Source organism: Aeromonas sp. FDAARGOS 1414, assembly GCF_019047065.1.
Lineage (GTDB): Bacteria > Pseudomonadota > Gammaproteobacteria > Enterobacterales > Aeromonadaceae > Aeromonas > Aeromonas veronii_A.
Genome location: NZ_CP077210.1, coordinates 3884475 through 3937500 on the forward strand (window position 1 = coordinate 3884475; position 53026 = coordinate 3937500).

The 53026-nt window shown below is 59.4% G+C and carries 62 protein-coding genes and 1 pseudogene (1 of these 63 running past the window's edge); 48 read left to right on the forward strand and 15 right to left on the reverse strand.

The genetic code is table 11. The annotated features are described in order from the left end of the window. On the forward strand, positions 1–2155 hold the 3' portion of the coding sequence (gene priA / locus I6L44_RS17585; RefSeq protein WP_216952660.1) for a primosomal protein N'. It extends 53 nt beyond the left edge of the window; the window shows 2155 of its 2208 coding nt (coding positions 54–2208); the start codon falls outside the window, past its left edge; its stop codon occupies positions 2153–2155. Positions 2156–2219: 64 nt separating this feature from the next. Here the strand turns inward: priA and I6L44_RS17590 are convergent, their stop codons facing one another. Continuing rightward, positions 2220–3311, reverse strand: a complete 1092-nt coding sequence (locus I6L44_RS17590) for a hypothetical protein (RefSeq protein WP_216952661.1) — start codon at positions 3309–3311, stop codon at positions 2220–2222. A gap of 167 nt (positions 3312–3478) precedes the next feature. Between I6L44_RS17590 and I6L44_RS17595 the strand changes: the two genes are divergently transcribed. The 5 genes from I6L44_RS17595 to dtd all read left to right on the forward strand — a co-directional run bounded on the left by I6L44_RS17595 (position 3479) and on the right by dtd (position 9376). Then, positions 3479–4912, forward strand: coding sequence for a DUF2867 domain-containing protein (locus I6L44_RS17595; RefSeq protein WP_216952662.1), 1434 nt, complete (start codon positions 3479–3481; stop codon positions 4910–4912). Positions 4913–5081: 169 nt separating this feature from the next. After that, entirely contained in the window at positions 5082–6308 is a 1227-nt protein-coding gene (locus I6L44_RS17600; RefSeq protein ID WP_151287328.1) for an aromatic amino acid transporter, read from the forward strand. A gap of 254 nt (positions 6309–6562) precedes the next feature. Then, entirely contained in the window at positions 6563–7804 is a 1242-nt protein-coding gene (locus tag I6L44_RS17605; protein WP_075116213.1) for a malic enzyme-like NAD(P)-binding protein, read from the forward strand. Positions 7805–7980: 176 nt separating this feature from the next. Next, complete coding sequence (locus I6L44_RS17610; RefSeq protein ID WP_127007315.1) at positions 7981–8853, forward strand: virulence factor BrkB family protein; 873 nt, start codon at positions 7981–7983, stop codon at positions 8851–8853. An 85-nt stretch (positions 8854–8938) separates the two neighbouring features. Beyond that, the gene (dtd, locus tag I6L44_RS17615) at positions 8939–9376 is read left to right on the forward strand and encodes a D-aminoacyl-tRNA deacylase (RefSeq protein WP_113740154.1); all 438 of its coding nucleotides are present in this window, start codon (positions 8939–8941) and stop codon (positions 9374–9376) included. Here dtd and I6L44_RS17620 read toward each other — a convergent pair. Then, positions 9365–10045 (reverse strand): spermidine synthase, encoded by a 681-nt coding sequence (locus tag I6L44_RS17620; protein ID WP_162628440.1) that lies wholly within the window; start codon positions 10043–10045, stop codon positions 9365–9367. The genes dtd and I6L44_RS17620 overlap by 12 nt on opposite strands. Before the next feature lie 51 nt (positions 10046–10096). Between I6L44_RS17620 and I6L44_RS17625 the strand changes: the two genes are divergently transcribed. After that, complete coding sequence (locus I6L44_RS17625; RefSeq protein WP_139437785.1) at positions 10097–11005, forward strand: bifunctional GNAT family N-acetyltransferase/hotdog fold thioesterase; 909 nt, start codon at positions 10097–10099, stop codon at positions 11003–11005. Between the two features lie 78 nt (positions 11006–11083). Here I6L44_RS17625 and I6L44_RS17630 read toward each other — a convergent pair whose 3' ends face one another. The 4 genes from I6L44_RS17630 to gntU form a co-directional block, all read right to left on the reverse strand. Then, complete coding sequence (locus I6L44_RS17630; protein WP_216952663.1) at positions 11084–13177, reverse strand: AsmA family protein; 2094 nt, start codon at positions 13175–13177, stop codon at positions 11084–11086. A 31-nt stretch (positions 13178–13208) separates the two neighbouring features. Then, positions 13209–15278, reverse strand: coding sequence for an ATP-dependent DNA helicase RecG (recG, locus tag I6L44_RS17635; RefSeq protein ID WP_216952664.1), 2070 nt, complete (start codon positions 15276–15278; stop codon positions 13209–13211). 190 nt (positions 15279–15468) lie between these two features. Continuing rightward, entirely contained in the window at positions 15469–16818 is a 1350-nt protein-coding gene (pssA, locus tag I6L44_RS17640; protein ID WP_005342654.1) for a CDP-diacylglycerol--serine O-phosphatidyltransferase, read from the reverse strand. Positions 16819–16968: 150 nt separating this feature from the next. Continuing rightward, positions 16969–18309: a gluconate transporter gene (gene gntU / locus I6L44_RS17645; protein WP_005355418.1), complete on the reverse strand. Its 1341-nt coding sequence runs from the start codon at positions 18307–18309 to the stop codon at positions 16969–16971. 245 nt (positions 18310–18554) lie between these two features. On the opposite strand from gntU, the gene I6L44_RS17650 reads away from it, so the two are divergent. Genes I6L44_RS17650 through I6L44_RS17660 form a run of 3 tightly spaced genes read left to right on the forward strand, consistent with a single transcriptional unit; the run spans position 18555 to position 21508 of the window. Further along, on the forward strand, positions 18555–19064 hold the full coding sequence (locus tag I6L44_RS17650) for a gluconokinase (protein WP_005340649.1): 510 nt from the start codon (positions 18555–18557) through the stop codon (positions 19062–19064). Next, positions 19061–20857, forward strand: coding sequence for a phosphogluconate dehydratase (gene edd, locus I6L44_RS17655; RefSeq protein ID WP_216952665.1), 1797 nt, complete (start codon positions 19061–19063; stop codon positions 20855–20857). The genes I6L44_RS17650 and edd overlap by 4 nt, the downstream gene beginning before the upstream one ends. 9 nt (positions 20858–20866) lie before the next feature. Beyond that, the gene (locus I6L44_RS17660; protein ID WP_005342660.1) at positions 20867–21508 is read left to right on the forward strand and encodes a bifunctional 4-hydroxy-2-oxoglutarate aldolase/2-dehydro-3-deoxy-phosphogluconate aldolase; all 642 of its coding nucleotides are present in this window, start codon (positions 20867–20869) and stop codon (positions 21506–21508) included. A gap of 84 nt (positions 21509–21592) precedes the next feature. On the opposite strand, the gene I6L44_RS17665 is transcribed toward I6L44_RS17660, so the two are convergent. Continuing rightward, positions 21593–22600 (reverse strand): substrate-binding domain-containing protein, encoded by a 1008-nt coding sequence (locus I6L44_RS17665; protein WP_076493932.1) that lies wholly within the window; start codon positions 22598–22600, stop codon positions 21593–21595. Positions 22601–22689: 89 nt separating this feature from the next. On the opposite strand from I6L44_RS17665, the gene I6L44_RS17670 reads away from it, so the two are divergent. Further along, a complete protein-coding gene (locus tag I6L44_RS17670; RefSeq protein ID WP_005340643.1) occupies positions 22690–23340 on the forward strand; it encodes a Qnr family pentapeptide repeat protein in 651 nt (216 codons plus the stop codon). Positions 23341–23469: 129 nt separating this feature from the next. Here I6L44_RS17670 and envC read toward each other — a convergent pair whose 3' ends face one another. Together envC and gpmM are read right to left on the reverse strand one after the other, a co-directional pair. Continuing rightward, entirely contained in the window at positions 23470–24822 is a 1353-nt protein-coding gene (gene envC, locus I6L44_RS17675) for a murein hydrolase activator EnvC (RefSeq protein WP_216952666.1), read from the reverse strand. A gap of 9 nt (positions 24823–24831) precedes the next feature. Next, positions 24832–26361 (reverse strand): 2,3-bisphosphoglycerate-independent phosphoglycerate mutase, encoded by a 1530-nt coding sequence (gene gpmM / locus I6L44_RS17680; protein WP_216952667.1) that lies wholly within the window; start codon positions 26359–26361, stop codon positions 24832–24834. A 246-nt stretch (positions 26362–26607) separates the two neighbouring features. Here gpmM and I6L44_RS17685 point away from each other — a divergent pair, with 246 nt between their 5' ends. From I6L44_RS17685 to gpsA, 3 genes are read left to right on the forward strand one after another with little or no spacing between them, the layout of a single operon-like run. Further along, complete coding sequence (locus tag I6L44_RS17685) at positions 26608–27039, forward strand: rhodanese-like domain-containing protein (RefSeq protein ID WP_005340640.1); 432 nt, start codon at positions 26608–26610, stop codon at positions 27037–27039. Between the two features lie 50 nt (positions 27040–27089). Next, entirely contained in the window at positions 27090–27560 is a 471-nt protein-coding gene (secB, locus tag I6L44_RS17690; RefSeq protein WP_042054222.1) for a protein-export chaperone SecB, read from the forward strand. Positions 27561–27562: 2 nt separating this feature from the next. Beyond that, positions 27563–28567 carry an NAD(P)H-dependent glycerol-3-phosphate dehydrogenase gene (gene gpsA / locus I6L44_RS17695; RefSeq protein WP_005356865.1) on the forward strand — a complete coding sequence of 335 codons (1005 nt, stop codon included), beginning with the start codon at positions 27563–27565 and terminating at the stop codon, positions 28565–28567. A gap of 69 nt (positions 28568–28636) precedes the next feature. On the opposite strand, the gene nfuA is transcribed toward gpsA, so the two are convergent. Continuing rightward, positions 28637–29215 (reverse strand): Fe-S biogenesis protein NfuA, encoded by a 579-nt coding sequence (nfuA, locus tag I6L44_RS17700; protein ID WP_005340636.1) that lies wholly within the window; start codon positions 29213–29215, stop codon positions 28637–28639. Between the two features lie 80 nt (positions 29216–29295). Beyond that, positions 29296–30024 carry a ComF family protein gene (locus tag I6L44_RS17705; protein WP_216952668.1) on the reverse strand — a complete coding sequence of 243 codons (729 nt, stop codon included), beginning with the start codon at positions 30022–30024 and terminating at the stop codon, positions 29296–29298. A 38-nt stretch (positions 30025–30062) separates the two neighbouring features. Between I6L44_RS17705 and bioH the strand changes: the two genes are divergently transcribed. The 4 genes from bioH (at position 30063) to I6L44_RS17725 (ending at position 32265) form a co-directional block, all read left to right on the forward strand. Then, the gene (gene bioH, locus I6L44_RS17710) at positions 30063–30827 is read left to right on the forward strand and encodes a pimeloyl-ACP methyl ester esterase BioH (protein ID WP_042081658.1); all 765 of its coding nucleotides are present in this window, start codon (positions 30063–30065) and stop codon (positions 30825–30827) included. A gap of 71 nt (positions 30828–30898) precedes the next feature. Continuing rightward, positions 30899–31132, forward strand: a complete 234-nt coding sequence (locus I6L44_RS17715) for a flagellar basal body rod C-terminal domain-containing protein (protein ID WP_005340632.1) — start codon at positions 30899–30901, stop codon at positions 31130–31132. 1 nt (position 31133) lies between these two features. Further along, positions 31134–31901, forward strand: a complete 768-nt coding sequence (locus I6L44_RS17720; RefSeq protein WP_216952669.1) for a putative metalloprotease CJM1_0395 family protein — start codon at positions 31134–31136, stop codon at positions 31899–31901. An 85-nt stretch (positions 31902–31986) separates the two neighbouring features. Beyond that, the gene (locus I6L44_RS17725) at positions 31987–32265 is read left to right on the forward strand and encodes a hypothetical protein (protein ID WP_005355353.1); all 279 of its coding nucleotides are present in this window, start codon (positions 31987–31989) and stop codon (positions 32263–32265) included. A gap of 70 nt (positions 32266–32335) precedes the next feature. On the opposite strand, the gene I6L44_RS17730 is transcribed toward I6L44_RS17725, so the two are convergent. Both I6L44_RS17730 and greB read right to left on the reverse strand, forming a co-directional pair. After that, positions 32336–34645 carry a Tex family protein gene (locus I6L44_RS17730; protein WP_216952670.1) on the reverse strand — a complete coding sequence of 770 codons (2310 nt, stop codon included), beginning with the start codon at positions 34643–34645 and terminating at the stop codon, positions 32336–32338. A 201-nt stretch (positions 34646–34846) separates the two neighbouring features. After that, a complete protein-coding gene (gene greB, locus I6L44_RS17735; protein ID WP_005355349.1) occupies positions 34847–35320 on the reverse strand; it encodes a transcription elongation factor GreB in 474 nt (157 codons plus the stop codon). Between the two features lie 247 nt (positions 35321–35567). Between greB and ompR the strand changes: the two genes are divergently transcribed. Next, complete coding sequence (ompR, locus tag I6L44_RS17740; RefSeq protein WP_005340625.1) at positions 35568–36290, forward strand: two-component system response regulator OmpR; 723 nt, start codon at positions 35568–35570, stop codon at positions 36288–36290. Further along, entirely contained in the window at positions 36287–37597 is a 1311-nt protein-coding gene (gene envZ, locus I6L44_RS17745) for a two-component system sensor histidine kinase EnvZ (RefSeq protein ID WP_201906141.1), read from the forward strand. The genes ompR and envZ overlap by 4 nt, the downstream gene beginning before the upstream one ends. 37 nt (positions 37598–37634) lie before the next feature. Here the strand turns inward: envZ and I6L44_RS17750 are convergent, their stop codons facing one another. Next, the gene (locus I6L44_RS17750; RefSeq protein ID WP_139433447.1) at positions 37635–38549 is read right to left on the reverse strand and encodes a DMT family transporter; all 915 of its coding nucleotides are present in this window, start codon (positions 38547–38549) and stop codon (positions 37635–37637) included. A gap of 356 nt (positions 38550–38905) precedes the next feature. Here I6L44_RS17750 and rpsJ point away from each other — a divergent pair, with 356 nt between their 5' ends. The 28 genes from rpsJ to rplQ all read left to right on the forward strand — a co-directional run bounded on the left by rpsJ (position 38906) and on the right by rplQ (position 52529). Continuing rightward, on the forward strand, positions 38906–39217 hold the full coding sequence (rpsJ, locus tag I6L44_RS17755) for a 30S ribosomal protein S10 (protein ID WP_005307944.1): 312 nt from the start codon (positions 38906–38908) through the stop codon (positions 39215–39217). A gap of 22 nt (positions 39218–39239) precedes the next feature. Next, complete coding sequence (rplC, locus tag I6L44_RS17760; RefSeq protein ID WP_005340620.1) at positions 39240–39872, forward strand: 50S ribosomal protein L3; 633 nt, start codon at positions 39240–39242, stop codon at positions 39870–39872. A 17-nt stretch (positions 39873–39889) separates the two neighbouring features. Next, positions 39890–40495, forward strand: a complete 606-nt coding sequence (gene rplD / locus I6L44_RS17765) for a 50S ribosomal protein L4 (protein WP_005340616.1) — start codon at positions 39890–39892, stop codon at positions 40493–40495. Next, positions 40495–40794, forward strand: a complete 300-nt coding sequence (gene rplW / locus I6L44_RS17770; protein ID WP_342690021.1) for a 50S ribosomal protein L23 — start codon at positions 40495–40497, stop codon at positions 40792–40794. The genes rplD and rplW overlap by 1 nt, the downstream gene beginning before the upstream one ends. Positions 40795–40809: 15 nt before the next feature. Then, entirely contained in the window at positions 40810–41631 is an 822-nt protein-coding gene (gene rplB / locus I6L44_RS17775; RefSeq protein WP_005340614.1) for a 50S ribosomal protein L2, read from the forward strand. 22 nt (positions 41632–41653) lie between these two features. Then, positions 41654–41932 carry a 30S ribosomal protein S19 gene (gene rpsS, locus I6L44_RS17780; protein ID WP_005307960.1) on the forward strand — a complete coding sequence of 93 codons (279 nt, stop codon included), beginning with the start codon at positions 41654–41656 and terminating at the stop codon, positions 41930–41932. A gap of 10 nt (positions 41933–41942) precedes the next feature. Further along, positions 41943–42287 (forward strand): 50S ribosomal protein L22, encoded by a 345-nt coding sequence (gene rplV, locus I6L44_RS17785; RefSeq protein WP_005319741.1) that lies wholly within the window; start codon positions 41943–41945, stop codon positions 42285–42287. Between the two features lie 3 nt (positions 42288–42290). Then, the gene (rpsC, locus tag I6L44_RS17790; RefSeq protein ID WP_005307962.1) at positions 42291–43004 is read left to right on the forward strand and encodes a 30S ribosomal protein S3; all 714 of its coding nucleotides are present in this window, start codon (positions 42291–42293) and stop codon (positions 43002–43004) included. A 13-nt stretch (positions 43005–43017) separates the two neighbouring features. Continuing rightward, positions 43018–43431, forward strand: a complete 414-nt coding sequence (rplP, locus tag I6L44_RS17795; RefSeq protein ID WP_005340612.1) for a 50S ribosomal protein L16 — start codon at positions 43018–43020, stop codon at positions 43429–43431. After that, a complete protein-coding gene (gene rpmC / locus I6L44_RS17800; protein WP_005307965.1) occupies positions 43431–43622 on the forward strand; it encodes a 50S ribosomal protein L29 in 192 nt (63 codons plus the stop codon). The genes rplP and rpmC overlap by 1 nt, the downstream gene beginning before the upstream one ends. Beyond that, complete coding sequence (rpsQ, locus tag I6L44_RS17805; protein ID WP_005307966.1) at positions 43622–43870, forward strand: 30S ribosomal protein S17; 249 nt, start codon at positions 43622–43624, stop codon at positions 43868–43870. The genes rpmC and rpsQ overlap by 1 nt, the downstream gene beginning before the upstream one ends. A gap of 147 nt (positions 43871–44017) precedes the next feature. Then, positions 44018–44386 (forward strand): 50S ribosomal protein L14, encoded by a 369-nt coding sequence (gene rplN, locus I6L44_RS17810; protein WP_005307975.1) that lies wholly within the window; start codon positions 44018–44020, stop codon positions 44384–44386. A gap of 11 nt (positions 44387–44397) precedes the next feature. Next, positions 44398–44715 (forward strand): 50S ribosomal protein L24, encoded by a 318-nt coding sequence (gene rplX / locus I6L44_RS17815; RefSeq protein WP_005307977.1) that lies wholly within the window; start codon positions 44398–44400, stop codon positions 44713–44715. A 13-nt stretch (positions 44716–44728) separates the two neighbouring features. Continuing rightward, on the forward strand, positions 44729–45268 hold the full coding sequence (rplE, locus tag I6L44_RS17820) for a 50S ribosomal protein L5 (RefSeq protein ID WP_005331162.1): 540 nt from the start codon (positions 44729–44731) through the stop codon (positions 45266–45268). Between the two features lie 10 nt (positions 45269–45278). Further along, positions 45279–45584: a 30S ribosomal protein S14 gene (gene rpsN / locus I6L44_RS17825; RefSeq protein ID WP_005340609.1), complete on the forward strand. Its 306-nt coding sequence runs from the start codon at positions 45279–45281 to the stop codon at positions 45582–45584. Positions 45585–45605: 21 nt separating this feature from the next. Beyond that, positions 45606–45998, forward strand: coding sequence for a 30S ribosomal protein S8 (gene rpsH / locus I6L44_RS17830; RefSeq protein ID WP_005307980.1), 393 nt, complete (start codon positions 45606–45608; stop codon positions 45996–45998). Positions 45999–46011: 13 nt separating this feature from the next. Beyond that, positions 46012–46545: a 50S ribosomal protein L6 gene (rplF, locus tag I6L44_RS17835; RefSeq protein ID WP_005340607.1), complete on the forward strand. Its 534-nt coding sequence runs from the start codon at positions 46012–46014 to the stop codon at positions 46543–46545. Positions 46546–46554: 9 nt separating this feature from the next. After that, entirely contained in the window at positions 46555–46908 is a 354-nt protein-coding gene (gene rplR, locus I6L44_RS17840) for a 50S ribosomal protein L18 (RefSeq protein WP_005340606.1), read from the forward strand. 14 nt (positions 46909–46922) lie between these two features. Then, on the forward strand, positions 46923–47423 hold the full coding sequence (rpsE, locus tag I6L44_RS17845; protein WP_005342686.1) for a 30S ribosomal protein S5: 501 nt from the start codon (positions 46923–46925) through the stop codon (positions 47421–47423). A gap of 6 nt (positions 47424–47429) precedes the next feature. Further along, positions 47430–47609, forward strand: coding sequence for a 50S ribosomal protein L30 (gene rpmD / locus I6L44_RS17850; RefSeq protein ID WP_005307985.1), 180 nt, complete (start codon positions 47430–47432; stop codon positions 47607–47609). Between the two features lie 2 nt (positions 47610–47611). Then, complete coding sequence (gene rplO, locus I6L44_RS17855) at positions 47612–48049, forward strand: 50S ribosomal protein L15 (RefSeq protein WP_005342691.1); 438 nt, start codon at positions 47612–47614, stop codon at positions 48047–48049. Between the two features lie 8 nt (positions 48050–48057). Beyond that, the gene (gene secY, locus I6L44_RS17860) at positions 48058–49386 is read left to right on the forward strand and encodes a preprotein translocase subunit SecY (RefSeq protein ID WP_005307989.1); all 1329 of its coding nucleotides are present in this window, start codon (positions 48058–48060) and stop codon (positions 49384–49386) included. Between the two features lie 27 nt (positions 49387–49413). Further along, positions 49414–49527: a 50S ribosomal protein L36 gene (gene rpmJ / locus I6L44_RS17865; RefSeq protein WP_005319705.1), complete on the forward strand. Its 114-nt coding sequence runs from the start codon at positions 49414–49416 to the stop codon at positions 49525–49527. A 139-nt stretch (positions 49528–49666) separates the two neighbouring features. After that, entirely contained in the window at positions 49667–50023 is a 357-nt protein-coding gene (gene rpsM, locus I6L44_RS17870) for a 30S ribosomal protein S13 (RefSeq protein ID WP_005307991.1), read from the forward strand. Between the two features lie 14 nt (positions 50024–50037). Further along, on the forward strand, positions 50038–50427 hold the full coding sequence (gene rpsK, locus I6L44_RS17875) for a 30S ribosomal protein S11 (RefSeq protein WP_005307993.1): 390 nt from the start codon (positions 50038–50040) through the stop codon (positions 50425–50427). A gap of 39 nt (positions 50428–50466) precedes the next feature. Further along, complete coding sequence (gene rpsD, locus I6L44_RS17880; protein WP_005342696.1) at positions 50467–51087, forward strand: 30S ribosomal protein S4; 621 nt, start codon at positions 50467–50469, stop codon at positions 51085–51087. A 25-nt stretch (positions 51088–51112) separates the two neighbouring features. Then, a complete protein-coding gene (rpoA, locus tag I6L44_RS17885; protein WP_005307997.1) occupies positions 51113–52102 on the forward strand; it encodes a DNA-directed RNA polymerase subunit alpha in 990 nt (329 codons plus the stop codon). A 43-nt stretch (positions 52103–52145) separates the two neighbouring features. Beyond that, positions 52146–52529 (forward strand): 50S ribosomal protein L17, encoded by a 384-nt coding sequence (rplQ, locus tag I6L44_RS17890; RefSeq protein ID WP_005307999.1) that lies wholly within the window; start codon positions 52146–52148, stop codon positions 52527–52529. 123 nt (positions 52530–52652) lie between these two features. Here the strand turns inward: rplQ and I6L44_RS20630 are convergent. Continuing rightward, positions 52653–52814 (reverse strand): annotated as a pseudogene (locus I6L44_RS20630) (hypothetical protein); the annotation flags it as partial. Between the last annotated feature and the right edge of the window lie 212 nt (positions 52815–53026).

A 53026-nucleotide genomic window follows, 5' to 3' on the forward strand; every position in this document is an offset into this window, starting at 1 on the left:
ACGCCGTCACTTCGACTATCTCTCTCCCCTGCCGTTACCTGCCCCCGGTTGCCGGGTCGAGATCCCTTTCGGTCCCCAGACCCTGGTCGGGCTGGTGGTGGATCATCCGGCCGACAGCCAGGTGCCCCGCAACAAGCTCAAGCCCATCAAACGGGTATTGGACACGGCTCCGGTGCTGGGGCCGGATATTCTGGCGCTGATGAACTGGAGCGCCAGCTACTACCAGCATCCGCTGGGGGAAGTGCTGCCCCATGCCCTGCCGGTGTTGGTGCGCAAGGGGGAGCCAGCCGCCTATCGGGAGCTGGAGTTCTGGTTTGCCACCGAGGCGGGCATGGCCATCGACATCAACGAGCTCAAGCGGGCGGCCAAGCAGCAGCAAGCGCTCGCCTTGCTGCGCAAGGGGCCGCAGACCCCCTCTGCCCTCAAACAGGAGGAGATCCAGAGCGCCGCACTCACCGCGCTGGAGAAGAAGGGGCTGCTGGAGAAGCGTTCGCTGGAGCCGAGCCACGATGGCGATTGGTCTGCCCGCTTTGAGCCGGGGGAGGGGCTGCGCCTCAATGGCGAACAGGCATTGGCCGTCTCTGCCGTTACCAGCCAGAGCGACAAGTTCGGTGCCTTTCTGCTGGATGGCATCACAGGCTCCGGCAAAACCGAGGTGTATTTAAGCATCCTCGAGCCCTTGCTCAAGGCGGGCAAGCAGGCGCTGGTGATGGTGCCGGAGATCGGTCTCACCCCGCAGACCATCAACCGCTTCCGGCGCCGCTTCAACGTGCCGGTGGTAGCGATGAACTCCGCCATGAACGATCGGGAGCGGCTCGATGCCTGGCTCGCCTGCCGCGACGGCGGTGCCGCCATCCTGATCGGCACCCGCTCCGCGGTGTTCACCCCGTTTCACAACCTCGGCATCATCATCATCGACGAAGAGCACGACGGCTCTTTCAAGCAGCAGGACGGTTTTCGCTACCACGCGCGGGATCTGGCGGTGATGCGGGCTCATCGTGCCGGTATCCCCATCCTGCTTGGCTCGGCTACCCCGTCGCTGGAGACGCTGCACAACGCCCGCACCGGCAAGTATCACCACCTCGCCCTGACCCGCCGTGCCGGCAATGCCCAGACCGCCCGTCAGGTGATTCTGGATATCAAGAACGTGCGGCTGCAGGCTGGGCTCTCTCCCCAGCTGGAGCAGCTGATGGCAGAGCATCTGGCGGCGGGCAATCAGGTGATGCTGTTTCTCAACCGCCGTGGCTATGCCCCGGCTCTGATCTGTCACCAGTGTGGCTGGAGCGCCGCCTGCGAGCGCTGTGACGCCTGGTACACCTGGCATCAGGCCGGGCGGCGGCTGCATTGCCACCACTGCGACAGCGTGCGTCCCTTGCCCCACCACTGCCCCGAGTGTGGCAGCAACGAGCTGATTGGATCGGGAGTGGGCACCGAGCAGCTGGAACAGCTGCTTACCACGGTTTTCCCGCAATATCCGGTGGTGCGCATCGATCGGGACAACACCCGTCGCAAGGGGGAGCTGGAGACCCATCTCGGCGACATCAAGGCAGGCAAGTACAAGATCCTGATCGGCACCCAGATGCTGGCCAAGGGCCACCACTTCCCGGATGTGACCCTAGTGGGTCTGCTGGATGTGGATGGAGCCCTGTTCAGCGCCGATTTTCGCGCCGCCGAGAAGCTGGCCCAGCTCTACACCCAGGTGGCGGGCCGCGCCGGTCGCGCCAGCAAACCCGGGTTGGTAGTGCTGCAGAGCCACCATCCGGAGCACGCCTTGCTGCAGGATCTGACCCAGAACGGTTACGGCCACTTCGCCGATACGGCGCTGAAAGAGCGCCGCTTGCTGGGGCTGCCGCCCTTCAGCTATCAGGGGCTGTTTAGGGCCGAGGCCAACGGCCGCGACGAGGTGCAGCTGTTCCTCGCCCGCCTCGCCGATACCCTGCGCAGCGCCCGCTATCCTCACGTTCAGGTGCTGGGGCCCATCAGCGGCTTTATGGAGCGCAAGGCGGGCAAGTTTCGCATGCAGTTGCTGGTGCAGGGGCCGAATCGGGCACCGCTGGCCCAACTGCTGGATTGGGCGGTTAAGGAGCTGGAAGGCTGGCCTGAGACCAAAAGGGTGCGCTGGAGCCTCGACATCGACCCCACCGAGCTGAATTGATAGTGCCGGAGCCGGTCGCTGGCAGATCTCGTCAGCGACCGGGCTGCTGATTCTGTTTAAAGGCTCAGACCCGCAGATCGATCTGCTGCACCCAGCCTCCTTTACCCTGTTCGGTGAGATAGAGGCCGGATTGGCGCAGCACCCCCTGATTGCCGCTCTCCCCCAGATGGTTGAAGGGGGTGTCGAGGGGGCGCAGCAGGATGGCGCCGATCCCCAGTTCGACCAGCGCGATAGGTGCGTGTTCCGGATGCCAGAACTGCAGGGCTGAAAACTGGCTATCCCCCTCATCCAGCACCCCGTTGCCATCCTCATCCAGGGTCGCCAACTCGCCGAAGCCATTGCCGGAGCGTGCACCAAACAGCTCGCCCCCATCGTCTATGGTGCCGTTGCCATTGCGATCCAGCGCCACAAAGCCGCTCCCTTCACTCAAGCCCGGCAGGCTATCCTCTTTGCCATCCTGATCGATATCGAAAGTGACCCGTGCCTCGGTCAGATCGGCAATCTTGCCATCCAGACTGAGCACCAGCGGATCTTTGAGGGCATTGAGGGTGGTGCGCCGCTGGCTCACCTCCAGCTGGCGCCAGTCGAGCACAAAGCCGAGATCGAGCTGAATAGTCTGACCATCCCGAGTCGCTACGCTGGCCGATGCCACCACGTTGAGCTGCTCCTTTTGCAGCAGGCTGTCGGTTACTTCCACCAGTTGATCCGGCTCGGCGGCTTGAGCCGCGGCGTCTCCTTGGGTCACTCCATCGCTTCCCTCTTCGGAGGGTTTGATCGGCTTGGGCAGCTCGATTTCGTGGCCCAGCATCGCCTCAATCATCAGCTTGATCAGTCGCTGGCGGTTATCCAGCCCATCGTCGGGAATGCCATCCTGCTCTTTGCCGACGTCCGCTGCGGGCGGGGAGGGCTGTGTTGCTGCTTGCTGACTGGCGGCGGATTGCCTTGCGGTTTGCAGCGTCAGGGCGCTGGTGAGGGTCAGAGTGCTGCTGCGTTCGCCGGCCGCAGCCGTGTTGTTGCCCTCCGGTGGATTGACGGCGGGTGGCACGGGCCCGAGGTTGCGTACCTTGCGGCTCTGGGCCTGTTGTTGCCGGTATTGCACCTCCCCCTGGAGGTCGTAGTGATCGATGCGCATACGTTCGCCCTCGGCGCTATACATCTGGTCAGTTATCGACCAATTGATGAGCAGGGCTTAACACCAAATCGGACTAATCAGGGAGGTGGTTAGTACTAGGTTGCAAGGTGGCGGCGTGGCAGGATGATGGGCATGCGGGTGCTGGTCCGTTTGCCCAAGCGCAGGGCGCAACATGTGAAGAGGAAGAGAGGATGAGAAATTGTCTGGTGATGGGAGCGGCAGGCTATATCGGTTCCTATCTGGTGCCCCACCTGCAAACCCTGGGCTACAGGGTGATTGCCGGGGCGCGCCGTCCCTGCCGCTTGCCTGAGGGGGTCGAGTTTCGCCTCGCCGACAGCCTCAAGCCGATCACACTGCTGCCTGCGCTGGCGAACATAGACACAGTCTTCTATCTGGTGCATGCCATGGGGGCGGGGGCTGATTTTCACCGGCTGGAGCAGCAGGGGGTAAAGAACTTCGCTGCCGCCGCTCGTGCCGCCGGGGTGCGTCGCATCATCTATCTCGGGGCAATCCAGCCCGAGCAGTGCAACAGCCGCCATCTCAACTCCCGCCGCCACTGTGGCGAGCTGTTTCGCGAATCCGGCGTACCGACGGTGGAGCTGCGCGCCGGCATCATCATCGGGCCCGGTTCGGCGGCGTTCGAGGTGATGCGGGATCTGGTGTTCAACCTGCCGATGATGGTGACGCCCAAATGGGTGCGCTCGCGCACGCCGCCGATTGCGCTGTCCAACCTGCTGCACTATCTGGGCGGGCTGGTAGAGGCAGACGAGGTGGATGGCCGCATCTTCAATGCGGTCGGCCCCGAGCTGCTCAGCTATCAGCAGCAGTTGCAGAAGTTCGCCTCCCATATCGGCAAGCGCTGCCCCATCATTCCCATCCCGTTTCTGAGCCCGCGCCTCTCTGCCTGGTGGCTGCAGTTCGTCACTTCTGTGCCGCAGCCGGTAGCCAAGGCGCTGGTGGGCGGTCTCAAGCACGATATCCCGGCCGACGACGGCCCGCTGCGTGCCCTGCTGCCCCAGACTCTGCTCAGCTTCGACGAGGCGCTGGCGGAGAGTCTGGCGCTGGAGCAGAAGCTGGGTGCCGAACAGCAGGGGCAGGAGACGCCGCTCGGCCTGCGCTGGCGTCATCCCGAATATGGCTTCTACGACCGCACCGCCAGCGGCGATGCCATCTGCCTCGCCTCTCCCGAGGTGGTGTGGCAGGTGTTGCAGCAGTTGGGGGGTGAGCAGCGCTACTTCTACATGAACCAGCTGTGGGTGGTGCGTGAATGGATGGATCATCTGATCGGCGGCCCGGCCCGCACCCGTGGCCGCACCAATCCCGATCGCTTCGTGAAGGGTGACATGCTCGACTCCTGGCAGATCCTCGGGGTGGATGAGGGGCGCAGGCTCGATCTCTTGTTCAACATGAAGGCCCCGGGCGTCGGGCGGCTGGAGTTCAACATCCTGCCGGAGGAATCTGGCCTGACCCGCATCCGGGTCACCGCTCACTGGCATCCGCAGGGCGCCTGGGGGCTGGCCTACTGGCTCGCCATGTTGCCGTTCCACCTCTTCATTTTTCAGGGGATGACCGAGGCCATCGCCCGTCAGGCCGAGGCGAGGGCAGGTATCCCGGTGATGGATTAACCCCTCTTCACACCATTCCCGCTGATAGAGTGCCCCGTTCGGGGCATTTTTTATGCGGCGGCCATGCCCGGTTATGGCAGATAGTGGTAGGCGTCTCATGGCAAAGGCTGGCATCATGCCGCGGTCTTGTTTACCGCGGATAGATAATCAGTCAGAAAAAGAAGGGATTATGAAGAAAAAACCGTCAATTTTGGGGGGCGCCTGCATCATTGCCAGCGTCTGCGTGGGAGCCGGCATGCTCGGTCTGCCGAGTTCGGGGGCGGGGGCCTGGACCCTCTGGTCGGTGCTGGCGCTGACCGTCACCATGGTGATGATGACCCTCTCCGGCTGGATGCTGCTGGAATCCTTCCAGCACCACGACATGCGGGTCTCCTTCAATACCGTGACTCGCGAGCTGCTGGGGGAGAAGCTCAATCTCCTCAACAACCTCTCGGTCTACTTTGTTGGCGGCATTCTGCTCTACGCCTATATCACCTCCTCCGGTGCCATCCTGCAGGGCATTCTGGGGATCGACAGCAAGCTCGCGTCCGTGTTGTTCGTGGCGCTCTTCTCTGCGGTGGTGTGGCACTCGACCCGCGCCGTTGACCGCATCTCTGTGGTGCTGATCGCCTTCATGATCCTCAGTTTCGCCCTCGGTGTGGCCGGGCTGCTCGGCAGTATCAAGCTGCCGACCCTGCTTGATCTGGCGGGCAGCGAGAGCCGCTACGCTCCCTATGCCATGGCGATGCTGCCGGTAGCGCTCACCTCGTTCGGCTATCACCACTCGGTGGCCTCCCTGCGTGCCTACTACCAGAACGAGCAGCAGGCCAGATGGGCCATTCTGGGGGGAACCCTGATCGCGCTGGCGCTCTACGTGCTCTGGCTGTTGGGGATCTTCGGCAACCTGCCCCGTCAGGATTTTGCTCCGGTGATTGCCAAGGGGGGTGACGTGAGTGTGCTGCTCTCCGCGCTTTCAGGGGTGATCGAATCGGAGAAGGTGGCCAGCGCCATCAACGGCTTCTCCATGGCGGCGATCCTCTCCTCCTTTATCGGGGTGGGGCTCGGGGTGTTCGACTATCTGGCTGATCTGTTCAAGTTCGACAACAGCCGCGCCGGTCGCAGCAAGACCTGGGCGGTCACCTTCTTGCCGCCGCTGCTGCTCTCCCTGCTCTTCCCGTTTGGCTTCCTGCTGGCCATCGGCTATGCCGGTGCCGCCGCCACCATCTGGACCTGCATCATCCCGGCATTGCTGGTGCTGCGCACCCGGGCGCGGGCCGAGCGGGGCGAAGTGACCCCCCACTTCGTCACCCCTGGCGGCAAGCTGATGGCCTGGCTGCTGATCCTGTTCGGATTGGCGACCGCGCTGTTCCACTTCCTGTCGATGGCAAATCTGTTGCCGGTCTATCTGGGCAACTGAGTCAGGTCTACAGTTCTGACAGAAAGGGTGGCAAGGCCAACTTGCCGCCCTTTTTGCGCCATTTTTACCCCACGCAGCAGGATCTATAACTAAAGTGGTAGGTGAGGGTGGGGTAAGGTGCTGAAATAACTGGTCTGATCTGGTTTATGGCAGCATGATCTGCTGGGCATGCCCACCGCTTTCTTTTATGATTCCCGCCCTTCTGCGTGCCCCCTGTCGGCACCTCATTTGCACCAACCACATCGGGGTCCCCCATGTCCGATCTGCGTCAAGAAGCACTCGATTACCACGCCCAGCCCGTACCGGGCAAAATTGCCATCGCCCTGACCAAGCCTGCCGAAACCGCCCGTGATCTGGCGCTGGCCTACAGCCCGGGTGTTGCCGAGCCGGTGCGCGAGATCGCCGCCAACCCGGCCGATGCCTACCGCTATACCGGCAAGGGCAACCTGGTGGCCGTCATCTCCAACGGCACCGCCATTCTGGGGCTGGGTAATCTGGGGCCGCTGGCCTCCAAGCCGGTGATGGAGGGCAAGGCACTGCTGTTCAAGCGCTTCGCCGGTATCGACGCCATCGACATCGAGGTGAAGCACGAGACCAGCCAGCAGTTCATCGACACGGTAGCGGCTATCGCCGATACCTTCGGTGGCATCAATCTGGAAGATATCAAGGCGCCGGAGTGTTTCGAGATTGAAGAGGCGCTGATCGCGCGCTGCGACATACCGGTGTTCCACGATGATCAGCATGGTACCGCCATCGTCACCGCCGCCGGTCTGCTCAACGCGCTGGAGATTCAGGGCAAGCAGATCAGTGACAGCCGCATCGTCTGCATGGGAGCGGGGGCTGCCGCCACCGCCTGCATGGATCTGCTGATCAAGTGTGGCGCCAGAGCGCACAACATCTTCATGCTGGATCGTCAGGGGGTGATTCACACCGGCCGCAGCGATCTCAACAAGTACAAGCAGCGCTTCGCCAACGAGACCCCGCTGCGCACCCTGATGGATGTCATCGAAGGGGCGGATGTGTTTGTCGGTGTTTCAGGCCCCGACGTGTTGCCCGCCGAAGCGGTCGCCCTGATGGCGCCCAACCCGGTGATCTTCGCCTGCTCCAACCCGGACCCAGAGATCAAACCGGCACTGGCCCACGGGGTACGCAGCGACCTTATCATGGGCACCGGCCGCTCCGACTACCCGAACCAGATCAACAACGTGCTCTGCTTCCCCTTCATCTTCCGCGGTGCCCTCGACGCCCGCGCCAGCCGCATCAACGATGCCATGAAGATTGCTGCGGTCGAGGCGATCCGCGCGCTGGCCAAGGAGCCGGTGCCGGCCGAGGTGCTGACCGCCGCCGGGGTGAGCGAGCTCGCCTTCGGCAAGGATTACGTTATTCCCAAGCCGATGGATGCCCGTCTGCTGCCGCGCGTAGCCCGCGCCGTGGCGCTGGCGGCGGTGGCCTCCGGCGTTGCCCGCATCGAGCTGCCCGCGGACTACATGCTGTAATCCGGCGTTGCAAACGGCCCCATAGCGGGGCCGTTTTTATTTCTGCTTCTGGCGACAGCCAGAGACGCCAGCCGGGTGACAGGTTGGGGCATATGGAGGCAAATCGGGTGCAAAGGTGGTCAAACAGCGCTCTCCTCTGACACAATATTGCCACTATGACGCTAACGAGAATCAAGATGCAGCAGCCTGTCAGTGGCCGTTTGGCCCACGCCCTCTCCTTCTTGCGCCATGATGGTCGCCACTTTGCCCAGTTTGTCTGGGGCCGTTTCCAGCAGGACAGATTGACGGTTACCGCCGGTTATCTGGCCTATGTCACCCTGCTTTCACTGGTGCCGATGATCGCCGTGGTCTTTGGCATGATGTCCGCTTTCCCGGTGTTCCAGAGCCTCAAGCAGGCGATGGAGCAGTTCGTCTACCACAACTTCGTGCCGACCGCGGGCGACATGCTCAAGGAGTACATCGACGGCTTCGTCGCCAATGCCACCAACACCACTGCGGTGGGGATCGGAGCGCTGGTGGTGGTGGCGCTGATGCTGATCTCCGCCATCGACAAGAACCTCAACTACATCTGGCGTTCGACCCAGGGCCGCCCGCTGGCGCAGGCGTTTGCCATGTACTGGATGATCCTGACCCTGGGGCCCGTGCTTATCGGGGCCAGTATCGCTATCTCCTCCTACATCTTCTCGCTGCGGCTGTTTGGCGCCGAGAGCCTGTTCGGCATCGGTTATCTGCTGTTGCGCGGTTTGCCATTCCTCTTCTCAGTGCTCACCTTCCTGCTGGTCTATACCGTGGTACCGAACTGCAAGGTGCGGCTGATCCATGCCTTTATCGGCGCGCTGGTGGCGGCGACTCTGTTCGAGCTGGCCAAGCGCGGCTTTGCCATCTACATCACCAGCTTCCCCTCCTATCAGGCCATCTACGGCGCGCTGGCTACCATCCCGATCCTGTTTGTCTGGGTCTATTTGAGTTGGCTGGTGGTGCTGCTCGGTGCGGAGACCACCGCCTGCCTTGGCGAGTACGAGAAGCCGGCGAGCGAGGAGCTGGGCTAAGCCATCGCCTTGGCCACCGGTTTATTGGTAGCATCGACGACCGCCCCTGCGAGGGGCGGTCGTTCTGTTTTCAAAGGAGAGGGATGTGATTGCATTGATTCAGCGGGTCAGCGAGGCCAGCGTGACTGTCGAGGGGGAGGTGACCGGCGCCATCGGTCAGGGATTGCTGGTACTGCTCGGAGTAGAGCAGGGGGATGACGAGGCCAAGGCCGACAAACTGCTGCACAAGGTGAGCGGCTATCGGGTCTTCAGTGACGAGAATGGCAAGATGAACCTCAATGTCGGTCAGGTCGGCGGCAGCCTGCTGGTGGTCTCCCAGTTTACCCTGGCGGCCGATACCAAGAGCGGGATGCGCCCCAGCTTCTCCTGCGGTGCCCACCCGAGCGAGGCCGAACGCCTCTATGACTACTTCGTGGCGAAGGCTGCTGCCAGCGGCATCCCGACCGCAACCGGGCGTTTTGCCGCCGACATGAAGGTGGCGCTGGTCAACGACGGCCCGGTTACCTTCTGGCTACAGGTCTGAGGATGTCTCGTCCCGCGGTGTGACGTGGACGATCACGTTGATAAGCCCCGCAACCGGATAGGGGGTAGCGGGGCCAATCCACTGTTCTATCAGTGTCAGGGCGTGGGTTAGCTCCAGTTCTGTTCGCGGCAGCAGGTTGATCACCAGGGTGCCGCAGAGGCGGGGAGCCAGCGCCCGGTAGAGCCGCTCCTGAAACAGCAGCAGCGGGTTGCCATCCTGACTGAAGAGATCGAGCAGGATGAGGTCGTACTGCTGCTCGCTCTGCTCGAGAAAGGCGAGGGCATCGGCCTGATGGAGTGTCGGAACGGCTTGCCCATCGTGCGCCTGATGCTGGAAAAACTGCTGATAAACGGTCAGCACCTCTTCGTCGAGGTCAACGCACTCGTGGCGAGCATCGGGCCAGCGCTGACTCAGATGGCGGGTGAGATCGCCGCCACCCAGCCCCAGTTCGAGGATTTGCTCAGCCCGCTCCGGTAGCAGGCAGGCGATGACCCGCTGATGGGGCAGACAGAGGGTCGCGGGGTCGGCGAGCGACATGGCGGATTGCACCACGCCATCTATCTCCAGCCAGCGGTGCTGGTCATTTTCCTGTACCGTGAGGCGGCGCTGGGGTTTGACGCTGAGGTGCAACAAGTGATCGGCTTGGTACGCTTGCAGATTGAAGTCCATGAATTTGCACGGCAAGATGGTTTCCGACCAGTGTAACTCAAGGATGAAACTATGTACCGGGTAGTCACCCCTCAGACAGTCGCCGAGCTGGATGCCTACTACCAGTTGCGCTGGGAACTTCTGCGTAAACCCTTCAATCTGCCGGTCGGTTCCGAGCGGGACGAATACGATACGGTCGCCATTCACCGGCTGATGCTGGCTCCCGATGGTACTCCCATCGCTGTGGGCCGCCTCTTTATCGGCGGTGACGAGGCGCAGATCCGCTTTATGGCGCTGCGTCCCGAATATCGCGGCCAGGGGCTGGGCGCCAAAATGGTGGAGGATCTCGAGGAGCTGGCTCGCAGCGAGAAGGTGAAACGGCTGGTGATGAACGCCCGTCAGGAGGCAGTGGAGTTCTATCGCAAGTGCGGCTTTCTCGAAGTGGGGGGCGGCCCCGTCTCCTTTGGCCGGATTCCCCATCGCCAGATGATCAAATCCCTGAGCCCGTTGCAGACCATCCAGTATCGGCCGGAGTGGTGTCAGGATCTCACCACCCGCTGGTCGCGCGGGGTGCCCATCAGCGAGAAGATGGGGATGCACATCAGCCACTACGATGGCCAGACTTTCCACCTCAAGGCCAATCTGGCGGCCAACTTCAACGTGCATGGCAGCATGTTTGCCGGCAGTGTCTACAGCCAGTGCGTGCTGGCGGGCTGGGGGCTGATCTGGCTGCAGCTTAAAGAGGAGGGGCTGGTGGGCGAGCCGGTGCTGGCCGAGAGCTCCATCAAATATCATGGCCCGGTCGATGAGGAGCCCGAGGCGCGGGTGGCCCGCGAGGGGATGCCCGCCGTGCTGCAGCCGCTCAAACGGGGGGAGCCTGCCACCTTCAGCCTCAAGATCCAGCTGTTCAGCGGCAGCAAGCTGGCGGCTGAGTTCTGCGGCCACTACGTGGTGCAGCCGCCCCGCCGTCCGGGCCAGTAACCGCGTCGTTTCCCCATCAAACAACAAGGCCTCATCATGAGGCCTTGTCTGTTTTTACCCTTGCTGGCTGTCGCTTGTCTACCCGGCTTGGGTCTGCACTTGGGCCTGGTTTTGGGCTTTCGGCGCGGGAGCCGGTCGCCAGAGCGGGGCACTGTTGCCTTGCGGCGGATAGCGTACTCCCACTTCCCAGCCGCAGGCGTCCTGCTTCTGCGGGAAGCTCCAGGCCAGTGTGGGTTCCGTCAGCGGCCCGCGCCACTGGCCGAGCAGCTCGGCGCAGCGGTTGCCGTTAAGCACCCCCAGATCCAGCTGCCACTGCTCGTTGACCAGATCGATCCCCCCTTGCAGCGCCAGCAGATGGGTGATGGTGGAGGCGCCAGCCTGCTCGACTTGTAGTTGCCCCTTGTCGATCTTGCCCTGCAGCTTGATGCGGTAGAAGGGGGTGTCACCCTCCTGCATCGCCTGCCACAGCTGTTCCGGCGTCAGGGTGGGCGGGGTCGCGCCCTTGAACCACTCATCCAGCAGCGGATCTATCTTTACCTTGTCCCAGAACGGCTCGTCGGCATCGAGGGCAAAGCTCCCCTGCAGGCTCTGGCGCCACTCGCCCGCCGTTTTGCCATGTTCGGCTTGCAGATCGGCGCTCACGTCCGCCTTGCCGGCAAAGGAGACCGGGGAGTGGAATATCTTGCCCCACTGCACCAGGTCCAGCTTGGTCGCCTGCAGTTGCAGGCGGCTGCTCTGGCCCGGCTCGCGGCCCCACTGGCCACTCAGGCTGAAGGTGCCCTCATCCGGCAGCGAGCTGGTGAGTTTGCCCAGTTGCCAGGAGCTGGGGGTCAGCTCCCCATCCAGCTCGCCGTTACGGGCGCTGAGGCCATCCCACACCAGCTCGAACCATTTGCTCTCGATACGGGCGCGGCCGAGCAGCGGGCCGGGTTGGTTATCGCGCAGGGCGAGATCGCTCAGATAGAGCTGCCAGCCGGTCAGCGACAGGGGCAGGGTATCGTCGAAGGAGAGCACCTTGAGCTTGTCGAACGCCAGCTTGCGGATATCCACCTGCTGCGGGCGCCAGCTCTGCCAATCCTGCCACCAACCCTGCGGCAGGCTGATATCCATGCCGCTGAGCGCCACGTCTTTCAGGGTCAGCTTCTGCTGCTGGGTATCGAGGGATAGCTCGACATTGAACTCCCCTTCATAGGCCTTGCCCTGCAGTTCGCCGTCGATCTGCTGGGGGGAGAAGGCGAGCTTGCCCTTGATCTCCTCCAGCTGGAACAGGCCACGGCCCATGTCGCCCAGGGTGCCGCTCAGATAGCCGGTGGGCTGGTTGCCCGCCTGCCAGTTGAAGGCGATGAGCTGGCCGCTGAAGTTGTTGAAGGAGAGCTCCTGATTGATGTCGTTGAGGCTGACGCCGTCCAGCTGACCGCGATCCAGCGACACTCTTTGCAACGGGAAGCGCTGCGGGAAGCCTTGCTGTGTCAGGTCACCCAGCTCTACCCGCATGCCGCGCGCCTTGAGATCGTGCAGTTGCAGGGTGCGGGCGGGCCAGTCCAGGACCATGCCGGTCTCCAGCAGACCGTCGAACAGGTTGGTCACCAGCTTGTCGCTGCGCAGCACTTCCCCCTCCAGCCGTCCTTGCAGGTTGAGACGGGCGAAGGTGAATTGCGGAGTCTCCAGCTGGCCGATATTGAGACTCAGGTTGGCCTGTGGCTGCTGTTTCGGGTCGATCAGCTCCCAGTCACTCAGGGTGGCATTGAGGCCGCGCAGGGTCAGCTCGGGGCTCTCCAGACTGAGCCGGTCTATGGTGCTGTCACTGATGGTGAGGGAGTGCACCGGCAGGTTCGGTAGCTGGTTGGGCAGCGGCAGCTTGATGGCGGGACGGATCAGATCGAGATGGGCGATGCGCACATCGCGGCTCAGCCAGTCGATGCTCTCGATCTCCAGATAGATCTTGTCGAGGGAGACCGCATCGCCGTAGTGCACCTGCTCAGCCAGCAGGGTGTAGGGGTGCAGCGGGTTGAACACCAGTCGCCCTATGGTGACCGGCACGCCGGTCTGCTGGCTGATCCAGCTGGCGATGGGGCCTTTGGCGCGCTCGGCGTCGAACAGGCCGAGGGCAACCCAGACAAATAGCAGCAGGAAGGCGAAGGTGTAGAGCAGGCCGCGTAGCCAGGAATTCATGGGTGCTTTCCTCCTGTTTCGGGATTGGTTGTCAGGCGTTTGAGTAGTGGTCTCGCAGACCGAGCCAGCGGCGGATCAGCGGGTCGACATGGCTCGGATGCCTATCCATAAGGAAGCGCGCCATCTTTTGTACCTGCGGAATAAGCGGCTGATCCCGCACCAGATCGGCGATCTTGAGGTCGGCCAGACCGGTCTGGCGAGTGCCGAGCAGTTCCCCCGGGCCGCGCAGTTCCAGATCGCGCTGGGCGATGAGGAAGCCGTCGTTGGTCTCCCGCAGCACCCCGAGTCGGCTCTGGGCCGTCTTGGACAAGGGGGCATGATAGAGCAGCACGCAGTGAGAGGCCACCGCACCCCGGCCAACCCGGCCGCGCAGCTGGTGCAGCTGCGCCAGCCCGAGACGTTCCGGGTTCTCGATGATCATCAGGCTGGCGTTGGGCACATCCACTCCCACCTCGATGACGGTGGTGGCGACCAGCAGTTGCAGTATGCCTGCCTTGAACTCCTCCATCACCCGCTGTTTCTCGACCGGCCGCATCCGGCCGTGTACCAGCCCGATGTGCAGGCCGGGCAGCAGGTTCTGCAGCTCGGCGGCGGTATCCTCGGCGGCCTGGCACTCCAGCACCTCCGACTCCTCGATCAGGGTGCAGACCCAGTAGGCCTGCTTGCCCTCGGTGCAGGCGAGCTTGACCCGCTCGATCACGTCGCCGCGACGGCTGTCGGGCAGCGCCACCGTGGTGATAGGGGTTCGGCCCGGCGGCAGTTCGTCGATGACCGAAGTATCGAGGTCGGCATAGGCGGTCATCGCCAGGGTGCGGGGGATGGGGGTGGCGGTCATGATGAGTTGATGGGGATGCACTCCTTCCCGCTCCCCTTTCTCGCGCAGGGCGAGGCGCTGATGCACCCCGAATCTGTGCTGTTCATCGATGATGACCAGCGCCAGACGCTGGAACACCACCTGCTCCTGAAAGATGGCGTGGGTGCCCACCACCATCTTGACGCTGCCATCGGCGATGGCGGCCAGCGACTCTTCCCGCGCCTTGCCTTTCTGTTTGCCCGCCAGCCAGCCGACTCCGATACCGAGCGGCTCCAGCCACTTGGCGAAGTTGATGGCGTGCTGTTCCGCCAGCAGCTCGGTCGGTGCCATCAAGCCTACCTGACAGCCGTTGCCGATAGCCTGCAGGGCGGCCAGCGCCGCGACCAGCGTCTTGCCGGAACCTACGTCACCCTGCACCAGCCGCATCATGGGGTGACTCTGTTGCAGATCCTTGCTTATCTCGGCTACTACCCTGCTTTGGGCGCCGGTGGGTTTGAACGGCAAAGCGCCGAGCAGTTGTTCAACCAGCTCGGGCGCCGGTTTGAGGGCGCGCGCCAGCTGGGTTTGCGCCTGAGCGCGCACCTTGAGTACCGAGAGGTTGTGAGCCAGCAGCTCCTCCAGCACCAGCCGCTGCTGGGCCGGATGCTGGCCGCTTTCCAGCAGCGGCAGCGCCACCGAGGGGGGCGGACGGTGCAACAGGCGCAGGGCGGCGGTCAGCTCAATCTGATGGGGATAGAGGCCAGCGGGCAGCAACTCCTCGACGCCGTAGAGGTCGAGCTGGGCCAGCGCCTGATCGGTGAGGTTGCGCAGGGTGAGCTGGCGCAGCCCTTCGGTGGTCGGGTAGACGGGGGTGAGCGCCTCTTCGGTCTGACCGGCCTGCTCCTCGCCGAGCAGCTTGTACTCGGGGTGGGCCATCTCCAGCCCGTATTTGCCGGGGCGCACCTCGCCAAAGCAGCGGATCAGGCGGCCCGCCGCCAGACTGTTTTTCTGGGCGGCGGTGAAGTTGAAGAAGCGCAGGGTGAGGGTGCCGGTACCATCGCTGATGCGACAGACCATCATGCGGCGGCGCCCCATCACCAGCTGAGTGTCCTGGATTTCGCCCTCGACTGCGCCGTGCAGGCCGGGCGGCAGATCGCCGATGGGCCACACCTGGGTGCGGTCCTCGTAGCGCAGGGGAAGGTGGAACAGCAGATCCTGTACCGTGGCCAGCCCCAGCCGCTCGAGCTTCTCCAGCATCTTGCTGCCGACACCCTTGAGGCTATCGAGAGGAATTTTATCCAATTTCATCAATTAGATGCCCGAAAACACTGTAAATATGTCCAGATGATAGGGGTTGTTGAGGGGCCGATGCAAGCCGAGTTGCTGCTGGCAGGGCCGTCAAGGCGGGGGAAACGGCGGATAGAACAAAGGCCTGCCGAAAACGGGAGGCCTTTGTGCGGCTGCCAACAGGCAAGGTGCGGGCGCATGGCGCCCAAGGTCAGATGATGCGTTTGAGCAGCAGGTGGGCCTTGACCCGGTGGATCCGTCCCAGCAGCTTGCGCACCTGTTCCGGGTAGTCCTGAATCTGCTCCACCTGATCGAAGTGGCTGATCCGCTTGGTGTTGGTCAGGATGTTCTCCCGCTCCGCGTTGAACTGGGGACGCAGCAGGTGGCGACGATCGTGCACCAGCAGGCCATTCTCCAGATCCAGCGCCCAGGCGCGGGGGTTGAGGTTGTTGCCGGTGAGCAGGGCCCACTCGTCATCCACGAAGATCCCCTTGAGATGGTAGGAGTTGCGCTCGCAACACCAGAGCATCAGGTTGAGGCGACCGTCGTCGATGTGGCGCTGGTTGCGCTCGGCAAACTTGCGCAGGTTGGTTTCGTAGAGATAGGGCAGGCCACCGATGGTGGAGAACTTCTCTTCCGGCGGAATGAAGAAGTCGTTGGCGGTCTTGTCGCCCACTACGATGGTCACTTTGCAACCGCGCTGCAGCAGATCCTCGATATCCTTGCTCAACTCCTTGGGCGGGTTGAAGTAAGGGGTGCAGATGAAGATCTCCCGCTCGGTGGCGCGCACCAGATTGCGGATCATCAAGTTGAGCTGATTGTTGCGCTTACCCAGACCCACCATGGGGGTGACGGCCACCTCCTGGGTGTTGACCGGCATGGTGCTGAAACGGTACTGGCTCTGGCGCAGGTTCTGCTTGAAGCGGCGGATCGGCCCTTTCAGCTGTTTGGCGCTGGGGATGTCGCTGTGATCCAGTCGCTGCACCGCGTCGCTCTTCACGAACAGATCATCCACGTAGTTGACCATGCTGCGGGCCAGCTCCGGGCTGGTGATCTGGTGATAGCGATCGAAGCGGTAGCGATCCTGCTGGTGCAGGTAGATGTCGTTGAGGCTGGCACCGGAGTAGAGCACCACATCATCAAAGATGAAGCCCTTGAGGTGGAGCACGCCGAGCAGCTCGCGCCCTTTGACCGGCACGCCGTAGATTTCGATCTGGTGCTCGTGTTCGGCAGCCATGGCCTGATACATCAGGTGGTTGCCGCCCTGCTTGCCTTTGCCGATCAGGCCGCGCTGGGCACGGTGGAAGTCGACGAACAGCTTGATGTCGAGGGCCGGATTGCGCTGCTTGGCGGCGTAGAGGGCGGAGAGGATCTCCCGGCCTGCTTCGTCATCCTGCAGATAGAGCGCGACCAGATAGATGCGCCGGGTGGCACTGGCGATAAGCGCAAGAATGCGGCGTTTGAAATCCTGGGCGCTGTAGAGCACTTCAAACTGATCCGCTGCGACGGCGATCTGGGGCAGGCGCGCCAGCAGTTGTCGATAATGGGCCGATGAATGCATAGATAAACCTGAAATCACGGGGTTAAGCGTTCCACTCGGAGCGATGAATAGGCGATTCTAGCAATCTCGCCCTCTCAGCCAAAGAAAGAATCATCAGAAAGATGAAAAAGGCCTCACGAGTGAGGCCTTTTTGTCAGCATTTCGCCCTTGTCAGAGGAAGCTGTAGATGATCATCGCCATCACGCCGCCGGTGGTGCCGATGATGGTTTCCATCACGGTCCAAGTCTGCAGGGTCTGCTTCTCGGTCAGGCCGAGGTAGCGGTTGGCCAGCCAGAAACCGGAGTCGTTGACGTGGGAGAGCACGATGGCACCGCCGCCGATGGCGATGGTGACGGCCGCCAGCTGGGCACCGTTCAGGCCGAGCGGCTCCAGCATCGGCAGCACCAGACCGCAGGCGGTCAGCATGGCGACGGTGGCAGAGCCCTGAATCACCCGTACCGCAGCGGCCAGAATGAAGGCCAGCGCGACGATGGGCAGACCGGAGTCGGCCAGCATGTTGCCAAGGGCGGCACCCACGCCGGAATCAACCAGCACCTGCTTGAACACGCCACCGGCACCGGTCACCAGAATGATGACGCCTGCCGGCTGGATGGCGCTGTTGCAGACGCTCATCACCTCGTCACGGGACATGCCGCGGCGAATACCCAGCAGATAGAAGGCGGCCAGACAGGCGACCATGATGGCGGTGAAGGGGTGACCGATGAACTCCAGCCAGTTGTGCAGGGTGGAGCCCGCCTCGACGAAACGACCGACGATGGTCTTGAGGCCGATCAGCAGCAGCGGCAGACCGATGAGGCCCATGGCCAGCCCGAAGGAGGGCAGGGATTTGCTGTCATCGTGGACGCTGTTCTGGGCATCGGCAGGCAGCGGTACATCGACGATCTTGCTGATGAAGTCACCGAACAGCGGGCCAGCCAGGATCAGCGCCGGTACGGCGGCGATCAGGCCGAACAGGATCATGTAGCCGAAGTCGGCACCCAGCTGGGATGCCACCAGGATCGGGCCCGGCGCCGGAATAAGGAAGGCCTGGCAAGTCGCGATACCGGCCAGCAGGGCGATACCAATCTTAACCACGCTGCCACCGCCACGACGGACGATGGCGAAGGCGACGCCGATCAGCAGCACCACGGCCACGTCAAAGAAGAGCGGCAGGGCGCAGACAAAGCCGGTCAGGGCCATGGCCCAGTTGGCGCGCTTGACGCCGAACTTGCCGAGCAGGGTGTGAGCCACCCGGTCGAGGGCACCGGTCACTTCCATCACCTTGCCGAACATGGCGCCCAGCGCCACCACTACCGCGACGAAACCGAGGGTGCCACCCATCCCTTTCTGGATGGTGTTGGCGATGTCGGCCGGGTTCATGCCGGCGGCGAGACCCGCCACCATGGAGACCAGGATCAGGGCTACCACGGCGTGGAGCCGGGCCTTCATCACCAGGAAGAGCAGCAGCACAATCGAGCCGGCGGCTGTCATGATCAGGGAGAGGTCAGACATTGTTATGCGTTCCTTTTTCCAAGTTCAGTCGTGACACCTTGCCGATCCGTCGGCAAACCATATCTTTATGATTTATTTAGATTTATGGCAAGGGCTCAACATCATATGCCCAGGTGACTATGGGTTTGCTCAGTCTGTGGCAGACTTCACATTTTCAATCGTTACCGGTAACATGTTACCGGTAACGTGTTAGATTAGAACCCATCAACAGCTGGTTTTTTGAAAAGTGGGACAGAGGTCAAATTATGGCGGGTAAGTGCATTATCGTGATGGGTGTGTGTGGTAGCGGCAAATCCAGCGTGGGTCTGAAAGTGGCCGAAGCGCTGGGCGCCAAGTTCATCGATGGTGATGACCTGCACCCCAAGGCCAACATCCAGAAGATGGCTGGCGGCAACCCCCTCAACGATGAGGATCGTGCCCCCTGGCTGGAGCGGATCCGCGACGCCGCCTACAGTCTCGAGCAGAAGAACGAGACCGGCATCATTGTCTGTTCCGCCCTCAAAAAGAAGTACCGCGACCAGATCCGTGAAGGCAACGAGTCGGTCAGCTTCATCTTCCTAGATGGCAGCCAGCCGCTGATCCTCGAGCGGATGCGTGCCCGCAAGGGCCACTTCATGCGTGAAAGCATGGTACAAAGTCAGTTCGATACCCTGGAGCGCCCGGATGGCGAAGCCGGTGTATTCCACATTGATATAGACGGCACCTTCGAACAGGTGGTTGACCGCGCCGTCACAGCATTGGAGCAAGCCCAATGATTCATAAGGTAATTTCCGACGTCACTGCCCGCATCCGCGAGCGCAGTGCCGCCCGCCGTCAGGCCTTTATGGCCCGCATCCAGCGTCAGGCCGAGCAAGGCAAGACCCGCGCCGCACTGGCCTGCGGCAACCTGGCCCACGCCGTGGCCGCCTGCAGCAGTGACGAGAAGGGTCGCATCCTCGACATGACCCGTGCCAACGTCGGTATCGTCACCGCCTACAACGACATGCTGAGTGCCCATCAGCCCTATCAGGGCTATCCGGATATCATCAAGGGCGCGCTGGCCGAACTGGGCCACAGTGCTCAGGTCGCCGGCGGCGTGCCCGCCATGTGCGATGGCGTGACCCAGGGGCAGCCGGGGATGGACATGTCCCTCTTCTCCCGCGACCTGATCGCCCAGGCGACCGCGCTGTCGCTCTCTCACAACACCTTCGACGCCACCCTGCTGCTCGGCATCTGCGACAAGATCGCTCCGGGCCAGATCATGGGGGCCCTCTCCCACGCCCACCTGCCGACTGCATTTGTTCCTGCTGGCCCGATGGCGAGCGGCATCAGCAACGACGAGAAGGTGAAGGTGCGTCAGAAGTACGCCGCCGGTGAAGTGGGTCGCGATGCTCTGCTGGAGATGGAGTGCGGCGCCTACCACGCGGCAGGCACCTGCACCTTCTACGGCACCGCCAACACCAACCAGCTGGTGTTCGAGGCCATGGGCCTGATGCTGCCGGGCTCCGCCTTTGTGCACCCGCATAGCGAGCTGCGCCGCGCCCTGACCGCTGAAGCGGCCCGCCGCATCAGCGCCATGATCCCGGGTTCCCCGGCCTATCGCCCGCTGAGCGAGGTGCTGGATGAGCGCTCGCTGGTCAACGGTCTGGTGGCCCTGCTCGCCTCTGGCGGCAGCACCAACCACAGCATCCACATGGTGGCGCTGGCCCGCGCGGCCGGTCTGGTACTGACCTGGGATGACATCAGCGATCTCTCCGACGTGGTGCCGCTGCTGGTTCGCATGTACCCGAACGGCCCGGCCGACGTCAACGCCTTCGAACAGGCAGGCGGCGTGCCCGGCCTGATGCGCCGTCTGGCGCAAGAGGGGCTGATCCACATGGACGCCACTCCGGTCTTTGGCGAGATGCAGGATTACCTCAGCCGCCCGGCACTGGTCGATGGCCAGCTGGTATGGCAGCCGGTGGGCGAGAGCGGCGATGCGAGCGTGCTTTCACCTTCCGGCAGCGTGTTCCAGGCCACTGGCGGCACCAAGCTGCTGGCGGGCAATCTGGGTCGTGCCGTGGTCAAGGTCTCAGCTGTGGCTCCCGAGTATCGGGTGATTGAAGCGCCGGCGCGGGTCTTCTCCTCCCAGCATGCGGTGGAAGCGGCCTACAAGGCGGGCGATCTCAATCAGGACGCCGTGATCGTGGTGCGCCACAATGGCCCGGCCGCCAACGGCATGCCGGAGCTGCACAAGCTGATGCCGGTGCTCGGCAACCTGCAGAAGGCGGGTTACAAGGTGGCGCTGGTCACCGATGGCCGCCTCTCCGGTGCCTCCGGCAAGATCCCGGCCGCCATCCACGTCACCCCGGAAGCGCTGCACGGCGGGGCCATCGGCCTGCTTGCTGACGGCGACCTGCTGCGGGTTGACGCGGTAAACGGCAGCCTCGATTGCCTGACCGATTTGAGTGGCCGTACCCAGGCCGAGATTGACCTCACTCTGGAACAAGAGGGGTGGGGCCGTGAACTGTTCAGCGTGATGCGTCGCGCGGTATCGAGCGCCGAGTGTGGCGCTACCATCTTTGACTAAGGAAGAGCTATGCAGAACTGGAAAGTGACCCCGGCCGAGGTGTTTGCCGCCTCCCCGCTGGTACCCGTGATGGTGATCAACGAGCTGGATCAGGCCTTGCCGATGGCCAAGGCGCTGCTGGACGGCGGCATCTCCGTCTTCGAAATTACCCTGCGCACCCCGGTGGCGCTCGATGCCATCGCCCTCATCGCCAAGGCGATGCCGGATGCCATGGTCGGTGCCGGTACCGTGCTCAACTGCGAGCAGTTTGATGCCGCCGTCGCCGCCGGTGCCCGCTTCGTCATCTCCCCGGGGATGACCCCGGCCCTGCTGGCCCACGCGGCCAAGAGCACTGCACCGCTGATCCCGGGCGTGGCGACTCCGTCTGAAGTGATGCAGGCGCTGGAAGCGGGCTATGACCACCTGAAGTTCTTCCCGGCCGAAGCGAACGGCGGCACCAAGGCGCTCTCCGCCATTGCCGCGCCGCTGCCCCAGGTGAAGTTCTGCCCGACCGGCGGCATCGGCCCGAAAAACGTGGCCGACTATCTGGCACTCAAGTGCGTGGCCACCGTCGGCGGCTCCTGGATGTTGCCGGCCGATGCGGTCAAGAGCGGCAACTGGGAAGAGGTGACCCGCCTCTCCCGCGAAGCGGTTGAGTTGGTAAAACGCTAAGCCTCAGTTGTGCAGAAAACCAAACAGGCCACCCTCGGGTGGCCTGTTTGCTATCAGCGTGACTTAAGTGGGTGAGGGAAGGGATTACCCCAGACTCTCCCCGACATAGAGGGAGAAGCCGATATCTTTGCGGGTATCGGGTTGGGATTGGCCGTTGAGACGCGCCAGCAGCATGGTGGCCGCCTCCCGACCGATCGCTTCCCGCGGGGTGGCGATACTGGCCAGTTTGGGGGTCATGGCGTGGCCGATGTCGAGGGCGTTGCAACCGGCGATGGCGATCTGCTGGGGCACCGGGATCCACTTGGCTTGACACTGCAGCAGGGCGCCCACCGCCAGGTCATCGTTGGTGCAGAACAGGCCGTCGAGGTCGGGATAGCGTACCAGCGCCTGATCCAGCAGCTCGCCCCCCAGAGTGAAGCTGGAGGATTGTTCGGTCAGCAGATGCTGGCCGGTGAGGCCGAAGTCGGTCATCGCCTGATAGTAACCCTCCATCCGCAGCTGGGTGCGCACGTCGAGCCGCGCCCCCAGATAGACCACCTTGCGTCGGCCCCGGCGCAGCATCTCTGTTACCATGGCCCGGGCTGCGGCTCTATGATCCATGCCGACCACCATGTCGATGGGGGTTTGCGGCAGGTCCATGGTCTCCACCACCGGAATGCCGGCGGTGGCGATCATCTTGCGGGTGCGTTCGGTGTGCTGGCTGTCGGAGAGGATCAGCCCATCCACGTGATAGGAGAGCAGGGACGCGACTTGCTCCTCCTCCCGCTCCGGACTGTAGCCGTAGTGGGCCAGCAGGGTCTGGTAACCGGCCGGTCGGGTCACCGACTCGATGCCATGGATCACCGCCGAGAAGACCTGGTTGGAGAGGGAGGGGATCAGGATGCCGATCGCCTTGCTGGTCGCGTTGGAGAGAATATCCGGCGCCCGGTTGGGGATATAACCCAGCTCTTCCACTACAGCTGCGATCCGCTCGCGGGTCCCCTCCGCTACGGTCTGCGGGTCGCGCAGATAGCGGCTGACAGTCATCTTGGTCACGCCGGTCTGGTCGGCGATATCTTGCAGGGTGGGGCGGCGCTTGCGGGTGGGGCTCATAGGGGTGTCCAGCGTGGATGTTACATGTAACATTACCGTTTTTGGCGGATAAAGTCAGCATATGAAGCCGTTTTTGCAGGAGTTTTCCGATGATCAGAGGCAAGCAGTTCGTGGATGTCCGGTTCGAGCAACAGGATGTGGAGGGGGAGCAGTTCTCGGAGTGCCGCTTTATCGGCTGCAACTTCTCCTGGCTGGATTTGAGCGATAGCCGCTTCATCGACTGCAGCTTCTACGATCGGGAGAGTGAACGGGGCTGCCTGTTGCAGGGTTGCGATCTGCGCGAGGCCAGCTTCCTGCGCTGCGATCTCACCATGGCCGATTGCAGCCGCAGCCAGTGTCTGGGGTTGGAGATGCGCGACTGTCAGGCGGTCGGTATCAACTTCAGCCATGCCAGCTTCGCCAACCAGATCACCGCGAAAAGCTACTTCTGCGAGGCCCATCTGACCGGCAACAACTTCAGCTACGCCAGCTTCGAGGGTTGCCTGCTGGAGAAGTGCGAGCTGACCGGCAACCGTTGGCAGGGGGCCAACCTGTTTGGTGCCTCGCTGGCGGGTTCCGATCTTAGCGGCTCTGAGTTTGGCCAGATTGACTGGACCAGTTTCAAGCTGCAGGGCTGCGATCTGCGCCAGTGCGATCTGCCGGGGCTGGATCTGCGGCGGGTCGATCTGCAAGGGGTGCAGATCAACGAGGATCAGCAGCAGACCTTGCTGGAGCAGATCGGTCTGGTTGTCTTCCCCTGAGCCGAGCGAAAAATTAGGTAATTTTTCATCAAATGGGGCCGACAGTGGGGGGCGCTCCTGAAACGACAAAAGCCTGCGTGATGCAGACTTTTGCTAGTGAGCGTGTGATGGCTTGTCGGCCGGGTTAACTCAACCCTTGGCCAGCCATTTGGTCGGGTTGATCGCCTCGCCCTGATAGCGAATTTCGAAGTAGAGGCCCGGTCTGTCCTGACCGCCGCTGTCACCGACCAGTGCCACAGGTTCACCCTGTTCCACATTCTGGCCCACCTGACGCAGCAGCGACTGATTGTGACCGTAGAGGCTCATATAGCCCTTGCCGTGATCGATTACCAGCAGCATACCGAAGCCATCGAGCCAGTCGGCGTAAACCACTTGTCCCGGTGCGACCGCCTTGACCTGGGTTCCTTCGCTGGCGCCGATCAGGGTGCCTTTCCACTTGAGCTGGGCGGTGCGCGGTGAACCGTAGGAGATGAGGATCGGCCCCTGTACCGGCCAGCGCAGGCTGCCATTGGTCTTGAGCCCGCTGTAGTAACCTGCGGTCCCAATCCCAGAGCCTCGCTCCGGTTTGGTACTGGACATCTCTTCGACCGGTTCTGCCGGTTTGACGGTTTTGTTCTGCTGGGCGGCAAGTCGTTGTTGCTCGGCGCGGCGCTGCTCGGCCAGCTTGCGCTGACGCTCCTGTTCCGCTTTCAGCTTGGCCAGCCGCTCCCGTTCGGCCCGTTCGCGCCGTTCCTGCTCTTCCCGCTGGCGGCGCAGCTCCTCCAGCCGCGCTTTCAGCGCCTTCTCCGCCTTGACCAGCTTGGAGAGCTTCTGCTCGTCATCCTGTACCGACTGCTGCAACTGGTTGCGCACCTTGGCCCGGCTCTGCTGGCTGGCCAGCAGAGCCTGGTGATGCTCCTGCTGTTCGGCAAGCAGGGCTTGCAGCTTGCTTTCGGTCTCTTTGGTGGCCTGCTGGTTTTTCGCCAGCTTGTCACGGGTGGCTCGCAGGGCGTCGATGGCCTCGATGCGGGCCTTGTTGAGGTAGTCGTAGTAGTCGAGTGAGCGGCTCAGCTTGGCCGGATCCTGCTGATTGAGCAGCAGTTTGAGGTAGTCGTGGTTGCCCGCCTGAAAGGCGCTTTCCGCCTGCTTGGCCAGCAACTGCTTCTGATGTTTGGCTTGAACTTCCAGCGCCAGCTTGTCCTTTTGCAGGGTCGCCAGCTTCTGCTGGTTCTGCTTCAACTGCTGCCTGGTCTGGTTGAGTTTGGCGGCGGCGGCCGAGATGGCCTGCTCGTCAGCCTTGAGCTGGGTATTGAGCTTGGCAAGCTCCTGCTTGCTGAGCTTGATGGTCTTCTGTTGCTCTTTGATCTGGGACTGCATGGTCCCCAGCTGCTGATTGGCGGCCAAAGCCGGTTTGCTGGCGCCAAATGACAGGCAAAAAAACAGCGCGCCGGCCAACAGGCCGACGCGACTGGTTTTCTGTGAAATAACTTCGCATCCCCGCATGGGGAAGGATTATTTCAGAATCATCAGGGGCTTGCCAGTCATTTCCGGCGGCACCGGCAGACCCATCAGGGTCAGCATGGTGGGGGCCAGATCGGACAGTTTGCCACCTTCAACCACCTCGGCTTTGCGACCGAAATAGATGAGCGGAACCGGCAGATTGGTGTGGGCTGTGTGGGCCTGACCAGTCTCTTCGTCCAGCATCTTCTCGGCGTTGCCGTGGTCGGCAGTGATCAGGCACTCGCCACCCACTTCGGCCAAGGCGTCGGTGACGCGACCGATGCAGTGGTCAACGGCTTCACACGCTTTGACTGCAGCATCGAATACACCGGTGTGACCAACCATGTCGCCATTCGGGTAGTTACAGATGATGACGTCGTACTTGCCGCTCTTGATGGCCGCAACCAGCTTGTCGGTCAGCTCTTCGGAGCTCATCTCAGGCTGCAGGTCATAGGTCGCCACTTTCGGGCTGGCCACGATCTCGCGATCTTCGCCGGTGAAGCAGGACTCCTCGCCACCGTTGAAGAAGAAGGTGACGTGAGCATACTTCTCGGTTTCGGAGATGCGCAGCTGGGTCTTGCCCTGCTTGGCCAGCCACTCACCCAAGGTGTTGACCAGAGCGGTCGGCGGGTAGGCACAGGCAGTTTTGATGTCGGCCGCGTATTCGGTCAGCATCACGAAGTTCAGCTTAGGCTCGACTGCACGAGCGAAGCCGGTGAAGTCGGTGTCAACGAAGGCGCGGGTGATTTCACGGGCGCGGTCGGCACGGAAGTTCATGAAAATCAGCGCATCACCATCTTCCATCGGTGCAGCTTCACCGATGCGGGTGGCTTTGACGAACTCGTCGTTCTCGTCGCGGGCATAGGCGGCAGCCAGCGCTTCGGTGGCGCTCTCGGCGGTGAACTCGCCCTTGCCCTGGGTCATCAGGTCATAGGCTTGCTGCACGCGATCCCAGCGGTTGTCACGGTCCATGGCGAAGTAACGACCGATCATGGAGGCGAAACGACCCTTGCCCAGCTTGGCGAAGAGGGCGTCGAACAGCTCGATGGAGGACTGGGCGGAGCGCGGCGGTACGTCACGACCATCCAGGAAGGCGTGGAAGTAGATCTTCTCGGCGCCACGTTTGGCGGCCATCTCGATCATGCCCATGATGTGCTCTTCGTGGCTGTGTACGCCACCCGGAGACATCAGACCCATGATGTGAACGGCTTTGCCGTTGTTCACGGCAGCGTCAACAGCCTTGGCCAGCTCGACGTTCTCGAAGAAGGGGCCGTCCTGAATATCTTTGGAGATGCGGGTCAGCTCCTGATAGACGATGCGACCGGCACCGATGTTGACGTGGCCAACTTCGGAGTTGCCCATCTGGCCATCCGGCAGACCAACGTCCAGACCGGAGCCTGAGATCAGGGTGCTGGTGTAGTCACGGGCCAGACGATCGAGGTTGGGAGTCTTGGCGGCAGCGACGGCGTTGTGCTCTTGCTTGGTGCTGTAGCCCCAACCGTCCATGATGACCAGAACCAAAGGTTTCTTAGCTGTTGACATAAGACTATGTCCTCTCGGATTGGAAAAAATGCGGGAAATGAAACTAGCGTAATATTACTACATCTGCCGAAATAGTCACCTGATAGCCAAGGGGCGCTCCTGCTGCCCCGCAAGCCACGCCCTTCCTGCCATGATCGATGCCCAATGAGGATGGGAGCCTGCTCGCGCTTTGCCGCCAAGATGGCTGATCTTATCAATACCCCCATGTATACTCGGGCCCTTGTCTTGGTCCCTGGATAGTAGAAGATGCAAGAGTATTTGGATTTTGCGGCCCGTAACCCGCTGCTGACCGCAGCCTGGTTGGGTCTGGCTGGCACCCTGGTTTACACCACTGTGCGTGCCCGTTTGTCCCCGGTAAAAACCGTCAACAATCACACCGCGACCCTGCTGATCAACCGCGAGAATGCCACCGTGGTGGATATTCGCAGTCAGGAAGAGTATGCCAAGGGCCATCTGGCCGGTGCCCAGCACCTGCCGCTGACCCAGATCCAGAGCAATAATCTGGGCCCGGTTGAAAAGCATAAAGATGCCCCCATCATAGTGGTGTGCGAGTCGGGAATGACTGCGGGCGGCGCGGGCCGTCAGCTGAGCAAAGCTGGCTTCAAGCAGGTTTATGTGCTCGGCGGTGGCATGGCCCAATGGCGTGCAGAAAATCTGCCGGTAACCAAGAAACGCTGATTTAAGCAGGGCCTGAGCCCACTTATCCATATAACAAGGAATCAAACGAAATGGCTGACGAGATCAACAACCAGGAAGTACAACCGGAATTCCACATCCAGCGTGTTTACACCAAGGATGTATCTTTCGAAGCGCCGAACACCCCGCACATCTTCCAGAAAGAGTGGCAGCCGGACGTCAAGCTGGATATGGATACCAAGACCAACATCCTGGCTGAGAGCGTGTACGAGGTTGTCCTGACCCTGACCGTAACCTGCAAACTGGAAACCGAAACTGCCTTCCTGTGCGAAGTACAGCAAGCTGGTATCTTCACCATCGGTAACCTGCCGGAGCCGCAACTGGCTCACTGCCTGGCTGCCTTCTGCCCTAACATCCTGTTCCCGTATGCCCGCGAAGCCGTGGCCAACATGGTGAGCAAGGGTTCCTTCCCGCAGCTGAACCTGGCACCGGTCAACTTCGATGCCCTGTTTGCCCAGCACATGGCGCAAGCACAGGCCCAGCAGGCGACTGCGGAAGCCTGATAATGGCTGACCAGATCGCTATCTCGGTCTTGGGGGCGGGGTCTTATGGCTCCGCCCTTGCCATTTCTCTGGCGCGCAATGGTCATCCGACCCTGCTGTGGGGTCACGACCCTGCTCATGTCGCCGAGCTGGAACAAGACCGCTGCAACAAGGCATTTTTGCCTGATGTCCCTTTTCCTGCTGATTTGCAGCTAACTGCGGATCTGCAACGTGCGGTACAAGCGGCTCCCGTGCTGCTGCTGGTCGTGCCAAGCCATGTATTTGGCGATGTGCTGACCCGGATCAAACCCTTCCTGCGCCCCGATACCCGTATCGCCTGGGCCACCAAGGGTCTGGAGCCGGACAGTGGCCGTCTGCTGCAGGACGTGGCCCGTGAAGTGCTGGGTGACGAGATACCGCTGGCGGTGATCTCCGGCCCCACCTTCGCCAAGGAGCTGGCTGCCGGTCTGCCGACCGCCATCTCGGTCGCCTCGACTCACGACGAGTTTGCCGACGATCTCTCCCACCTGCTGCACTGTGGCCGCTCGTTCCGGGTCTATACCAATCCGGACTTCGTCGGTCTGCAGCTGGGTGGGGCGGTGAAGAACGTCATCGCTATTGGTGCCGGTCTCTCCGACGGGCTAGGGTTTGGCGCCAATGCCAGAACTGCGCTCATCACCCGGGGTCTGGTGGAGATGCAGCGTCTGGGTGCGGCGCTGGGTGCCGATGCCAAAACCTTTATGGGGATGGCGGGGCTCGGGGATCTGGTGCTCACCTGTACCGACAACCAGTCGCGCAACCGTCGCTTCGGGCTGGCCCTCGGGGCTGGCAAGGATGTGAACACCGCCATGACCGAGATCGGTCAGGTGGTGGAGGGGTATCGCAACACCAAAGAGGTGCATCTGCTGGCGGCCCGCTGCGGCGTCGAGATGCCCATCTGCGAGCAGATCTTCAAGGTGCTCTACGAGGGTAAGAACCCGAAAGAGGCGGCCATCGCCCTGCTGTCGCGAGACAAGAAGGACGAGTAATCTGCCGATTGCCCATGCAAAAGGCCCCGCCATCTGGCGGGGCCTTTTCTTTGCTGCAAGGGCTGCAAATCAGTAGTAAGAGTGGTCGCCGCGCTGGTGCTCGGTGGCGTCTTTCACACCGTTGAGCTCACCCGGGAACTTCTCCAGCAGCTGCTTCTCGATCCCCTCTTTCAGGGTGTAATCGACCATGGAGCAACCGTTGCAACCACCGCCAAACTGCAGGATGGCCAGTTTATCTTCAGTCAGCTCGACCAGGGTGACCTTGCCACCGTGACCGGCCAGCATAGGGTTCACTTCGGACATCAACACGTACTCGATGCGCTCGATTAGCGGCGCGTCGTCGGCCACTTTACGCATCTTGGCGTTCGGTGCTTTCAGGGTGAGCTGGGAGCCCATCTGATCGGTGACGAAGTCGATGGTGGCATCCACCAGGAAGGGGGCGCTCAGGGGATCGACCATGCAGTCGAAGCCGCTGAAGGGCAGGTGTTGATCTTCCGGGTCCACGGCATCGGGCGGGCAATACGATACGCCACACTCGGCATTCTGGGTTCCCGGATTGACCACAAACACCCGGATATTGGTGCCATCAGGCTGTTTTTCCAGCAGTTTACGGAAATGGGCCTGGGCGGCGTCGGAAATGCTGATCATCACTATCCTCATAAACCTGAGTGTACGACTAGGGTATTCATGATAACGCGGTTATTAATGCTTGGGTAGCATGCCGATGGCTACTTGCTGTGCCGCAGGGTACGACAGATTGCCCACACTTCTACCTTTGTGATGCCGCTCTCATGGAGCAAACGGCTGAGCTGCCCAGCGGTGGCGCCTGTGGTCACGACGTCATCGAGCAGGGCGACATGGCGATAGTGGTGGGGGCGGATCCGGAATGCCCCGCGCAGATTGCGCCGCCGCTGCCCGGCGCTCAAGGTTGTTTGTTGCGGGGTCGCCTTGATGCGTTGCAACAGGGTGTTGTCGCAGGGAATGTCGGTGAACTCGCCAAGGGCTTGCGCGATCTCCTCCGCCTGGTTGAACCCACGCCGCCACTGCCGCCACCAGTGCAGGGGAACCGGAATGATCGCCTCCGGCGGCTCGTTGTCATCCAGATGATCGGCCAGGAGGCGTGCCAGGAGTGGCGCCAGCAGGATTTGGCCGGAATATTTGAGCCGGGGGATCAGCATGGGGTAGGGAGCCTGGTAGTCGCCGATCACCTGCAACCGCTCCCAGGGGGGAGGTCTGCGCTGGCAGCGGCCGCAGACCGGTATGCGTTCTTCTATATATTCAGTCAGCGGTGCGGCGCAGAGGCGGCATCTCGGCTGTGACTGGTGCAGCGCCTGCCGACACCAGCTGCAGAGCAGGGGCTCGTTGTCGCAAGGCTGATGACAGAGGAGGCAACTCCCTTGCCAGTCGCCGTGGTTGCCGAGCAGCGGGCTTGCTTTAGCGAGCAGTCGCTTTAACATGCTGACCCCAAGAGCATGAACAGGGATCTTGAGTCTAGATGAGTATATCGGTAGAGCAGTTTGGCCAGGGGCCCGATCTGGTGCTGTTGCACGGTTGGGGGATGAACGGTGCGGTCTGGCATGGCATTGCCCAACAGTTGGCGCCCCACTATCGGGTTCATCTGGTAGATTTGCCCGGTTTTGGCAACAGCCTGCTGGCAGACGAGGTGGATTACAGCCTGCCCTGGCTTGCCGAGCAGGTGGCTGCCATCTTGCCGCAGAAGTGTCATCTGCTTGGCTGGTCGCTCGGCGGTCTGGTGGCAAGCCAGTTGGCGCTGACGCATCCCGATCGGCTGCACTCCCTGATCACGGTAGCCAGCTCTCCCTGTTTCATGGCCCGCGATGAGTGGCCGGGGATCGCCCCCAAGGTACTGACCGGTTTCAACCAGATGCTGGCAGGGGATTTTCGCCAGACCATAGAGCGCTTTCTGGCGATCCAGGCAATGGGCAGCGAACATGCCCGGGACGATATCCGTCAGTTGCGCCACTGGCTGGCCGAGCGCCCGGCGCCCCAGTTTGCCGCACTCGAGGCCGGGCTGACGCTGTTGGCCGACATTGACCTGCGCGAACCGCTGCGGGAGCTGGATCTGCCCTGGTTGCGGATCTATGGCCGACTGGATTCATTGGTACCCAAGGCGGCCATTCCCCTGCTGGATGATCTCTACCCTGCCAGCCGCAGCGTGACCCTTAATAAGGCCTCACACGCACCTTTTATCTCCCATCCTGACGAATTCATTGAAATCGTTCGAGATTTTGTTGGCTAAAAAACAGCCTGCAAGCTTCATTAATCCTCTGGTCTGGCGGATAATTAAGCTGTGACCAGAGGAGTAACATCATGCGTATTGATTCTGCTTTCAACAGCGGGGTACAGGGATTTCAGCGAGCCGAGCAGATTGCCGACAAGGCATCCAATCAGATCGCCCGCCTCAACACCCCCAGCGGGGATCAGGTGCAAGTGACCGATGAGCTCGTCAATCTCAAGGTGGCCGAGCAGCAGGCTGGCGCTTCCGCCAAGGTAGTGCAGACTGCCAGCGATATGATGGGAACCCTGATCGACATCCGGGTGTGAGATGAACATCAATGTCAGTCTGCCTCCTCTTATCCCGACACAGCTGCAACCCCAAGTGGAAGCGGCGAGGACGGATAATCGCCGGGCAGAACTGATCCCGCAGGCCCGAGCGGGCCAAGCCTCCGTTGCCGAATCTGAAGTCGGCTCCCAGAAAGAGAAATCCAAAGCCGCTCAGGCCTCCAGCAATCAGACCTCCCAGAACAGCCGTGAAACCGGGCAACCAGCGCCGACGACACTGCCAGACAATCGCTTTGTTGAGGCCACCGGCGAGGATGGGCAGCGCAAGCAGCAAGATCCCAAACAGCAGGAGCAGCAACAGCGGCAAGAGCAGCAGGTTCAGGATCTTGTCGAGCGTGACAAGGAGGTTCGAACCCACGAGCAGGCGCACCAGTCAGCGGGTGGTGAGTACGCCAGCTCGCCCACCTATCAGTTTACGCAAGGGCCGGATGGCAAGCGTTATGCAACGGGTGGCGAAGTCCAGATCGATACCAGTGTCGTACCCGGTGACCCTGCCGCTACCATCGCCAAGATGCAGCAGATCCGCACTGCAGCGCTGGCGCCTGCCGAGCCTTCTGTGCAGGATTTGGCCGTTGCGCGCAGCGCCGCCGCGAGTGAGGCCAAGGCGCGCAAAGAGCTGATGGCCGAGCAGAGCGCGAAATCGGGCGGTGTGCTGAGCGCCTATATGGACAAGCGCAACAGCGTCATCGCGAGCCACTATCAACAGGCTGTCAGCCCGGCCTCTACCCAGTCCCTCAGTCTGCATATCTGAATCACCCTCGCCAAACTTTCAGCTGCTTTGCCTGTTTTGCAACTAACCTGAAGATCAGGCCCATTCCAATTTCACAGGAGCTGTCATGCATTTCGATGAAGTCAAAGCGGAAGATTTCACCACCTTCTCCCGTGTACCGCCCCCCCACCTGCAGATGGAGCAGTTTCTGATGCAGCTCGGAGGAGGGGGAACTGAAGGAACCAGTTTCAAGAAGAAAGTTATGTTGGCGGCAGGCTGGAGCCACACCGGCGTCGTCTCTTACGGCAAGTATCCGCAAGAGGCCTGCAAGGCATTCAACCGACTGCGGGAGGTGCTGGCCCAGCATGGAGAGCCCGAGAGCATTCTTGCTGCCCTGACGCAGTGATCCTGAGCTTCGCGTGTAAAAAAGCCCCTTGAGGGGCTTTTTGCATTCAGAGGCGTTCCGGACGGTTTCGTTACTTTTTCGCTTTGGAGAGCGCCGCCGCGAAGGCGTTGCCCATGGCGCCACCCATAGGGGCGCTTTGCCGCGGCTCATTTCTTGGCTTGGTGTTGCCGGCACTGCTGTTGCGCGCTTCAGCCGGCTTGCGGGAAGCTTGCCCCGCTTTCTCGTCGAGGCGCATGGTGAGGCTGATCCGCTTGCGCGGGGCGTCCACTTCCAGCACCTTGACCCGCACAATGTCGCCCGCCTTGACCACCTCACGGGGATCCTTGACGAAACGGTCGGTCAGGGAGGAGATGTGCACCAGACCGTCCTGATGAACACCGATATCGACGAAGGCGCCGAAGTTGGTGACGTTGGTGACCACCCCTTCCAGTACCATCTCTGGCATCAGGTCGCTGATCTGCTCCACCCCTTCCTTGAAGGTCGCGGTTTTGAACTCGGGGCGCGGGTCGCGGCCCGGCTTGTCCAGTTCGCCGATGATGTCGGTGATGGTAGGTACGCCAAATTGCTCATCGGTGTAATCGGCCGGTTTCAGGCTGCGCAGCAGGCTGCTGTTGCCGAGCAGGCTCTCAACTGTCTGCTCCAGCTTGGCGAGGATCCGCTCCACCACCGGATAGGATTCCGGATGTACCGCCGAGCTGTCGAGGGGATTGCTGCCGCCGCGAATGCGCAGGAAGCCGGCGCACTGTTCGAAGGCTTTGGGGCCGAGTCGGCTCACTTTCAGCAATTGCTGACGGCTCTTGAAGGCGCCGTGCTCATCACGGTAGGCGACGATGTTCTGGGCCAACGTCTGGGATAGGCCGGAAACCCGGTTGAGCAGGGCGACCGAGGCGGTGTTCACATCCACACCGACCGCGTTCACGCAATCCTCGACCACGGCATCCAGCCGGCGGGCCAGCTGGCTCTGGCCTACGTCGTGTTGATACTGGCCCACCCCGATGCTCTTGGGGTCGATTTTGACCAGCTCGGCCAGCGGGTCTTGCAGGCGGCGGGCGATGGAGACGGCGCCACGGATCGAGACGTCGAGATCCGGGAACTCCTGAGAGGCGAGCTCGGAGGCGGAGTAGACCGAGGCCCCCGCTTCGCTCACCACTATCTTCTGCGCCTTGGCGGCGGGGTAGCGCTCGAACAGGTCGCTGACCAGGCGGTCGGTCTCCCGCGAAGCGGTACCGTTGCCGATGCTGATGAGCTCGACCTTGTGTTTCTGGCACAGCTCGCTCAGGGTCTTGAGGCTCTGATCAATCTGGCGTTTTGGTTCGAACGGATAGATGGTGGCGTGATCGACCAGTTTGCCGGTGGCATCCACCACGGCAACCTTGACCCCGGTGCGGATGCCCGGATCCAGCCCCATGGTGCAGCGCATGCCCGCTGGGGCCGCCATCAGCAGATCCTTGAGGTTCATGGCGAACACCTTGATCGCCTCCTCCTCTGCCGACTCGCGGATGCGACCGATCAGCTCGGTCTCCATTTGAAGCGACAACTTGATCTTCCAGGTCCAGCTCACTACCCCCTGCAGCCATTTGTCGGCCGGGCGGTTCTGCAGATTGAGCTTGAGGTGGTGGGCAATGATCCCTTCGCAGGGGCTGGCACTCTCGTCGTCACCGGTGACCAGCGCCAGATTGAGGATCCCCTCATTGCGGCCGCGCAGCATGGCCAGCACCCGGTGGGAGGGGGCCTTGTGCAGGGGTTCGTCGTGTTCGAAATAGTCCTTGAACTTGGCCCCTTCCTGCTCCTTGCCTGCCACCACGCGGGCGCGCAGGGTGGCATTTTGCCACAGGTAGTCGCGCAGCTTCTCCAGCAGGTCGGCCTGCTCGGCGAAGCGCTCCATCAGAATATAGCGGGCGCCGTCGAGGGCAGCCTTGCTGTCGGCAATGCCCTGTTCGGGATTGAGGAAGGTGGCTGCAGCTTGCTCGGGATCCTGCATCGGGTCGCTGAGCAGCAGGTTGGCCAGCGGCTCCAACCCGGCTTCGATCGCCATCTGCCCCTTGGTGCGGCGTTTGGGCTTGTAGGGGAGGTAGAGATCTTCCAGCCGGGTCTTGCTGTCGGCACCATTCAATTCGCGCATCAGCTCGGGGGTCAGCTTGCCCTGCTCTTCGATGGAGCGAATGATCACCTGACGGCGATCTTCCAGTTCACGCAGATAGCCGAGGCGGCTCTCTAGGGTGCGCAACTGGCTATCGTCCAGACCGCCGGTCACCTCTTTACGGTAACGGGCGATAAAGGGCACGGTCGAGCCTTCATCCAGCAGGCGCACTGCGGCCTGCACCTGCTCCGGGCGAGCATTGAGCTCACCGGCAATCTGTCTCTCTATGGTTTGCATCATGATGTTGTTGAGGGCCTCTGTGGTCGAGTCCGCGCCATCAGGCGCCAAGTGTGAGCACTATATGGGGTCGTGTTGCGGGATGCCACCCTGCGCCGGGGTCTGCACCCGTCAGACTGATAAGTCGCAGGGGAGAGCGCATATCTTGCCATTGCACCTGTGACTCAGGATGTGCCTGTGGCAAGCCGCTCACCAGTAGTCCGGCTATTTGGGGTAGCTGATCTCGTTGATATACCAGCAGACGTCACCAACTGGCGTACGGACGATGGCTTCATCACCGACCTCTTTCTTGAGCAGGGCGCGGGCCATGGGGGAGTCGATGGAGATGTAATCCTTGCGCTCGAAGATCTCGTCATAGCCGACGATGCGAAAGCGCTTGGTCTCGCCCTCTTCGTTTTCCACCTCGACCCAGGCACCGAAGAAGACTTTGCCCTCCTGCGCGGGGGCATAGTCGACGATCCCCAGCTCTTCGAGACATTTGCGCAGGTAACGCACCCGCCGATCGATCTCCCGCAGTCGCTTCTTGTTGTACTGGTAGTCGGCATTTTCGCTGCGATCCCCCAGGCTGGCGGCCCATGCCACCTTTCTGGTGACCTCGGGGCGCTCCTGACGCCAGAGGAAATCGAGCTCTTCTTTCAGCTTGTTGTAGCCTTCGCGGGTGATCAGCTTTGTCTTCATGGTGATGCGGACCTGGTCAAAGAGGGGTAATCATCGCTAACTGCTCGGGAATATTAGCTTTTGTCCTCCTTCTGTCGAGAGAAATTGCGCCAGCTTGGCGGGAGACATTCAGCGGTACTGGTCTGGAGGAGGGCTTGACGGCCGTCACGCTCTGATCATGGGTAATAACCGGTAACATATTTATGCTTTTCTCCCGCGATATCCCCCCCTAGTATGGTGGGCAGCTAAAGAATGAAGAGGCAAAGCAATGAGTCAGCAGCAATACAAGGTCCTGGTCGTGGACGATGACCTGAAATTACGTTCCCTGTTGGAGCGCTATCTCACCGAGCAGGGATTCGTAGTGCGCGGCGTGGCCAATGGCGAGCAGGCCGATCGCTTGCTGACTCGTGAAAATTTCAGCCTGATGGTGCTCGACCTGATGTTGCCGGGGGAGGATGGGCTCTCCATCTGCCGTCGTCTGCGGGAAGCGGGCAACCAGATCCCGGTGCTGATGCTCACCGCCAAGGGGGATGAAGTGGATCGCATCGTCGGGCTCGAGATGGGGGCTGATGACTATCTGCCCAAGCCGTTTAACCCCCGCGAACTGCTGGCGCGGATCCGTGCCGTGCTGCGCCGCCATACCGTCGAGCTGCCGGGGGCTCCCTCTGCTGCAGAAAAGGTGGTCAACTTCGGAGCTTTTCAACTCAATCTCGCGACCCGCGAGCTGAGTCGGGATGGCGAGCCGATGGCGCTCACCAGCGGTGAATTTGCGGTGCTCAAGGTGCTGGTCAGCCATCCGCGCGAGCCGCTCTCCCGCGACAAGCTGATGAATCTGGCCCGTGGTCGTGAATACACCGCCACCGAGCGCAGCATCGACGTGCAGGTCTCTCGCCTGCGCCGCCTGCTGGAACAGGATCCGGCCCAGCCCCGCTACCTGCAGACCGTGTGGGGTCTGGGGTATGTGTTCGTGCCAGATGGTGACGGTGCATGAAAAAGGTCGGCAGCATGTTTTCCCGCATGCTCTGGTTTCTGGCCGCCGTCCTGGTGGTCTATCAAGCGGTCTCCTACGTCACCTTCTACAACTATCTGCTGGCGCCAACCGTCAAGCAGATCAGTCACTTGCTGGCCAATCAGGTCAAGCTGATCTTTCCGGTCAACACTGAACAACTGGCGCTGAGCGAAGATGCCGAGGCGCTGGTCTATGTGACAACCGGTACCGACATCTATACCCAGAGCGAGGCGGTGCAACATGGCTTCAACGATGCCAAGCCATACCCCTATCTGGAGGAAAACATCAGTCGCGAGCTGGGTGGCCCGGCCAAGGTGCGGGTCGAGATCCAGGATCACTACATCATCTGGATCCAGCCGCCGCAGGCCAGCAAAATCTGGGTGCGGATCCCGCTGACCGAGATTGAAGATGACGATATCGAACCCCTCATCATCTATCTGAGCGTGCTGCTGGTGATCACTCTGTTTGCGGCCTGGCGCTTTGCCCGGCAGCTGGTGCGCCCGCTCGAGGATCTCGAAGCTGGCGCTGTTGCGGTGGCCAGAGGCCATTTCCCCGAGGCGCTGGGGGAGCTGGGTTCACGGGAAGTAAGGCGACTGACCCGCACCTTCAACCATATGTCGCACTCCATCAAGAGCCTGATCGAAGAGCGTAACCTGATGATGGCGGGGGTTTCCCACGATCTGCGTACCCCGCTGACCCGCATCCGGCTGGCGACCGAGATGATGTCCTCCGGTGACGAGTACCTCAAGGAGAGCATCAATGCCGATATCGATGAGTCCAATGCCATCATCGATCAGTTCATCGACTACATCCGCCCGGACGAGGGGCAGGATTTGGAGCCGATCGACCTGACCCAGCTGGTGCACGATACCTTGCTGATCTACTCGGAGCAGGGGCTGGAGGTTGATCTGGCGCTGCCGCAAGAGGCGGTGCGGGTGGCCTGCAATCCGGTTAGTATCCGGCGGGTGTTGAACAACCTATCAAGCAACTCGCAGCGTTATGGGGCGAGCCGCTTGTATGCCGAGTTGAAGGACGACGGGCACTGGGTGCGCCTGCGCCTATCCGATGATGGCCCCGGTATTCCGGAGCAGGACTACTCCCGGGTGCTCAAGCCGTTTACTCAGGGGAATGTGGCGCGAACTGTTGGCGGCAGTGGCTTGGGGTTGGCCATCGTGGCCAAGATAGTCGCCCAGCACCACGGCACTATCCGGCTGGGAAGCTCGGATCTCGGCGGCCTGCTGGTCGAGATACGGCTGCCGAAACATCAGCCACAGGAGTGGATGGATTGAGAGAAGGGCGTATCCGTGGATACGCCCTTCTGCATGGTCAGCTCTTGGTTTCGACTGATGCACGATAGCGTTTACCGTACTTGAGCTGCTGGATCAGCAGGGCGGCAACGATGAGCGCCAACCCGATGGGGGTGGCCGGATGGATGGTTTCGCCGATCAACAGGTTGAGCAGCACCAGTGAGGCAAACGGCGAGATAAAGATGAGGTTGCTGATGGGGGCCGTGTTGGTGGCATGGCGCAGCGCCATCAGCCAGAGCACGAAACCGAAGCCCATTTCGAACAGTCCCACATAGATGGCACCAGCCCATCCCTGCCAGGCGGTCATGGCAAAATCGGAGAGCAACCAGGTCGCCACGACGATAAAAGGCAGGCTGATCATAAAGCCGAGCAACAGGCTGACAATGGGATCGCCCTGATTGCGGGTGTTGAGGATCCAGTAGCTGGCCCAGATGAGGGTCGAGACCAGCGCCAGCGTCACGCCGAGGGGGCTGTCGAACTGGAGGCCGAATACATCCCCTCTGGTGGCGATCACCAGCGCGCCAAAATACCCCAGCACGATAGCGACGCCATCACGCCGACGCAGCTTCTGGCCGAGGAAGGGGACGGCCAGCAGACTGAGGGTAATGGCCCAGGTGTAGTTGAGGGTCTGTGCCTGCTGGGCAGGCAGCAGATCATAGGCTTTGAACAGCAACAGGTAATAGAGAAAGGGATTCAGCACGCCCAGAGTCAGGTAGTAGAAAGGGCGGGCCTTGATGTAGCTCCCCAGCAGCGGCAATTTGCCCTGTTTGGCGACGACGGCTGTCAGCGTGAGAGTCGAGGTGAAGGCGGCCACAAGCAACAGTTGCACAGGTTCGAAATAGGCGAGGGAGATTTTGAAGGCTGTGGCGACCGTCGACCAGAGGGCAACGGCGCAAAGGCCATACTGATAGGCTTTCTTTTGATCTTTGAGCATGGGATGTTGTTCCACTGACAGAGGCAAGCACACAGTCTACCAGTCTGCTTGTAACATTGTCGTTACTTGGGTGTTGGCAGCAGAGTGCGTTGCCGCAGGCGAGATCCATCTGTCACATAAAACTGCGCATAATCTGTTCGCTCGCCCTTGCGCAAATTTGAAAAATCCGTATAATCCCCTCCGCTTACCCATGAGGTAAGCCAGACGATATGTCTGCTGCTGAGTTTCCTGTTTACAGGAGCCAGCCATACAGTCCTCCCGATATGGGGGGAAACGTGAAAAATCACACCTCTGGCGGGAGAAATCTCGGTCGGGCGGTGTTGATTTATGTTCTTTTATCTATTGGAGCTCTGTCAATGCAGAACCAAAGAATCCGTATCCGCCTGAAGGCTTTTGATCATCGCCTGATTGATCAATCCACTGCGGAAATCGTTGAAACTGCTAAGCGCACTGGCGCGCAGGTTCGCGGTCCTATTCCGCTGCCGACTCGCAAAGAGCGCTTCACCGTCCTGATCTCCCCGCACGTCAACAAAGATGCGCGTGATCAGTACGAGATCCGCACTCACAAGCGTCTGGTAGACATCGTTGAGCCGACTGACAAGACCGTAGACGCCCTGATGCGTCTGGATCTGGCAGCTGGTGTAGACGTCCAGATCAGCCTGGGTTAATTACGGAAAGAGGTTGATAACAATGACAATCGGTCTTGTAGGTCGCAAAGTGGGTATGACTCGCATCTTCACTGAAGATGGCGTTTCTATCCCGGTGACTGTTATCGAAGTTGAAGCTAACCGTGTAACTCAGGTCAAATCTGTAGAAACCGACGGCTACAACGCTATTCAGGTTACCACTGGCGCCAAAAAAGCCAGCCGTGTGACCAAGCCGGAAGCTGGCCACTTCGCCAAAGCTGGTGTAGAAGCCGGTCGCGGTCTGTGGGAATTCCGCCTGAACAACGGTGAAACTTTCACTGTTGGTAGCGAGCTGAAAGTAGATCTTCTCGCTGACGTTAAGCTGGTAGACGTTACCGGCACATCCAAAGGTAAGGGCTTTGCTGGTACTGTTAAGCGCCACAACTTCCGCACCCAGGATATGACCCACGGTAACTCCTTGTCTCACCGCGTTCCGGGTTCTATCGGTCAGAACCAGACTCCGGGTCGTGTATTCAAGGGCAAAAAGATGGCTGGTCACATGGGTGCTGAGCGTGTAACGACTCAGAACCTGGAACTGGTTCGTGTTGACGCTGAACGCAACCTGCTGCTCATCAAAGGTGCAGTACCGGGTGCAACCAACGGCAACGTGATCGTCAAACCTGCCGTCAAAGCGTAACGTCTGAGGAGATAGTAATGGAATTGGTAATGAAAGACGCCAAGAGCGCTCTTGAAGTTTCCGAGACTACCTTCGGGCGCGAATTCAACGAAGCTCTGGTTCACCAGGTCGTCGTTGCATATGCCGCTGGTGCCCGTCAGGGTACTCGTGCGCAGCTGACTCGCTCTGAAGTGTCTGGTGGCGGCAAAAAGCCGTGGCGTCAGAAGGGTACTGGTCGTGCCCGTGCTGGCTCCATCCGTTCGCCCATCTGGCGTTCCGGTGGTGTGACTTTTGCTGCTAAGCCGCAAGATCACAGCCAGAAAGTAAACAAGAAGATGTACCGCGGCGCTATCCGTAGCATTCTGTCCGAGCTGGTACGTCAAGAGCGCCTGATCGTTGTTGAGAAGTTCGGCATCGAAGCTCCGAAGACCAAAGAACTGATCGCCAAGCTGAAAGAAATGGAACTGACTGACGTTCTGATCGTGACTGCTGAAGTCGATGAGAACCTGTTCCTGGCTGCTCGCAACCTGTACAAAGTTGACGTGCGTGACGTTGCCGGTATCGACCCGGTCAGCCTGATCGCTTTCGACAAGGTTCTGATGACTGCTGACGCAGTTAAGCAAATCGAGGAGATGCTGGCATGATCCGTGAAGAGCGTCTGCTGAAAGTTCTGAAGGCTCCGCACATCTCTGAAAAGAGCACCATGGTTGCAGAAAAGCAGAACACTATCGTGTTCAAAGTTGCTGTTGATGCTACCAAGGCGGAAGTCAAAGCTGCAGTTGCGAAACTGTTCGAGGTCGAAGTTGAGACCGTCCGTACCCTGAACATGAAGGGTAAGACCAAGCGCGCAGGTGCACGCGTAGGCCGTCGTTCCGATTGGAAAAAGGCTTATGTGACCCTGAAAGCTGGTCAGGACATCGACTTCATGGGCGCAGCCGAGTAAGAGGAGTTCTCAAAAATGGCAATCGTTAAGTGCAAGCCTACTTCTCCGGGCCGCCGCCACGTCGTCAAGATCGTCAATCAAGAGCTGTACAAGGGCAAGCCCTTCGCCGCTCTGCTGGACAGCAAAAGCAAGTCCGGTGGTCGTAACAACAACGGCCGTATCACTACCCGTCATATCGGTGGTGGTCACAAGCAGCACTACCGTATCGTCGACTTCAAGCGCGACAAAGACGGTATCCCGGCTAAAGTAGAGCGCCTGGAATACGATCCGAACCGTACCGCTAACATCGCTCTGGTGTTGTATGCAGACGGTGAGCGTCGTTACATCCTGGCTCCGAAAGGCCTGAAAGCTGGTGACGCGATCGCTTCTGGTGCTGATGCAGCCATCAAGGTAGGTAACGCCCTGCCGATGCGCAACATCCCGGTTGGTTCTACCGTTCACGCTGTAGAGATGAAGCCTGGTAAAGGTGCCCAGCTGGCTCGTTCCGCTGGTACTTTCATCCAGATCCTGGCTCGTGAAGGTAACTATGTAACTCTGCGTCTGCGTTCCGGCGAAGTACGTAAAGTTCTGGCCGAGTGCCGCGCTACCATCGGTGAAGTCGGTAACTCCGAGCACATGTTGCGTCAACTGGGTAAAGCCGGTGCAAACCGCTGGCGTGGTATTCGTCCGACCGTTCGCGGTATGGCGATGAACCCGGTTGACCACCCGCACGGTGGTGGTGAGGGTCGTAACAAGGGCATGCAGCCTGTGTCCCCATGGGGCCAGAAGGCTAAAGGCTTCAAGACCCGTAAGAACAAGCGTACCGACAAGTACATCGTACGTCGTCGTAACAAGTAATTGTTAACATAGAGGAATCACCATGCCACGTTCTCTCAAGAAGGGTCCATTTATTGACCTGCACTTGCTGAAGAAGGTAGAGAAAGCGGTGGAAAGCGGGGATAAAAAGCCGGTTAAAACCTGGTCCCGTCGTTCAATGATCATCCCGAACATGATCGGTTTGACCATCGCTGTCCATAATGGTCGTCAGCACGTTCCGGTTTTCGTTACCGAAGAAATGATCGGTCACAAACTGGGTGAATTCGCACCGACTCGTACTTATCGCGGCCATGCTGCTGATAAGAAGGCTAAGAAGCGCTAAGGGATAAATGATGGAAGCTATCGCTAAACACCGTTATGCCCGTACTTCTGCCCAGAAAGCTCGTCTGGTAGCCGATCAAGTACGTGGTCTGTCCGTAGACAAGGCTCTGAATATCCTGACCTTCAGCCCGAAAAAGGCTGCAGTGCTGGTTAAGAAAGTGCTGGAATCTGCCATTGCAAACGCTGAGCACAACGAAGGCGCCGATATCGACGCGCTGCGTGTTGCTACTATCATGGTCGACGAAGGTCCCTCCATGAAGCGCATCCGTCCGCGTGCCAAAGGTCGTGCGGATCGTATCCTCAAGCGTACCGCTCACATCACTGTAGTGGTATCCGACGCTAAGGCTGGGAGATAAGCAATGGGTCAGAAAGTACATCCTAATGGCATTCGCCTGGGTATTACCAAGCCTTGGAATTCTACCTGGTTCGCGAACACCAAAGACTTCGCTGACAACCTGTACAGCGATTTTCAAGTACGCCAGTTCCTGACCAAGGAACTGAAAAACGCGTCCTTGTCCAAGATCACCATTGAGCGTCCGGCCAAGAGCATCCGTGTGACCATTCACACCGCTCGTCCGGGTGTTGTCATCGGTAAGAAAGGCGAAGACGTTGAGAAGCTGCGCAAAGCTGTAGCCACTATTGCTGGCGTGCCTGCTCAGATCAACATTTCCGAAGTCCGCAAGCCGGAGCTGGATGGCAAACTCGTTGCCGACAGCATCACTTCCCAGCTGGAGCGTCGTGTAATGTTCCGTCGTGCTATGAAGCGCGCCGTACAGAACGCAATGCGCCTGGGTGCCAAGGGCATCAAAGTGGAAGTTTCCGGTCGTCTGGGCGGCGCTGAAATCGCGCGTACCGAATGGTACCGTGAAGGTCGTGTGCCGTTGCACACCCTGCGTGCCGACATCGACTACGCAACTTCTGAAGCCCACACCACTTACGGTGTGATCGGCGTTAAAGTTTGGATCTTCAAGGGCGAAGTTCTGGGCGGTCTGGCTGCTGTTAACGCTGCCGCTGCTCAAGAGCAAGCTCCTGCAAAGCCCAAGCGTGACAACAAGCGCCGCGCTGCTAAGTAAGGAGATTCGGTAAATGTTGCAACCTAAGCGTACTAAATTCCGCAAGACCCACAAGGGTCGTAACCGCGGTCTGGCCACCTCTGGTAACGAAGTATCCTTCGGTACCTTTGGCCTGAAGGCGACATCCCGTGGTCAACTGACTGCTCGTCAAATCGAAGCAGCCCGTCGTGCCATGACCCGTCACGTTAAGCGTCAAGGTAAGATCTGGATCCGTGTGTTCCCGGACAAGCCCATCACCGAAAAGCCCCTTGAAGTTCGTATGGGTAAAGGTAAGGGTAACGTGGAATACTGGGTTTGCCCGATCCAGCCTGGCAAGGTTCTGTACGAGATGGACGGTGTACCTGAGGCTCTGGCGCGTGAAGCGTTTGCCCTGGCCGCAGCTAAGCTGTCTGTTCAGACCACTTTCGTAATTAAGACGGTGATGTGATGAAAGCCCAAGATCTGCGTCAAAAGAGCGTCGAAGAACTGAACCAGGAGCTGCTGGGCCTGCTGCGTGAGCAATTCAACATGCGCATGCAAGCGTCCACCGGCCAGCTGGCTCAGACTCACACTCTGAAACAAGTGCGTCGTGACGTCGCACGTATCAAGACTGTACTGACTGAGAAGGCAGGTGCGTAATGACTGACAAGATCCGTACTCTGCAAGGTCGTGTAATCAGCGACAAGATGGACAAGTCCATCACTGTTGCTATCGAGCGCAAGGTAAAGCACCCGATCTACGGTAAGATCATCAAGCGCACTACCAAGCTGCACGTGCATGACGAAAACAACGAGTGCAAAGCTGGCGACCTCGTGGAAATCCGCGAATGCCGCCCGCTGTCCAAGACCAAGTCCTGGACCCTGGTTGCCGTTGTAGAAAAGGCCTAATCGGTACTTTGTAGTCCAAGCGGCCCCTTTCAGGGGCCGTTTGTTTTTTAGGCTACCTTTTCTGAAAATCCTGTGTTATAGTTTCGCGCCTTTTGAAGGCAGCCAGATCCCATTAGGGATAAGAAGTAAACAAAGCGGAGCACTAAGATGATCCAGATGCAAAGTATGCTGGGTGTTGCCGACAACTCCGGCGCTCGCAGTGTAATGTGTATTAAGGTTCTGGGTGGCTCGCACCGCCGTTACGCCGGCATCGGCGACATCATCAAGGTTTCCATCAAGGAAGCCATTCCTCGCGGTAAAGTGAAGAAAGGTGATGTGTATAACGCGGTGGTCGTACGCACCCGTAAAGGCGTTCGTCGTCCGGACGGCTCTGTCATCCGTTTCGACAACAATGCGGCTGTGTTGCTTAACAACAACCAACAGCCAATCGGTACTCGTATTTTTGGCCCGGTGACCCGTGAACTGCGTAATGAGAAGTTCATGAAGATTGTGTCCCTGGCACCCGAAGTACTGTAAGGAGTCGAACGATGGCAGCTAAAATCCGTCGCGAAGACGAAGTGATTGTTCTTACCGGCAAAGACAAGGGCAAGCGTGGCAAAGTCACTCAAGTCCTGATTGCAAAAGGTAAGGTAATCGTGGAAGGCATCAACCAGGTGAAGAAACACCAGAAGCCGGTACCCGCACTGGGTCAGGCTGGCGGTATCGTCACCAAAGAAGCCCCCATCGATGTATCAAACGTAGCGCTGTTCAACTCTGCCACTGGCAAAGCTGACCGCGTTGGTTTCCGGATTGAAGACGGCAAAAAAGTCCGTTTCTTCAAATCCACCGGCGAACTTGTGAAGTAATTGGAGTTTAACGATGGCGAAACTGCATGATTACTACAAATCCGATGTAGTAAATGAACTGTCCAAGCAGTTCGGTTACAAGACTATCATGCAAGTCCCTCGGATCGAGAAAATCACCCTGAACATGGGTGTTGGTGAAGCGATCTCTGACAAGAAATTGCTGGAAAATGCTGCTGCCGATATGGCTGCCATTTCCGGTCAGAAGCCGCTGATCACCAAAGCTCGCAAATCTGTTGCGGGCTTCAAGATTCGTGAAGGCTACCCGATAGGTTGTAAAGTAACCCTGCGTGGCGAGCGTATGTGGGAGTTCCTGGAACGGCTGATCTGCATCTCCGTACCGCGTATCCGTGACTTCCGTGGCCTGAACGCTAAAGCGTTCGACGGTCGTGGTAACTACTCCATGGGCGTGCGTGAGCAGATCATCTTCCCGGAAATCGACTATGACAAAGTCGATCGCGTCCGTGGTCTGGATATCACCATCACCACTTCCGCGAATACCGATGAAGAAGGCCGTGCTCTGCTGGCTGCCTTTAACTTCCCATTCCGCAAGTAAGGTTAGGGTTATGGCTAAAACATCCATGAAAGCGCGCGAAGCAAAGCGTGCCAAGCTGGTAGCCAAGTACGCGACCAAGCGTGCCGAGCTGAAAGCTATCATCGTTGACATGAACGCTTCTGAAGAAGCGCGTTGGGATGCTGTACTGCAACTGCAACAGCTGCCCCGTGATTCCAGTCCGTCCCGCCAGCGTAACCGTTGCAATATTACTGGTCGTCCGCACGGTTTCCTGCGCAAGTTTGGCCTGTCTCGCATCAAGGTGCGTGAGCATGCCATGAAGGGCGAAATTCCGGGCCTGAAGAAGGCTTCTTGGTAACGAATCTCGGGAGTTAGACTTATGAGCATGCAAGATCCGATCGCGGATATGCTGACCCGCATCCGTAACGGTCAGGCGGCGAGCAAAGTTGCGGTTTCCATGCCTTCTTCCAAGCTGAAAGTGGCTATCGCCAAAGTGCTGAAAGAAGAAGGTTACATCGCTGGCTACTCCGTAGCTGGTGACGTGAAGCCGGAACTGGAAATTGAACTGAAATATTTCCAGGGCAAGCCAGTTGTAGAACTGATCCAACGCGTAAGCCGTCCAGGCCTGCGTATTTACAAGCGCACTACTGATCTGCCGAAAGTTATGGGCGGTCTCGGTGTTGCTATCGTGTCCACGTCTAAAGGTGTGATGACTGACCGTGCTGCTCGCAAAGCAAGCATGGGCGGTGAGATCATCTGCTACGTCGCTTAATAGGAGGTAGGAAATGTCTCGTGTTGCTAAGGCACCCGTCACTATTCCTGCTGGCGTAGAGGTGACTCTGAACGGCCAGGAACTGACCATCAAAGGTGGTAAAGGTTCTCTGGTTCGCTCTATTCACGCCGGTGTAGAAGTGACCAAAGAAGACAATGTACTGAAGTTCGCCCCGCGCGGCAGCATCGCTGGTGCTGACGCTCAGGCCGGTACTGCCCGTGCATTGGTCAACAACATGGTAATCGGTGTTACCCAAGGCTTCGAGCGCAAGCTGCAGCTGGTTGGTGTAGGTTATAAAGCCTCCATCAAGGGCAATGCTGTTGCGCTGGCTCTGGGCTTCTCTCACCCGGTAGAGCATGCGCTGCCGGCTGGTGTGACCGCTGAGTGCCCGACTGCCACAGAAATCGTTCTGCGTGGTGTCGACAAGCAGCTGGTTGGCCAAGTCGCCGCCGATATCCGTGCTTACCGCGCTCCGGAGCCCTACAAGGGCAAGGGTGTACGCTATGCCAACGAGCAAGTGCGTACTAAAGAAGCTAAGAAGAAGTAAGGTAACACTATGGACAAGAAAGCAGCTCGTCTCCGTCGTGCTACTCGTGCTCGGAAAAAGATGCAGGAACTGGGAGCTACCCGTCTGGTTGTTCACCGTACCCCGCGTCATATCTATGCGCAGGTTATTGCAGCCAACGGTTCCGAAGTTCTGGCCTCTGCTTCCACAGTAGAGAAAGCCATCAGTGAAGCTCTGAAATACACCGGTAACGCAGATGCGGCTACCGCTGTAGGTAAAGCTATCGCTGAGCGTGCTATTGCCAAAGGCGTTCAGAACGTATCTTTCGATCGTTCCGGTTTCAAGTATCACGGTCGCATCGCTGCCCTGGCAGCTGCCGCACGTGACGCTGGTCTTCAGTTCTAAGCTAGGAGTCGAAGATGGCTAAAGTCGAATCTCAAGCCGGCGAACTGCAAGAAAAGCTCATTGCAGTAAACCGTGTTTCGAAAACTGTTAAAGGTGGTCGTATCATGTCCTTCACCGCGTTGACCGTGGTGGGTGATGGTAACGGCCGTGTAGGTTACGGTTACGGTAAAGCCCGTGAAGTTCCGGCTGCTATTCAAAAAGCAATGGAACAGGCCAAGCGTAACCTGAACAAGGTTGAACTGAACAACGGCACCCTGCACCACCCGGTGAAAGGTGTTCACTCCGGTTCCACCGTGTTCATGAAGCCGGCCTCTCAAGGTACTGGTATCATCGCAGGCGGCGCCATGCGTGCCGTTCTGGAAGTTGCTGGTATCCACAACGTGCTGGCTAAGACCTACGGTTCCACCAACCCAATCAACGTTGTTCGCGCAACTGTAGACGCTCTGGTTCACGGTCAGTCACCGGAACAGATCGCTGCCAAGCGTGGTCTGCGCGTTGAAGAAATTCTGGGGTAATGCGACATGGCTAACACTGTAAAAGTAACTCAAACTCGCAGCTCTATCGGCCGTCTGCCAAAGCACAAGGCGACTCTGCGTGGTCTGGGTCTGCGTCGCATTGGTCACACCGTTGAGCTGGAAGATACTCCTTGCGTACGCGGTATGATCAACCAGGTTTATTACATGGTTAAGGTGGAGGGCTAAGCATGCGTCTGAATACTCTGTCTCCGGCCGCTGGTTCCAAGCGCGTTAAGCACCGTCCGGGCCGTGGTATCGGTTCTGGTCTGGGCAAGACCGGTGGTCGTGGTGTTAAAGGTCAAACCTCTCGTTCCGGTGGCGGTAAAGTCCGCAACGGTTTCGAAGGCGGCCAGATGCCTTTGAAAATCCGTCTGCCGAAGTTCGGTTTCTTCTCTCGCAAATCTTTGGTATCTGCCGAAGTGCGCCTGAACGAAATCGCCCTGGTAGAAGGTGATGTAGTCGACGTGAGCACTCTGAAGCAAGCCGGCGTTCTGACCAAGAACATCGTGTTCGCTAAAGTTGTTCTGTCTGGCAACATTGACCGTGCTGTGACCGTTCGTGGTCTGTCCGTCACCAAAGGTGCACGTGCAGCCATCGAGGCCGCTGGCGGTAAAATCGAGGAATAATCAGTACAATGGCTAAGAAACCAGGATTGGATGTTAAAGCACAGGGTGGTCTGAGTGAACTGAAGAGCCGTCTGCTCTTCGTTCTCGGGGCGATTATCGTTTTCCGTGCAGGCTCTTATGTGCCGATTCCTGGTATTGACGCCGCCGTACTGGCCGAGTTGTTCCAGCAACAGAAGGGCACCATCATTGAGATGTTCAACATGTTCAGTGGTGGTGCACTATCGCGTGCTTCTATTCTTGCGTTGGGGATCATGCCGTACATTTCGGCGTCGATCATTATCCAGCTGCTGACAGTGGTTCATCCTGCTCTTGCTGAACTCAAGAAAGAGGGTGAATCCGGCCGTCGCAAGATTAGCCAATATACCCGTTGGGGCACGCTGGTTTTGGGAACTTTCCAGGCCATTGGTATTGCAACCGGTCTGCCGAATATGATGCAAGGACTCGTGACTCATCCGGGTTTGGGCTTCTATTTCACAGCGGTTGTGAGTCTGGTCACCGGTACCATGTTCTTGATGTGGTTGGGTGAGCAGATTACCGAGCGTGGGATTGGTAATGGTATCTCGTTGATTATTTTCACAGGTATCGTTGCTGGTCTGCCGCATGCCATTGGCGCTACGGCCGAACAGGCACGTCAAGGGGAATTGCACATCCTGCTGTTGTTGTTGCTGGGCTTGATTGTTTTCGCAGTGACTTACTTTGTGGTGTTCGTGGAGCGTGGTCAGCGTCGTATCGTCGTTAACTATGCCAAGCGTCAACAAGGCCGCCAGGTATTTGCCGCGCAAAGCACGCACCTGCCGTTGAAAGTGAATATGGCTGGTGTGATTCCTGCGATTTTCGCATCCAGTATCATCCTCTTCCCGGGTACCATTACCTCCTGGTTTGGTCAGGGTGAGGGTAAAGTCGCTGATATCCTGCAACAGGTCTCTATGGTCCTGCAGCCGGGTCAGCCGCTTTACGAGATGCTGTATGCAGCAGCCATTATCTTTTTCTGTTTCTTCTATACCGCGCTGGTGTTCAACCCCCGCGAGACAGCAGATAACCTGAAGAAGAGTGGAGCCTTTATCCCGGGGATCCGCCCGGGCGAGCAGACAGCACGTTATATCGATAAGGTTATGACTCGCCTGACATTGGCAGGTGCGCTCTATATAACCTTTATCTGTCTGGTACCCCAGTTCCTGATGACTGCCTGGAACGTACAGTTCTACTTCGGTGGCACTTCGCTGCTGATTATTGTGGTGGTTATCATGGACTTCATGGCTCAGGTACAAACCCATATGATGTCTCATCAATATGGTGACGTCCTGAGGAAGGCCAACCTGAAGGGCTACGGCCGCTAAAGGTCGGCGTAGTTACGGAGTTAAGCAATGAAAGTTCGTGCTTCCGTTAAGGCAATCTGCCGTAACTGCAAAATCATCAAGCGTCACGGTGTGGTGCGTGTGATTTGCAGCGAGCCAAAGCATAAACAGCGCCAAGGCTAATTTTTTACGGTTAGTACTTGCAACAAATAGTTGTGCTGGCTAATATAGCCAGCCAACTTTTGTTGTGTATTGGTTGACCGCCACGTATCCGCTCACGGGCTTTGTGGTGGTCGTAATCTACTATATGTAGGAGTGAATAGTGGCCCGTATCGCTGGCATTAACATTCCTGACCATAAGCATGCAGTCATTGCTTTGACTGCGATTTATGGCGTCGGTCGTACCCGCTCCAAGGCCATTTGTGCCGCAGCCGGTATCGCTGAGAATGTGAAAATTAAAGACCTGGACGAAGCTCAGATCGAGAGTCTGCGTGAACAAGTAGGTAAATTCACCGTTGAAGGTGACCTGCGTCGTCAGATTTCCATGAACATCAAGCGATTGATGGATCTGGGTTGCTACCGTGGTTTGCGTCACCGTCGTAGCCTGCCTGTTCGTGGTCAACGTACCAAGACCAACGCTCGTACCCGTAAGGGTCCGCGCAAGGCTATCAAGAAGTAACGGGAAGGTAGAAAATGGCTAAAACTCCGACTCGTGCTCGCAAGCGCGTTAAAAAGCAAGTGAGCGACGGTATTGCGCACGTTCATGCATCTTTCAACAACACAATCGTGACCATTACTGACCGTCAGGGCAATGCTCTGTCTTGGGCTACTTCTGGTGGTTCCGGTTTCCGTGGTTCTCGTAAGTCCACCCCGTTCGCTGCTCAGGTAGCTGCCGAGCGCGCTGGTGAGATGGCCAAAGAATATGGCGTCAAGAACCTGGAAGTCATGGTCAAAGGTCCGGGTCCCGGTCGTGAGTCTTCCATCCGCGCCCTGAACGCGGCTGGTTTCCGCATCACTAACATTACTGATGTGACTCCGATCCCGCACAACGGTTGTCGTCCTCCCAAGAAGCGCCGCGTGTAACGCTGTAGCTACTTGGTCTAGGATTGTTGGAGAAAGAAGATGGCAAGATATATCGGTCCTAAGCTTAAGCTTAGCCGTCGTGAGGGCACAGACCTCTTCCTGAAGTCTGGTGTTCGTGCGATTGATTCTAAGTGCAAGATTGACACCGCTCCTGGTCAGCACGGCGCTCGCAAGCCCCGTCTGTCCGATTACGGTGTGCAACTGCGCGAGAAACAAAAAGTTCGTCGTATCTACGGCGTATTGGAAAAACAGTTCCGCAACTACTACCGCGACGCTGCCCGTCAAAAGGGTAACACCGGTGAAAACCTGTTGCAGCTGCTGGAAGGTCGTCTGGACAACGTCGTATACCGCATGGGCTTCGGTGCTACCCGCGCTGAATCTCGTCAGCTGGTGAGCCACAAGGCCATCATGGTAAACGGCCGCGTTGTGAACATTCCTTCTTTCCAGGTTTCCCCTGAGGACGTGATCTGCGTTCGTGAGAAGGCTAAGAAGCAAGCGCGTATCAAAGCTGCCCTTGAGGTTGCTGGTCAGCGCGAGAAGCCGACTTGGGTAGAGGTTGATGCCGCTAAAATGGAAGGTGCCTTCAAGCGCCTGCCAGAGCGTTCCGACCTGTCTGCCGACATTAACGAACAGCTGATCGTCGAGCTTTACTCCAAGTAAAGCTAGCTTCTAAAGAGAGGACACAATGCTGGGTTCTGTAACAGATTTTCTTAAACCGCGGCTAGTTGACATCGAGCAAGTTAGCCCGACTCATGCGAAAGTGACTCTTGAGCCACTCGAGCGTGGCTTTGGTCACACGCTGGGCAACGCCCTGCGTCGTATTTTGCTGTCTTCTATGCCCGGTTGTGCAGTTACTGAAGTCGAAATTGACGGGGTACTGCATGAGTACAGCAGCAAAGAAGGTGTACAGGAAGACATTCTTGAAATCCTGCTCAACCTGAAAGGTATCGCTGTGAAGCTGGAAGGCAAGGACGAGGTAACTCTGTCCCTGACCAAGTCTGGAACAGGCCCCGTTACCGCAGGTGATATCACTCACGGTGATGAAGTCGAGATCGTAAACCCGGAGCACGTAATCTGCCACCTGACTGGTGCCAATGCTGAAATCAGCATGCGCTTGAAAGTTCAGCGCGGTCGTGGTTATGTGCCTGCTTCTGCTCGTGTTCACAACGATGACGAAGAGCGTCCTATCGGTCGCCTGCTGCTGGACTCCGCGTTCAGCCCCATCGTTCGTATTGCCTACAATGTTGAGGCAGCACGTGTGGAACAGCGTACCGACTTGGACAAGCTGGTCATCGACATGGAGACCAATGGTACCCTGGATCCTGAGGAAGCTATCCGTCGTTCTGCCACTATTCTGGCTGAGCAACTGGAAGCCTTCGTGGATCTGCGCGATGTCAGCGTGCCCGAGAAGAAAGAAGAGAAACCCGAGTTTGATCCGATTCTGCTGCGTCCTGTCGATGATTTGGAGCTGACAGTTCGTTCTGCGAACTGTCTGAAGGCAGAAGCTATCCACTATATTGGTGATCTGGTACAGCGTACCGAAGTTGAGTTGCTTAAGACTCCTAACCTCGGTAAGAAGTCCCTGACTGAGATCAAGGACGTGTTGGCCTCCCGTGGTCTGTCTCTTGGCATGCGCCTTGAGAACTGGCCGCCCGCCAGCATCGCTGACGAGTAATCCAGATTACGGGTTTCACAGATTTAGTTAGAAGGATAAGGTCATGCGCCATCGTTTGAGTGGTCGTCAACTGAACCGGAACAGCAGCCATCGTCAGGCTATGTTCCGCAACATGGCCAGCTCCCTGGTTCGTCATGAGATCATCAAGACGACTCTGCCTAAGGCAAAAGAGCTGCGTCGTGTAGTTGAACCGCTGATCACCCTTGCCAAGACTGATAGCGTTGCTAATCGTCGTCTGGCATTTGCCCGCACTCGCGACAACGCGATCGTGGCTAAGCTGTTCAATGAACTGGGCCCGCGCTACCTGGAGCGCGCCGGCGGTTATACTCGCATTCTGAAATGCGGTTTCCGTGCTGGCGACAACGCCCCTATGGCTTATATTGAGCTGGTAGACCGCCCGGCCGCTGCTGAAGCAGCTGCTGAGTGATAAAGAAAAAGCCGGGCTTGTCCCGGCTTTTCTTTTAATCCATTCTGATACTGCCTCAACTGCCTCAACTGCCTCAACTGCCTCAACTGCCTCAACTGCCTCAACTGCCTCAACTGCCTCAACTGCCTCAACTGCCTCAACTGCCTCAACTGCCTCAACTGCCTCAACTGCCTCAACTGCCTCAACTGCCTCAACTGCCTCAACTGCCTCAACTGCCTCAACTGCCTCAACTGCCTCAACTGCCTCAACTGCCTCAACTGCCTCAACTGCCTCAACTGCCTCAACTGCCTCAACTGCCTCAACTGCCTCAACTGCCTCAACTGCCTCAACTGCCTCAACTGCCTCAACTGCCTCAACTGCCTCAACTGCCTCAACTCATCATTCACCTATATGTTCTTCTATAGAAGTAAGCGCTGTTCCCAAACCACTGCTGAGTGGTGAATGGTTAATGGTTGGATCACTTGGCGTGAACATCGTCAGCCAGCTGATATCGCCCT

Bases quoted from the DNA above. Each gene is read 5' to 3' on its own strand.
- I6L44_RS17590 (WP_216952661.1), bottom strand. From the start codon at position 3,311: ATGTATAGCGCCGAGGGCGAACGTATGCGCATCGATCACTACGACCTC.
- I6L44_RS17595 (WP_216952662.1), top strand. From the start codon at position 3,479: ATGAGAAATTGTCTGGTGATGGGAGCGGCAGGCTATATCGGTTCCTAT.
- I6L44_RS17600 (WP_151287328.1), top strand. From the start codon at position 5,082: ATGAAGAAAAAACCGTCAATTTTGGGGGGCGCCTGCATCATTGCCAGC.
- I6L44_RS17605 (WP_075116213.1), top strand. From the start codon at position 6,563: ATGTCCGATCTGCGTCAAGAAGCACTCGATTACCACGCCCAGCCCGTA.
- I6L44_RS17610 (WP_127007315.1), top strand. From the start codon at position 7,981: ATGCAGCAGCCTGTCAGTGGCCGTTTGGCCCACGCCCTCTCCTTCTTG.
- I6L44_RS17620 (WP_162628440.1), bottom strand. From the start codon at position 10,045: ATGGACTTCAATCTGCAAGCGTACCAAGCCGATCACTTGTTGCACCTC.
- I6L44_RS17625 (WP_139437785.1), top strand. From the start codon at position 10,097: ATGTACCGGGTAGTCACCCCTCAGACAGTCGCCGAGCTGGATGCCTAC.
- I6L44_RS17630 (WP_216952663.1), bottom strand. From the start codon at position 13,177: ATGAATTCCTGGCTACGCGGCCTGCTCTACACCTTCGCCTTCCTGCTG.
- recG (WP_216952664.1), bottom strand. From the start codon at position 15,278: ATGAAATTGGATAAAATTCCTCTCGATAGCCTCAAGGGTGTCGGCAGC.
- pssA (WP_005342654.1), bottom strand. From the start codon at position 16,818: ATGCATTCATCGGCCCATTATCGACAACTGCTGGCGCGCCTGCCCCAG.
- gntU (WP_005355418.1), bottom strand. From the start codon at position 18,309: ATGTCTGACCTCTCCCTGATCATGACAGCCGCCGGCTCGATTGTGCTG.
- I6L44_RS17650 (WP_005340649.1), top strand. From the start codon at position 18,555: ATGGCGGGTAAGTGCATTATCGTGATGGGTGTGTGTGGTAGCGGCAAA.
- edd (WP_216952665.1), top strand. From the start codon at position 19,061: ATGATTCATAAGGTAATTTCCGACGTCACTGCCCGCATCCGCGAGCGC.
- I6L44_RS17660 (WP_005342660.1), top strand. From the start codon at position 20,867: ATGCAGAACTGGAAAGTGACCCCGGCCGAGGTGTTTGCCGCCTCCCCG.
- I6L44_RS17665 (WP_076493932.1), bottom strand. From the start codon at position 22,600: ATGAGCCCCACCCGCAAGCGCCGCCCCACCCTGCAAGATATCGCCGAC.
- I6L44_RS17670 (WP_005340643.1), top strand. From the start codon at position 22,690: ATGATCAGAGGCAAGCAGTTCGTGGATGTCCGGTTCGAGCAACAGGAT.
- envC (WP_216952666.1), bottom strand. From the start codon at position 24,822: ATGCGGGGATGCGAAGTTATTTCACAGAAAACCAGTCGCGTCGGCCTG.
- gpmM (WP_216952667.1), bottom strand. From the start codon at position 26,361: ATGTCAACAGCTAAGAAACCTTTGGTTCTGGTCATCATGGACGGTTGG.
- I6L44_RS17685 (WP_005340640.1), top strand. From the start codon at position 26,608: ATGCAAGAGTATTTGGATTTTGCGGCCCGTAACCCGCTGCTGACCGCA.
- secB (WP_042054222.1), top strand. From the start codon at position 27,090: ATGGCTGACGAGATCAACAACCAGGAAGTACAACCGGAATTCCACATC.
- gpsA (WP_005356865.1), top strand. From the start codon at position 27,563: ATGGCTGACCAGATCGCTATCTCGGTCTTGGGGGCGGGGTCTTATGGC.
- nfuA (WP_005340636.1), bottom strand. From the start codon at position 29,215: ATGATCAGCATTTCCGACGCCGCCCAGGCCCATTTCCGTAAACTGCTG.
- I6L44_RS17705 (WP_216952668.1), bottom strand. From the start codon at position 30,024: ATGTTAAAGCGACTGCTCGCTAAAGCAAGCCCGCTGCTCGGCAACCAC.
- bioH (WP_042081658.1), top strand. From the start codon at position 30,063: ATGAGTATATCGGTAGAGCAGTTTGGCCAGGGGCCCGATCTGGTGCTG.
- I6L44_RS17715 (WP_005340632.1), top strand. From the start codon at position 30,899: ATGCGTATTGATTCTGCTTTCAACAGCGGGGTACAGGGATTTCAGCGA.
- I6L44_RS17720 (WP_216952669.1), top strand. From the start codon at position 31,134: ATGAACATCAATGTCAGTCTGCCTCCTCTTATCCCGACACAGCTGCAA.
- I6L44_RS17725 (WP_005355353.1), top strand. From the start codon at position 31,987: ATGCATTTCGATGAAGTCAAAGCGGAAGATTTCACCACCTTCTCCCGT.
- I6L44_RS17730 (WP_216952670.1), bottom strand. From the start codon at position 34,645: ATGATGCAAACCATAGAGAGACAGATTGCCGGTGAGCTCAATGCTCGC.
- greB (WP_005355349.1), bottom strand. From the start codon at position 35,320: ATGAAGACAAAGCTGATCACCCGCGAAGGCTACAACAAGCTGAAAGAA.
- ompR (WP_005340625.1), top strand. From the start codon at position 35,568: ATGAGTCAGCAGCAATACAAGGTCCTGGTCGTGGACGATGACCTGAAA.
- envZ (WP_201906141.1), top strand. From the start codon at position 36,287: ATGAAAAAGGTCGGCAGCATGTTTTCCCGCATGCTCTGGTTTCTGGCC.
- I6L44_RS17750 (WP_139433447.1), bottom strand. From the start codon at position 38,549: ATGCTCAAAGATCAAAAGAAAGCCTATCAGTATGGCCTTTGCGCCGTT.
- rpsJ (WP_005307944.1), top strand. From the start codon at position 38,906: ATGCAGAACCAAAGAATCCGTATCCGCCTGAAGGCTTTTGATCATCGC.
- rplC (WP_005340620.1), top strand. From the start codon at position 39,240: ATGACAATCGGTCTTGTAGGTCGCAAAGTGGGTATGACTCGCATCTTC.
- rplD (WP_005340616.1), top strand. From the start codon at position 39,890: ATGGAATTGGTAATGAAAGACGCCAAGAGCGCTCTTGAAGTTTCCGAG.
- rplB (WP_005340614.1), top strand. From the start codon at position 40,810: ATGGCAATCGTTAAGTGCAAGCCTACTTCTCCGGGCCGCCGCCACGTC.
- rpsS (WP_005307960.1), top strand. From the start codon at position 41,654: ATGCCACGTTCTCTCAAGAAGGGTCCATTTATTGACCTGCACTTGCTG.
- rplV (WP_005319741.1), top strand. From the start codon at position 41,943: ATGGAAGCTATCGCTAAACACCGTTATGCCCGTACTTCTGCCCAGAAA.
- rpsC (WP_005307962.1), top strand. From the start codon at position 42,291: ATGGGTCAGAAAGTACATCCTAATGGCATTCGCCTGGGTATTACCAAG.
- rplP (WP_005340612.1), top strand. From the start codon at position 43,018: ATGTTGCAACCTAAGCGTACTAAATTCCGCAAGACCCACAAGGGTCGT.
- rpmC (WP_005307965.1), top strand. From the start codon at position 43,431: ATGAAAGCCCAAGATCTGCGTCAAAAGAGCGTCGAAGAACTGAACCAG.
- rpsQ (WP_005307966.1), top strand. From the start codon at position 43,622: ATGACTGACAAGATCCGTACTCTGCAAGGTCGTGTAATCAGCGACAAG.
- rplN (WP_005307975.1), top strand. From the start codon at position 44,018: ATGATCCAGATGCAAAGTATGCTGGGTGTTGCCGACAACTCCGGCGCT.
- rplX (WP_005307977.1), top strand. From the start codon at position 44,398: ATGGCAGCTAAAATCCGTCGCGAAGACGAAGTGATTGTTCTTACCGGC.
- rplE (WP_005331162.1), top strand. From the start codon at position 44,729: ATGGCGAAACTGCATGATTACTACAAATCCGATGTAGTAAATGAACTG.
- rpsN (WP_005340609.1), top strand. From the start codon at position 45,279: ATGGCTAAAACATCCATGAAAGCGCGCGAAGCAAAGCGTGCCAAGCTG.
- rpsH (WP_005307980.1), top strand. From the start codon at position 45,606: ATGAGCATGCAAGATCCGATCGCGGATATGCTGACCCGCATCCGTAAC.
- rplF (WP_005340607.1), top strand. From the start codon at position 46,012: ATGTCTCGTGTTGCTAAGGCACCCGTCACTATTCCTGCTGGCGTAGAG.
- rplR (WP_005340606.1), top strand. From the start codon at position 46,555: ATGGACAAGAAAGCAGCTCGTCTCCGTCGTGCTACTCGTGCTCGGAAA.
- rpsE (WP_005342686.1), top strand. From the start codon at position 46,923: ATGGCTAAAGTCGAATCTCAAGCCGGCGAACTGCAAGAAAAGCTCATT.
- rpmD (WP_005307985.1), top strand. From the start codon at position 47,430: ATGGCTAACACTGTAAAAGTAACTCAAACTCGCAGCTCTATCGGCCGT.
- rplO (WP_005342691.1), top strand. From the start codon at position 47,612: ATGCGTCTGAATACTCTGTCTCCGGCCGCTGGTTCCAAGCGCGTTAAG.
- secY (WP_005307989.1), top strand. From the start codon at position 48,058: ATGGCTAAGAAACCAGGATTGGATGTTAAAGCACAGGGTGGTCTGAGT.
- rpmJ (WP_005319705.1), top strand. From the start codon at position 49,414: ATGAAAGTTCGTGCTTCCGTTAAGGCAATCTGCCGTAACTGCAAAATC.
- rpsK (WP_005307993.1), top strand. From the start codon at position 50,038: ATGGCTAAAACTCCGACTCGTGCTCGCAAGCGCGTTAAAAAGCAAGTG.
- rpsD (WP_005342696.1), top strand. From the start codon at position 50,467: ATGGCAAGATATATCGGTCCTAAGCTTAAGCTTAGCCGTCGTGAGGGC.
- rpoA (WP_005307997.1), top strand. From the start codon at position 51,113: ATGCTGGGTTCTGTAACAGATTTTCTTAAACCGCGGCTAGTTGACATC.
- rplQ (WP_005307999.1), top strand. From the start codon at position 52,146: ATGCGCCATCGTTTGAGTGGTCGTCAACTGAACCGGAACAGCAGCCAT.